This is a genomic window from Streptomyces spinoverrucosus, from assembly GCF_006539505.1.
Lineage (GTDB): Bacteria > Actinomycetota > Actinomycetes > Streptomycetales > Streptomycetaceae > Streptomyces > Streptomyces spinoverrucosus.
Genome location: NZ_BJND01000019.1, coordinates 170,729 through 227,436, shown reverse-complemented (window position 1 = coordinate 227,436; position 56,708 = coordinate 170,729). Strand labels below are relative to the sequence as shown.

At 70.7% G+C, this 56,708-nt stretch carries 52 protein-coding genes and 4 pseudogenes (2 of these 56 running past the window's edge); 23 read left to right on the top strand and 33 right to left on the bottom strand.

What is annotated here, in order from left to right:
* From SSP24_RS14405 to SSP24_RS14395, 3 genes are all read left to right on the top strand, one after another.
* A protein-coding gene (locus SSP24_RS14405; protein ID WP_141309906.1) for an NADP-dependent oxidoreductase crosses the window boundary here: on the top strand, positions 1-313 show its 3' portion. 614 nt of this gene lie to the left of the window's left edge; only the last 313 of its 927 coding nucleotides appear in the window; its start codon lies off the left edge, out of view; the stop codon is at positions 311-313.
* Between the two features lie 90 nt (positions 314-403).
* Complete coding sequence (locus SSP24_RS14400; protein ID WP_141309905.1) at positions 404-1,108, top strand: type 1 glutamine amidotransferase domain-containing protein; 705 nt, start codon at positions 404-406, stop codon at positions 1,106-1,108.
* A gap of 83 nt (positions 1,109-1,191) precedes the next feature.
* Complete coding sequence (locus SSP24_RS14395; protein ID WP_141309904.1) at positions 1,192-2,511, top strand: aldehyde dehydrogenase family protein; 1,320 nt, start codon at positions 1,192-1,194, stop codon at positions 2,509-2,511.
* A 317-nt stretch (positions 2,512-2,828) separates the two neighbouring features.
* Here SSP24_RS14395 and SSP24_RS14390 read toward each other — a convergent pair whose 3' ends face one another.
* The 6 genes from SSP24_RS14390 to SSP24_RS14365 form a co-directional block, all read right to left on the bottom strand.
* Positions 2,829-3,581: a phosphotransferase family protein gene (locus SSP24_RS14390; RefSeq protein ID WP_218037082.1), complete on the bottom strand. Its 753-nt coding sequence runs from the start codon at positions 3,579-3,581 to the stop codon at positions 2,829-2,831.
* A complete protein-coding gene (locus SSP24_RS14385) occupies positions 3,574-4,356 on the bottom strand; it encodes an SDR family oxidoreductase (protein ID WP_141309903.1) in 783 nt (260 codons plus the stop codon). Before SSP24_RS14385 ends, SSP24_RS14390 begins: the two co-directional genes overlap by 8 nt.
* Before the next feature lies 1 nt (position 4,357).
* Positions 4,358-5,587 carry an acyl-CoA dehydrogenase family protein gene (locus SSP24_RS14380; protein ID WP_141309902.1) on the bottom strand — a complete coding sequence of 410 codons (1,230 nt, stop codon included), beginning with the start codon at positions 5,585-5,587 and terminating at the stop codon, positions 4,358-4,360.
* Between the two features lie 355 nt (positions 5,588-5,942).
* Complete coding sequence (locus SSP24_RS14375; RefSeq protein ID WP_141309901.1) at positions 5,943-6,635, bottom strand: TetR/AcrR family transcriptional regulator; 693 nt, start codon at positions 6,633-6,635, stop codon at positions 5,943-5,945.
* A gap of 172 nt (positions 6,636-6,807) precedes the next feature.
* A complete protein-coding gene (locus tag SSP24_RS14370; protein ID WP_141309900.1) occupies positions 6,808-7,446 on the bottom strand; it encodes an HAD family hydrolase in 639 nt (212 codons plus the stop codon).
* A gap of 1 nt (position 7,447) precedes the next feature.
* Positions 7,448-8,647 (bottom strand): acetyl-CoA C-acyltransferase, encoded by a 1,200-nt coding sequence (locus SSP24_RS14365; protein WP_141309899.1) that lies wholly within the window; start codon positions 8,645-8,647, stop codon positions 7,448-7,450.
* Positions 8,648-8,845: 198 nt separating this feature from the next.
* Between SSP24_RS14365 and SSP24_RS14360 the strand changes: the two genes are divergently transcribed.
* Positions 8,846-9,706: an alpha/beta fold hydrolase gene (locus SSP24_RS14360; RefSeq protein ID WP_141309898.1), complete on the top strand. Its 861-nt coding sequence runs from the start codon at positions 8,846-8,848 to the stop codon at positions 9,704-9,706.
* Between the two features lie 4 nt (positions 9,707-9,710).
* Positions 9,711-10,532 (top strand): SCO6745 family protein, encoded by an 822-nt coding sequence (locus tag SSP24_RS14355; protein ID WP_141309897.1) that lies wholly within the window; start codon positions 9,711-9,713, stop codon positions 10,530-10,532.
* Positions 10,533-10,724: 192 nt separating this feature from the next.
* On the opposite strand, the gene SSP24_RS14345 is transcribed toward SSP24_RS14355, so the two are convergent.
* Positions 10,725-11,498 (bottom strand): SDR family NAD(P)-dependent oxidoreductase, encoded by a 774-nt coding sequence (locus tag SSP24_RS14345; RefSeq protein WP_141309896.1) that lies wholly within the window; start codon positions 11,496-11,498, stop codon positions 10,725-10,727.
* Positions 11,495-12,502, bottom strand: coding sequence for an NADP-dependent oxidoreductase (locus SSP24_RS14340; protein ID WP_174864646.1), 1,008 nt, complete (start codon positions 12,500-12,502; stop codon positions 11,495-11,497). The genes SSP24_RS14345 and SSP24_RS14340 overlap by 4 nt, the downstream gene beginning before the upstream one ends.
* Before the next feature lie 413 nt (positions 12,503-12,915).
* Here SSP24_RS14340 and SSP24_RS14330 point away from each other — a divergent pair, with 413 nt between their 5' ends.
* Positions 12,916-14,157: a cytochrome P450 family protein gene (locus SSP24_RS14330; protein ID WP_141309895.1), complete on the top strand. Its 1,242-nt coding sequence runs from the start codon at positions 12,916-12,918 to the stop codon at positions 14,155-14,157.
* Positions 14,158-14,730: 573 nt separating this feature from the next.
* Here the strand turns inward: SSP24_RS14330 and SSP24_RS14320 are convergent.
* Positions 14,731-15,216 (bottom strand): annotated as a pseudogene (locus SSP24_RS14320) (ATP-binding protein); the annotation flags it as partial.
* Between the two features lie 325 nt (positions 15,217-15,541).
* On the opposite strand from SSP24_RS14320, the gene SSP24_RS44055 reads away from it, so the two are divergent.
* Positions 15,542-16,024 (top strand): AraC-like ligand-binding domain-containing protein, encoded by a 483-nt coding sequence (locus SSP24_RS44055; RefSeq protein WP_229865400.1) that lies wholly within the window; start codon positions 15,542-15,544, stop codon positions 16,022-16,024.
* Between the two features lie 14 nt (positions 16,025-16,038).
* Positions 16,039-16,431 (top strand): helix-turn-helix domain-containing protein, encoded by a 393-nt coding sequence (locus SSP24_RS44050; RefSeq protein ID WP_229865398.1) that lies wholly within the window; start codon positions 16,039-16,041, stop codon positions 16,429-16,431.
* Between the two features lie 401 nt (positions 16,432-16,832).
* Here SSP24_RS44050 and SSP24_RS14305 read toward each other — a convergent pair whose 3' ends face one another.
* Positions 16,833-17,168 carry a hypothetical protein gene (locus SSP24_RS14305; RefSeq protein ID WP_141309894.1) on the bottom strand — a complete coding sequence of 112 codons (336 nt, stop codon included), beginning with the start codon at positions 17,166-17,168 and terminating at the stop codon, positions 16,833-16,835.
* Positions 17,169-17,985: 817 nt separating this feature from the next.
* Between SSP24_RS14305 and SSP24_RS14300 the strand changes: the two genes are divergently transcribed.
* The 9 genes and pseudogenes from SSP24_RS14300 to SSP24_RS14260 all read left to right on the top strand — a co-directional run bounded on the left by SSP24_RS14300 (position 17,986) and on the right by SSP24_RS14260 (position 27,446).
* Complete coding sequence (locus SSP24_RS14300) at positions 17,986-18,624, top strand: (2Fe-2S)-binding protein (RefSeq protein ID WP_141309893.1); 639 nt, start codon at positions 17,986-17,988, stop codon at positions 18,622-18,624.
* Between the two features lie 12 nt (positions 18,625-18,636).
* Complete coding sequence (locus tag SSP24_RS14295; RefSeq protein WP_141309892.1) at positions 18,637-19,617, top strand: FAD binding domain-containing protein; 981 nt, start codon at positions 18,637-18,639, stop codon at positions 19,615-19,617.
* A complete protein-coding gene (locus tag SSP24_RS14290; protein ID WP_141309891.1) occupies positions 19,614-21,806 on the top strand; it encodes a xanthine dehydrogenase family protein molybdopterin-binding subunit in 2,193 nt (730 codons plus the stop codon). Before SSP24_RS14295 ends, SSP24_RS14290 begins: the two co-directional genes overlap by 4 nt.
* Before the next feature lie 151 nt (positions 21,807-21,957).
* Positions 21,958-23,124, top strand: a complete 1,167-nt coding sequence (locus SSP24_RS14285; RefSeq protein WP_141309890.1) for an XdhC family protein — start codon at positions 21,958-21,960, stop codon at positions 23,122-23,124.
* Positions 23,118-24,106 (top strand): annotated as a pseudogene (gene moaA, locus SSP24_RS14280) (GTP 3',8-cyclase MoaA). The gene SSP24_RS14285 and the pseudogene moaA overlap by 7 nt, the downstream one beginning before the upstream one ends.
* A gap of 136 nt (positions 24,107-24,242) precedes the next feature.
* The gene (locus SSP24_RS14275) at positions 24,243-24,488 is read left to right on the top strand and encodes a hypothetical protein (protein ID WP_141309889.1); all 246 of its coding nucleotides are present in this window, start codon (positions 24,243-24,245) and stop codon (positions 24,486-24,488) included.
* Between the two features lie 188 nt (positions 24,489-24,676).
* A complete protein-coding gene (locus SSP24_RS14270; protein WP_141309888.1) occupies positions 24,677-24,949 on the top strand; it encodes a hypothetical protein in 273 nt (90 codons plus the stop codon).
* Between the two features lie 507 nt (positions 24,950-25,456).
* Complete coding sequence (locus SSP24_RS42820) at positions 25,457-26,029, top strand: hypothetical protein (protein WP_167529582.1); 573 nt, start codon at positions 25,457-25,459, stop codon at positions 26,027-26,029.
* 166 nt (positions 26,030-26,195) lie between these two features.
* Positions 26,196-27,446 carry an MFS transporter gene (locus tag SSP24_RS14260; RefSeq protein WP_141309887.1) on the top strand — a complete coding sequence of 417 codons (1,251 nt, stop codon included), beginning with the start codon at positions 26,196-26,198 and terminating at the stop codon, positions 27,444-27,446.
* A gap of 79 nt (positions 27,447-27,525) precedes the next feature.
* Here the strand turns inward: SSP24_RS14260 and SSP24_RS14255 are convergent.
* The 8 genes and pseudogenes from SSP24_RS14255 to SSP24_RS14220 all read right to left on the bottom strand — a co-directional run.
* Positions 27,526-27,681: pseudogene (locus SSP24_RS14255) on the bottom strand (XdhC family protein); the annotation flags it as partial.
* A gap of 169 nt (positions 27,682-27,850) precedes the next feature.
* A complete protein-coding gene (locus SSP24_RS14250; protein WP_141309886.1) occupies positions 27,851-28,264 on the bottom strand; it encodes a (R)-mandelonitrile lyase in 414 nt (137 codons plus the stop codon).
* Between the two features lie 36 nt (positions 28,265-28,300).
* Positions 28,301-29,068 (bottom strand): SDR family NAD(P)-dependent oxidoreductase, encoded by a 768-nt coding sequence (locus SSP24_RS14245; protein WP_141309885.1) that lies wholly within the window; start codon positions 29,066-29,068, stop codon positions 28,301-28,303.
* Positions 29,069-29,165: 97 nt separating this feature from the next.
* Positions 29,166-29,932: pseudogene (locus SSP24_RS44045) on the bottom strand (SDR family oxidoreductase).
* A gap of 57 nt (positions 29,933-29,989) precedes the next feature.
* A complete protein-coding gene (locus SSP24_RS14235; RefSeq protein ID WP_141309884.1) occupies positions 29,990-31,246 on the bottom strand; it encodes an MFS transporter in 1,257 nt (418 codons plus the stop codon).
* Between the two features lie 167 nt (positions 31,247-31,413).
* The gene (locus SSP24_RS14230; RefSeq protein WP_229865391.1) at positions 31,414-31,941 is read right to left on the bottom strand and encodes a cyclophilin-like fold protein; all 528 of its coding nucleotides are present in this window, start codon (positions 31,939-31,941) and stop codon (positions 31,414-31,416) included.
* Between the two features lie 15 nt (positions 31,942-31,956).
* A complete protein-coding gene (locus tag SSP24_RS14225) occupies positions 31,957-32,622 on the bottom strand; it encodes an SDR family NAD(P)-dependent oxidoreductase (protein ID WP_141309883.1) in 666 nt (221 codons plus the stop codon).
* Positions 32,623-32,707: 85 nt separating this feature from the next.
* Positions 32,708-33,724, bottom strand: coding sequence for a zinc-dependent alcohol dehydrogenase family protein (locus SSP24_RS14220; protein ID WP_141309882.1), 1,017 nt, complete (start codon positions 33,722-33,724; stop codon positions 32,708-32,710).
* Positions 33,725-33,896: 172 nt separating this feature from the next.
* On the opposite strand from SSP24_RS14220, the gene SSP24_RS14215 reads away from it, so the two are divergent.
* Complete coding sequence (locus SSP24_RS14215; protein WP_141309881.1) at positions 33,897-34,778, top strand: helix-turn-helix domain-containing protein; 882 nt, start codon at positions 33,897-33,899, stop codon at positions 34,776-34,778.
* A 160-nt stretch (positions 34,779-34,938) separates the two neighbouring features.
* Here the strand turns inward: SSP24_RS14215 and SSP24_RS14210 are convergent, their stop codons facing one another.
* The 7 genes from SSP24_RS14210 to SSP24_RS14180 all read right to left on the bottom strand — a co-directional run bounded on the left by SSP24_RS14210 (position 34,939) and on the right by SSP24_RS14180 (position 41,989).
* Positions 34,939-35,676 (bottom strand): HAD family hydrolase, encoded by a 738-nt coding sequence (locus SSP24_RS14210; RefSeq protein ID WP_141309880.1) that lies wholly within the window; start codon positions 35,674-35,676, stop codon positions 34,939-34,941.
* On the bottom strand, positions 35,673-36,482 hold the full coding sequence (locus tag SSP24_RS14205; protein WP_229865382.1) for a DeoR/GlpR family DNA-binding transcription regulator: 810 nt from the start codon (positions 36,480-36,482) through the stop codon (positions 35,673-35,675). The genes SSP24_RS14210 and SSP24_RS14205 overlap by 4 nt, the downstream gene beginning before the upstream one ends.
* 167 nt (positions 36,483-36,649) lie before the next feature.
* Positions 36,650-37,684, bottom strand: a complete 1,035-nt coding sequence (locus SSP24_RS14200; RefSeq protein ID WP_141309878.1) for a zinc-dependent alcohol dehydrogenase — start codon at positions 37,682-37,684, stop codon at positions 36,650-36,652.
* 26 nt (positions 37,685-37,710) lie between these two features.
* A complete protein-coding gene (locus SSP24_RS14195; protein ID WP_141309877.1) occupies positions 37,711-38,718 on the bottom strand; it encodes a zinc-dependent alcohol dehydrogenase family protein in 1,008 nt (335 codons plus the stop codon).
* Positions 38,715-39,599 carry a carbohydrate ABC transporter permease gene (locus SSP24_RS14190; protein ID WP_141309876.1) on the bottom strand — a complete coding sequence of 295 codons (885 nt, stop codon included), beginning with the start codon at positions 39,597-39,599 and terminating at the stop codon, positions 38,715-38,717. The genes SSP24_RS14195 and SSP24_RS14190 overlap by 4 nt, the downstream gene beginning before the upstream one ends.
* A complete protein-coding gene (locus SSP24_RS14185; RefSeq protein ID WP_141309875.1) occupies positions 39,596-40,558 on the bottom strand; it encodes a carbohydrate ABC transporter permease in 963 nt (320 codons plus the stop codon). Before SSP24_RS14185 ends, SSP24_RS14190 begins: the two co-directional genes overlap by 4 nt.
* Positions 40,559-40,636: 78 nt before the next feature.
* Positions 40,637-41,989 (bottom strand): ABC transporter substrate-binding protein, encoded by a 1,353-nt coding sequence (locus SSP24_RS14180; RefSeq protein WP_141309874.1) that lies wholly within the window; start codon positions 41,987-41,989, stop codon positions 40,637-40,639.
* Between the two features lie 260 nt (positions 41,990-42,249).
* Between SSP24_RS14180 and SSP24_RS14175 the strand changes: the two genes are divergently transcribed.
* Entirely contained in the window at positions 42,250-42,744 is a 495-nt protein-coding gene (locus SSP24_RS14175; RefSeq protein ID WP_167529581.1) for a PfkB family carbohydrate kinase, read from the top strand.
* Positions 42,745-43,009: 265 nt separating this feature from the next.
* A complete protein-coding gene (locus tag SSP24_RS14170) occupies positions 43,010-43,252 on the top strand; it encodes a PfkB family carbohydrate kinase (RefSeq protein WP_229865380.1) in 243 nt (80 codons plus the stop codon).
* 58 nt (positions 43,253-43,310) lie between these two features.
* Here SSP24_RS14170 and SSP24_RS14165 read toward each other — a convergent pair whose 3' ends face one another.
* Positions 43,311-44,828 carry an FGGY-family carbohydrate kinase gene (locus SSP24_RS14165; RefSeq protein ID WP_141309871.1) on the bottom strand — a complete coding sequence of 506 codons (1,518 nt, stop codon included), beginning with the start codon at positions 44,826-44,828 and terminating at the stop codon, positions 43,311-43,313.
* Between the two features lie 628 nt (positions 44,829-45,456).
* Between SSP24_RS14165 and SSP24_RS14160 the strand changes: the two genes are divergently transcribed.
* On the top strand, positions 45,457-46,839 hold the full coding sequence (locus tag SSP24_RS14160) for an MFS transporter (protein ID WP_141309870.1): 1,383 nt from the start codon (positions 45,457-45,459) through the stop codon (positions 46,837-46,839).
* 39 nt (positions 46,840-46,878) lie between these two features.
* On the opposite strand, the gene SSP24_RS14155 is transcribed toward SSP24_RS14160, so the two are convergent.
* The 4 genes from SSP24_RS14155 to lnt form a co-directional block, all read right to left on the bottom strand.
* The gene (locus tag SSP24_RS14155) at positions 46,879-48,825 is read right to left on the bottom strand and encodes a helix-turn-helix domain-containing protein (RefSeq protein ID WP_141309869.1); all 1,947 of its coding nucleotides are present in this window, start codon (positions 48,823-48,825) and stop codon (positions 46,879-46,881) included.
* Positions 48,826-48,901: 76 nt separating this feature from the next.
* The gene (locus tag SSP24_RS14150; protein WP_141309868.1) at positions 48,902-49,702 is read right to left on the bottom strand and encodes a 3-hydroxybutyrate dehydrogenase; all 801 of its coding nucleotides are present in this window, start codon (positions 49,700-49,702) and stop codon (positions 48,902-48,904) included.
* A 55-nt stretch (positions 49,703-49,757) separates the two neighbouring features.
* Complete coding sequence (locus tag SSP24_RS14145; RefSeq protein WP_141309867.1) at positions 49,758-50,237, bottom strand: NUDIX hydrolase; 480 nt, start codon at positions 50,235-50,237, stop codon at positions 49,758-49,760.
* A 67-nt stretch (positions 50,238-50,304) separates the two neighbouring features.
* A complete protein-coding gene (lnt, locus tag SSP24_RS14140) occupies positions 50,305-51,918 on the bottom strand; it encodes an apolipoprotein N-acyltransferase (protein ID WP_141309866.1) in 1,614 nt (537 codons plus the stop codon).
* A 203-nt stretch (positions 51,919-52,121) separates the two neighbouring features.
* Between lnt and SSP24_RS14135 the strand changes: the two genes are divergently transcribed.
* Positions 52,122-53,195: an O-antigen ligase family protein gene (locus SSP24_RS14135; RefSeq protein WP_229865373.1), complete on the top strand. Its 1,074-nt coding sequence runs from the start codon at positions 52,122-52,124 to the stop codon at positions 53,193-53,195.
* A 28-nt stretch (positions 53,196-53,223) separates the two neighbouring features.
* On the opposite strand, the gene SSP24_RS14130 is transcribed toward SSP24_RS14135, so the two are convergent.
* Both SSP24_RS14130 and SSP24_RS14125 read right to left on the bottom strand, forming a co-directional pair.
* The gene (locus SSP24_RS14130; protein WP_141309864.1) at positions 53,224-53,772 is read right to left on the bottom strand and encodes a hypothetical protein; all 549 of its coding nucleotides are present in this window, start codon (positions 53,770-53,772) and stop codon (positions 53,224-53,226) included.
* A 106-nt stretch (positions 53,773-53,878) separates the two neighbouring features.
* Entirely contained in the window at positions 53,879-54,664 is a 786-nt protein-coding gene (locus SSP24_RS14125) for a glutamate racemase (protein ID WP_141309863.1), read from the bottom strand.
* A gap of 39 nt (positions 54,665-54,703) precedes the next feature.
* Between SSP24_RS14125 and SSP24_RS14120 the strand changes: the two genes are divergently transcribed.
* A complete protein-coding gene (locus SSP24_RS14120) occupies positions 54,704-55,897 on the top strand; it encodes a glycosyltransferase (protein ID WP_141309862.1) in 1,194 nt (397 codons plus the stop codon).
* A 13-nt stretch (positions 55,898-55,910) separates the two neighbouring features.
* Here SSP24_RS14120 and SSP24_RS14115 read toward each other — a convergent pair whose 3' ends face one another.
* Positions 55,911-56,708, bottom strand: partial view of a TerD family protein gene (locus tag SSP24_RS14115; protein WP_141309939.1) — the 3' portion only. Its footprint extends 423 nt past the window's final position; only the last 798 of its 1,221 coding nucleotides appear in the window; the start codon falls outside the window, past its right edge — the gene reads right to left on this strand; the stop codon is at positions 55,911-55,913.

Here is a 56,708-nt window from a genome sequence, read left to right as displayed (position 1 = left end):
CGCCCTCGCGCCGCAGGGCGTGGATGCCGTCCTCGACCTCGTCGGCGGGGACGCCCTGAAGGTCTCGCCAGGGCTGCTTGCCGAGGGCGGCCGCCTGGCCTCGGCCGTGGACGGCGCCGTGCTCGGCCTCGGTGGCGGGTACGTCTTCGTGCGACCCGACGCCCGGGACCTCGAGGCTCTCACCGAACTGGCCGAGCGCGGGGAGCTGCGGGTGGACGTGGCCGCAGCGTTCCCCCTTGAGCAGGCCGCCGACGCCCAGCGCCTCAATCGCGAGGGCCACACCCGCGGCAAGATCATCATCACCGTCGCCTGAGCCACCGCTCGCCGCCGCACACCACCGGCACCCAGCCGGACAACACCCCCCACCACCGCGCGACCCGCGCGCACTTCGAAGGAGACAGTTGTGACCGCAGTTCTGTTGGTCGTCACCGGCGCCGACCACTGGACGCTCGCCGACGGCACCCTGCACCCCACCGGCTACTGGGCCGAGGAACTCGCCACACCGCACCGGCTGTTCCGCGAGGCCGGGTTCGATGTCACCATCGCCACACCCGGCGGCGTGGCTCCGACCGTCGACGCCGTCAGCCTCGCCGCCGAGTCCACCGGCGGCAAGGATCAGGCCGACGCCATCGCCGCGTACCTGGCTTCCATCCGCGCCGACTTGGAGAACCCGGTAAAGGTCGAGGAGGTCGACCTCGACGTGTACGCCGCCGTCCTCTACCCCGGTGGCCACGGCCCTATGGAGGACCTCGCCGTCAACGCCGACTCCGGTCGCCTGCTCACCGCGGCGCTGGACTCCGGCAAGCCGCTCGGGGTGCTGTGCCACGCCCCCGCAGCCCTGCTCGCCGCCCGGCGCGAGGACGGCAGCTGGCCGTTCGCCGGTTACCGCATGACCGGCTTCACCAACACCGAGGAGACCGCAGCCGGCTTCGCCGACAAGGCCAAGTGGCTGCTCCAGGACCGCCTGGTGGAACTGGGAGCCGACTTCCAGGCCGCGGCCCCGTTCAGCGAGCACGTCGTGGCGGACCGCAATCTGCACACCGGTCAGAACCCCGCCTCCTCGGCGCAGCTCGCCCGGAACCTCATCGACACCCTGAACCGCGGCTGATCCCTTGTCCGAAGCCGACGCCCGGGGTGCCCCGCGGCGCGGCGACAACGCGCCCGTCCACGTACCGCACCTGTGAGGGAACCATGAACAACCCTGCGCCCCAGCAGCCAGCCGAGCTCCTCGCCCGGCTGCGCGCCACCTTCCGCGCGGGCAAGACCAAGCCCGTGTCCTGGCGTACCAGGCAGCTGCACCGGATGCGTACCCTGCTCACCGAGCGGGGGGAGACATTCGCCGCGGCGCTCCACGCCGACCTGGGAAAGAGCTCCACCGAGGCTTACCGCACGGAGATCGACTTCGTCATACGCGAGATCGACCACACCCTGGAGCATCTCGACGGGTGGCTGCGCCCCGAACCGGCCCCCGTCCCCGCGTTCATCGGCGAGGCGAGTGCCTGGACGCAGTACGACCCGCTGGGCGTCGTACTGGTCATCGCCCCCTGGAACTACCCGGCGCAGCTGCTGCTGGCCCCGGTGGCCGGTGCCCTGGCCGCGGGCAACGCGGTGGTCGCCAAGCCCAGCGAACTGGCCCCGGCCACCTCCGCCGCCCTCGCCCGCCTCGTGCCGCAGTACCTCGACACCGACGCGGTCGCCGTGGTCGAAGGCGGTGTCGCGGAGACCACTGCCCTGCTGGAGCAGCGTTTCGACCACATCCTCTACACCGGCAACGGCACGGTCGGCCGCATCGTGATGGCCGCGGCCGCCCGGCACCTCACGCCCGTCACCCTCGAACTGGGCGGCAAGTCCCCGGCGTTCGTGGACCGGGGCACCGACCTGGACACCGTCGCCGCCCGCCTCGCCGCCGGGAAGTTCCTCAACGCCGGGCAGACCTGCGTCGCGCCCGACTATGTCCTCACCGACCCCGAGACCGCACGCGCTCTGGAAGCCGCCTTGGCCAAGGCCATCGAGGGGCTGTACGGGGCCGACCCCGCTGCCTCCCCGGAGTACGGCCGTATCGTCAGCGAACGCCACTTCGACCGGCTGACCGCGCTCCTCGACTCCGGCCGTCAGGCCACCGGCGGCGCGTACGACCGCGAGACGAAGTACATCGCGCCGACCGTCCTGGCCGAGGTGTCGCCGGACGCGCCCGTCATGCAGGAGGAGATCTTCGGCCCGATCCTCCCGATCGTCGAGGTGGCCGGGCTCGACGAGGCCATCGACTTCATCAACGACCGCGACAAGCCGCTGGCCCTGTATGCGTTCACCGAGTCCGACACCACCCGGGAGCGGCTCGCCGCCGAAACCTCCTCCGGCGGCCTCGGGTTCGGCCTGCCGCTGGCCCATCTCACCATCCCCGACCTGCCGTTCGGGGGCGTCGGGGAAAGCGGCATGGGCAGCTACCACGGCCGCTACTCCATCGAGACCTTCAGCCACCGCAAAGCCGTCCTCGCCAAGCCCCTCAGCTGATCCCCCCAGCCGTGCGTGAACACGGCGGAAAGAAACATTCCCACCATGAGCACTCTCCCCACCACCAGCCGCGCACGGCACCTGGTGGCCGTACGGGTGTGCCTCGTCGATACGATGACCGCGGGCAGGCGATCGGTTCAGACGCCTGCCGTGTCCGCGACTTCGTGGGCCTTCGCCACCAGTGCGTCGATGCGCTCTGCGGTCGGAGTCCCCGGACGCGGCCTTGTTCCGCGGTTCGTCCATCGCGCGGCGCATGACGCCCTCCGCGATGATCGCGACCTTCCACAGTCCCATCGCGTGCCAGTAGCCCAGCGCCGTCAGGTCGCGTCCCGACGCCGCCGCGTAGGCCGCCACGAGTTCCTCGCGGGGCGGGAAGCCGTCGAGAGCGGTCGCGACGAAGTCGCCCGAGGTGTTCTCACTCTTGGCCGGCCAGTAGGCCAGCAGGCTGCCCATGTCCGAGCGTCACCTCGATGGTGCTCCGGCACGGCCGCGACGAGGCGCCGGGTGAGGTCCTCCAGGGCGGGCAGCTCGCGGGTCCTGGACCTCTCCCACTGGGCCGACCACCGCTTGAGCTGACGCTGCGCATACGGCTTGTGGCCGGCCAGACCGGTCAACCCGGTCACCTCGAGATCGATCGCATGGACCTTCGCCAGCGTCCGCGGCAACGACATCCCGATCGCCCGGCGGCGCTCGGGCGTCAACGACCGCGCGATCGACATCCTGTCGACGACCTCGCCGTCCACGAACTCCATGAGCAGCAGCGGGACGTCAGTCACGGCGGGATCATCGGTCAGCCCGAGCACCCGCGGGGTCGGGACGGCAGTGCTCTCCAGGGCGGTCAGAATCCGCGCCTCGCGGGCCACGTCGTGCGCCGACGCCAGCAGGCGACCCAGCGGTGGGCGCCGCAGGACCCATCTGCGGCCGTCCTGATCCTGTACGAGATACGTCAGATTCGACTGGCCCAGCCCGATCCGCCGGAAGGTCAAGGGCCCGGCGAAGTCGACGCCGAGGGTGGCGAACCAGCGGCCCACCGCCCCGGCGTCGATTCCGACGATGTCCGCGCTAGACACCGATACCGGCTCCTTGCCTGAACGGGAGCGCGTCACCGAGCAGTTGCCCGCCGTCGATCACCATCGTCTCGCCGGTGATCCAACTCGCGGCGTCCGAGACGAGGAAGGCGACCGCGGAGGCGATGTCGGCAGGCTCCCCTATGCGGCCCAGGGCCACCGAGGCGGACACGGCCTGCTCGTGCTCCTTCCACAGAGCCTCGGCCAGCTTCGTGCGCACCACACCCGGTGCCACCGCGTTGACGCGGACCTTCGGCGAGAGTTCCAGAGCCAGTTGCCTGGTGAGATGGATCAGTGCGGCCTTCGAGGCGTTGTACAGCCCGATGTTCGCCTCGGAGGCCATGCCGCCCACCGACGCGGTGTTGACGACCGCCCCGCCGTGCTCCCCCATCCAGGCCCGCGTGGCCAGACCCGTCCACAGGACGGGCGCCCACAGGTTCACGTCGAAGGTCTTCGCGAACCGGCCGTGGTCCTGGTCGATGACCGGCCCAAAGGCCGGGTTGGTCCCCGCGTTGTTGACGAGGATGTCCAGGCTGCCGAAGCGCTCTAGCGTCAGATCCACACAGCGCCGGGCCGCCTCTTCGTCGACCGCGTGCGCACCGACGCCGACCGCTGTGCCCTCGACCTGGGCCGCGGCGGCGTCCGCCGCCTCCTGGGACCGGGAGGTGAGGACGACGTTTCCGCCGGCAGCGGCGATGGCCTGGGCGATCGCCAGCCCGATACCGCGCAAGGCCCCGGTGACGACGGCGGTGCGACCGGTGAGATCGAGTCCTGCCATCTCAGCTCACCGCCGCCGTCGCCGCGTCGCGGTACTGCCGCAGTTCCTGTTTGGCGATGGCCCGCTTATGGACCTCGTCGGGACCGTCCGCGAGCCGCAACGTCCGCAGACCCGCGTACATCATCGCCAAGGGGAAGTCGTCGGTCACTCCCGCTCCCCCGTGCACCTGTATCGCGCGGTCGACGATCTTCAACGCGATGTTCGGAGCGGCCACCTTGATGGCCGCGATCTCGGTGCGCGCTTCCTTGTTCCCGACCGTGTCCATGAGATACGCGGCCTTGAGCGTGAGCAGGCGGATCATCTCGATGTCGATACGCGCTTCCGCGATCCAGTCCTGGATGTTGGACCGTTCGGCGACCGGACTGCCGAAGGTCACCCGTGACTGTGCGCGCCGGCACATCAGTTCCAGCGCCCGCTCGGCCGCGCCGATGGCCCGCATGCAGTGGTGGATACGACCGGGCCCGAGCCGGGCCTGGCTGATCGCAAAACCCTCACCCTCGCCCTTGAGCAGGTCCTTGGCCGGCACCCGGACATCCTCGAAGATGATCTCCGCGTGGCCCTCGCGGTCCGCGTACCCGAACACCGGGAGGTTCCGGAGCACGGTGACCCCGGGGGCGTCGATCGGGACGACCATCATCGACTGCTGGCGATGCGGGGCCGCCGTGGGGTCGGTCTTGCCCATCACGATGAGCACCTTGCAGTTCTTGTGCATCGCGTTCGAGGCGAACCACTTGCGGCCGTTGAGGACGTACTCGTCGCCGTCGCGCTCCATCCGCAGCTCGATGTTGGTGGCGTCGGAGCTGGCGACACGCGGTTCGGTCATCGCGAAGGCCGAGGCCATCGTTCCGTCGAGCAGTGGCTTGAGGTACTTCTCCTTGTGCTCGTCGCTGCCGAACAGCGTGAGCACCTCCATATTGCCGGTGTCGGGCGCGTTGCAGTTGCACGCCTCGGAGGCGATGTGGCTGCGCCCCATGATCTCCGCCAGCGGCGCGTACTCGAGGTTCGTCAGACCGGGGCCCCACTCCGGATGCGGGTGGAACAGGTTCCACAGTCCACGCCTGCGCGCCTCCGCCTTGAGTTCCTCGAGGATCGGCGGGTGGAAGTGCGGGTCACCCGACGCGCGCATCTGCTCGTGGTACACCGCCTCGGCGGGGTAGATGTGCGAATCCATGAACTCGAGCAGATCCGCCCGGTATTTCTTGGCGCGGTCCGACATCTCAAACAGGGACATCCGAACTCCTGACGGATAGGGAGGGAAAGTTGGGCGGGCGCGGGCCGCGGAATCGGCGTAGGTGCCGTCCGCGTCGTTACTCAGTTGGCTCTTGATGGTGGCCATGGATGCCGGGGAGCAGCGCCTCGCCAGATCAGCGGCATACGCGACGGCGGCATCCACCACGCTGCCGGTGGGGACCAGGCAGGTCCGCTGCCCGGCTGTACCCCACCAGCCGGGGCAACAGCCAACTGCTGGATCTGCTCGGGGTCCGACACTAATTGAATCCGACGTCAAGTTCAATAGATGCCCTCACGGAACCACATGGAGAAAGCCGCCCAACCACAGGGGTATGGGCGGCTACGAGGCCGACGGATCAGCGGTGGCCGGGGAACCGCAGGGCGTTCGCCCAGAGGCGGGTGACCGTGGACACGAGTTCCTCGAAGTCCACCGGCGCATCCTCTTCTTGCGCTTCACTGCGCACGAAGGCGTTGTAGGCCATGACGCTGACCATGCCGGACAGCGCCCGGGACGCCATCATCGGATCGACCTCACGGTCTGCGACACCCCGCGCCTGCAGCTCGGCGATGCCGCGGGCATTGCGGCGGATGAACGCGTCGGCGCGCCGCCTTCGGAACTCACGGAACTCCGGCTCCACTTGGGCGACTTGCTCGAGCAGTGCCATCAGCTTCGCGTTCCGCTTGTATGCCGCGAGATAGGCGCGATTGCTCGCCTCCAGTACCGCATAGGGATCATCGGTACCCTGCACCCGGCCCATGCCGGGGTGCATCATGTCCTCCTGCGCCTCCAGGAGGACGGCGGCAAGCACCTCTTCCTTGTTGGCGAAGTAGGTGTAGAAGGATCCCGCCGCGCACTGAGCCTCTTTGGTGATGTCCGTCAGGCGGGCGTCGAGGTAGCCGTCCCGCTCGAACACCTTCCGCGCGGCCTTCACCAAAGCGGCCCGTGTCCGCGCTCCACGCTTCGTCGTGGGTGGCTCACGAAGGTGCGAGAGGGGCGCCATGGGCGGTGCCTTCTCGCCGTCGATCTCCTCGGGCGCAGTAGTGTCCATCCAGGAAACTGTACTTGAATCCGACACCACAATCATAAACCCGCGAGGCGGGACGCTCAGTGGCGGTGGGCGGCAACGTCGGCGGGCGCCGTGTCACATGTCGGGAGTGGCGGCCGCGTGGCGGCACAAGTGGCCGGATGACCGGCCTCACTGCGCTCGGTCGGTCGATCGGTCAGGCGGTGATCCCGAAGCGTTCGGCGAGTTGGCGGCGGGTGTCGGCGGCGCTGGTGTGCAGTACGCCCCCGATTCCGATCCGTGCCGCGCCGTCAAGGTTCTGCTGCAGATCATCGATCATGACTGCCTCCTCGGGATCGATGCCGAGGCGTTCACATGCGATCGCGTAGATCCGCCGGGAGGGTTTGCGGATCCCGACCTCGGCGGAGATGACGATCGCATCGGCAACAGCGGCGAGTTCGACACCGTCGTAGGTTCCGGTACCGAACGAATTGGACACGAGCGCAACGGGATGGCCGGCGGCTCGGAGATCACCGAGCAGCGCGAGCATGTCCCGGTCGATCGACATTCCCGCTTGTATCCGGGCCGTGAGCCCCTCGGCGGATACGTCCGCGCCATGGACGCGGAGACGTTCGGCGAATCCTCGCTCGAAGGCTTCGGTGTCGATACGGCCGCACTCGTGGTCCGTGAGGAGGATGCGTGATGGTTGGTCGCGGGCCAGGAGGTCCAGCGGCAGGCGCGGGTCGCCGCCGAGCGAGGCGCCGAAGTCGGTGAAAGCCCGCAACACACTTGAGGTGATGACACCACCGAAGTCCACCAGGACCGCGCTTCGCGCCTTGTCCGTCACACTCGACATCTCAGGCAACCTCGAACAGCCCGGCCGCGCCCATACCGCCGCCGATGCACATCGAGATCACCACATACCGAACGCCCCGGCGCTTGCCCTCGATAAGGGCATGCCCCACCAGCCGGGCACCGGTCATTCCGTACGGATGGCCGACCGAGATGGCGCCGCCATTGACGTTGAACCGCTCCGGGTCGATGTGCAGTTCGTCCCGGCAGTACAGCGCCTGGGAAGCGAACGCCTCGTTGAGTTCCCACAGGCCGATGTCGTCGATGGTGAGGTCGTGCTGCTTCAGCAGCTTCGGAATGGCGAACACCGGCCCGATGCCCATCTCGTCCGGCCCGCAACCGGCAACGGTCATACCCCGGTAGACCCCCAGCGGTTCCAGTCCGCGGCGCTCGGCCTCCTTCGACTCCATCAACACCGACGCCGAGGCCCCGTCCGACAACTGCGAGGAGTTGCCCGCCGTGACGGTGGAATGCGCGCTCACCTGACCGTCGGGCAGCACCGGCGCCAACCCGGCCAGGCCCTCAAGCGTCGTCGACGCGCGGTTGCCCTCATCCCGGGCCAGGGTCACCTCCTCGTCCCGCACCTCTCCGGATTGCTTGTCGAAAACCTTCTTGACGCTGGGAAGCGCGACGATCTCCTGGTCGAACCGGCCGGCCTCCTGCGCCGCCGCGGTGCGCTGCTGTGACACCAGCGCGAACTCGTCCTGGCGTTCGCGGCTCACGCCGTAGCGTTCGGCGACGACCTCAGCCGTGTGCAGCATCGGCATGTAGATGCTCGGCTTGTGCTCGACCAGCCAGGGATCCGCCATGCGGTGGGTGTTCATGTGGTTGTTCTGCACCAAGGAGATCGACTCGACACCGCCGCCGACAGCGACCTGCATGCCGTCCGTGACTATCTGCTTGGCGGCCGTCGCAATCGCCATCAGGCCCGACGAGCACTGCCGGTCGATCGACATCCCCGACACGGTGTCCGGAAGTCCGGCACGCAGAACGGCCTGACGCGCGACATTGACACCGGAGGATCCCTGCTGCACGGCGCAGCCGAAGATCACATCCTCGACCTCACCTCCCTCCAGCCCGGCGCGCTGCACGGCCTGCGACAGGGCGTGGGCGGCGAGTTCCTGCGCCTGGGTGTCGTTGAAGGCGCCGCGGTAAGCCTTTCCGATCGGTGTCCGTGCCGTCGAAACGATGACTGCTTCCCTCATGTCGCCTCACTGCTTCCTTTCGGTTCGGTTCTTCCGTGAGCTGGGGGGGCCGGAAAGCGTTGAGGGCTCGTTGACCGTCTCCTCGGGTGACCGATGACAACGAGCCATGGCCACGGGGGTGATGGGAGTCGGCCTTCCGACCCGTTATAGTTGAATTCGGCGTCAAGTTCAATCATCAGAGTCGGTGCGTGGAGGTGGATGGTGACCCAGCTGAGCATCCGCACGGGTGTGGGCGTGTTCGACGCCATCGCGGCGGGTCCGCCCGAAGGTCGCCCGGTGCTGTTGCTGCACGGTTTCCCGCAGACAGGGCTGGTGTGGCAGCGGCAGATGGCGGCGCTGGCGGCGCACGGCTACTGGGTGGTGGCACCCGACCAGCGTGGGTACTCCCCCGGCGCCCGCCCCCAGCGACCCGAGGACTATCGCATCGGCCTTCTCGTCGACGACGTGGTCGCGATCAGCGAGCAACTGGGCTGGGCGGCGTTCGATCTGGTCGGCCATGACTGGGGAGGCGCGGTGGCCTGGTGGACCGCGCACGCCCATCCCGGCCGGGTACGCACCCTGACGGTTGTCTCGACCCCGCACCCCGGCGCACTTGCCACCACCCTGCGCACCGACCAGGATCAGCGCCAACGCTCCCACTACATGATCGACTGGCGCGAAACACCCGCGACCGAGGAGCGCATGCTCGCCGACGATGCCCAAGAGGTTCGGGGCTTCTTCGCCGGAAAGGTCCCGCAGGACAGTGCCGAGGCCTACGTACGACACCTGTCCCAGCCGGGCGCTCTCACCGCGGCGCTCAACTGGTACCGGGCCGGCCGCCCCGACGGCACGATCGGCGTCATCGACGTGCCCACGCTGTACGTCTGGAGCACGGGGGACAGCGCGTTCGGCCCGGCAGCCGCACAGCAGACCGGGCGGTGGGTCAACGGGCCGTACCGGTTCGAGACCCTCCAGGGCGTCAGCCACTGGATCCCCGAGGAGGCTCCCGAAACGCTGAGCCGCCTGCTGCTCGAACACCTGCGAGCGAATACCCCGTTCGTCGACTCTCCGAAGAGGTGACCCCATGAAGGCAGCACGCACGGCCTGGCGCCGTCTCGAGCCCCTACACGCCATGATCTACTTCGTCCCCGAGGGAAGGCGACGGTACGCGGACCTCGGCCTGAGCGGACGCGCCGGGTACTTCACGTCCCGGAGCGCCGCGTTCGGCCGAGCATCCGCCGAGCTGGTCATCTCGACCTTCTACAACTTCAACCCCGATGTCGTACGGCAGGCGGTCGACGGAGCCTGGGACGCGACGACGCCGCAGCAGGTGTTGGACGCGCGGTACGCCGCGGCGTGCGAAGCCCTGCGACGGGCGGAAATCCACGAGTTGCCCAACTTGCCCGAAGTCCTGGCGCTGACCCGCCGGGCCGCCGAGGCGGCTTGCGAACATGCGCAAGGCCGCCCGCTGTTCGCCGCTCATGCCGCGCTGCCTTGGCCGGAGGAGCCGGTACTGCAGCTGTGGCATGCCCAGACCCTGCTCCGGGAGTTCCGCGGGGACGGCCATGTCGCGTGCCTGCTGAGCGAGGGCGTCGGGGGCTTGGAGGCCCTGATTCTGCACGCCGCGACCGGTGACGTTCCCGTCGACTTCCTCAAGGCGAGCCGTGGATGGCCCGAGGAGGAGTGGGCCGGCACCCAGGAGCGCCTGAGCGAGCGAGGTCTCCTCGACGGCGACTCCCTCAGCCCAGAAGGCGTACTCCTGCGCCGCCACATCGAGGACCGCACCGACCGTCTGGCCCTTCCTGCCTACGCCCCCCTGGGTGACGCCGGCTGTGAGCGCCTCGCCGAACTCGCGAGCCCCTTCGGCCGCGCGGTCGTCGACGCCGGCCTTCTCAACCTGGGCTGACCGCGGACCGGGCTCGCCGGTCAAGTTTGCCGCCGTCAGTCCGTACGACGTTGTCCGCCCGGCCGCCGGCAGCGGCGGGGCAGCGACCTGCTGATCGAGCTGGAAGAGCGCATCACCCATGAGGAACTCGTGGCGGCACCAAGTGCGATGCCCACTGCAGCCCGTGGCGGACACGGGCTGCAGTGAGCCTTCTCAAATGCCGACGGGCTTGCCCGGACCAGGCACGTGACGGAAACGGAACGGCTCCGGGTCGCGTCCGGCCTGGATGAACCAGCACTCCCCGGTGCCGTCGCCGGTGACGATCCGCAGCACCGTGTCCGCCACGACCTCGGCCGGGATGATCGGCAGTTCCTGCTCGGCGAGCATGCCGCGCAGGTGGTCGATGATCCGCGACTCTGCGAACCCCGGGCAGACGGCGTTGAAGCGCACGTTCTGACGCGCGAGAGCCGGTCCCAGGGAGCGTGCGAGTCCCACGACCGCATGCTTGTTGGCCGCATACAGCGGATCCAGCGGTACCGCCGCCAGGCCCGCCAGGGACGCGGTCGCCACGATCGCTCCTCCGCCGCGGGCCCGCAGCGCCGGCAGCACCGCATGGGTGCCGAACACCACGCCGTCGAGGTTGGCCCCCATCGCACGCCGGTAGCGCGCCAGGTCGAAGTCCTCGCCGACGCCACATCCGGTCGCCACCCCCGCGTTGAGAAACGCGATGTCGACGCCGCCGCACTGCTGCTCGGCGAACTCCACCAGCGCACGGTTGGCCTCGAGGTCGGACACATCGCAGGCACGGAAATGGCCGTCGATCATCTCGGCCACCTCGCGGCCGCCCCGCGCGTCGAGGTCCGCGACCACGACGCGCGCCCCCGCCTTGGCCAGCGCCAGCGCCGTGGCCCGGCCCAGTCCGCTCGCCCCGCCGGTGACGATCGCCACCTTGCCCTGGAGCGCGGCCCCGCTCTCGGCGGCCGTCATGCCAGCTCCAGGACGAGCTTGCCGACGTTCTCGCCGCGGAAGAGCATCTGCAACGTCTCGGGGAAGTCGTCCACGGTCCCCCTGACCACGTGTTCCTTGACCTTGATGCGGCCGGCGCCGATCCAGGCGGAGATCTCCTGGGCGGCCTCCGTGTAGCGCCCCGCGTAGTCGAAGACGACGAAGCCCTCCATGCGGGCGCGGCGCACCAGCAGCGAGAGGTAGTTCGAGGGGCCCTTGACCGGGGTGGCGTTGTTGTACTGACTGATCGCACCGCACACCACGACGCGCGCGTGCATCGCCAGCCGGGTCAGGGCTGCGTCGAGGATGTCACCTCCCACGTTGTCGAAGTAGACGTCGATGCCGTCGGGGGCGTGGCCGCGCAGTGCCTTCCTGACGTCCTCGGCGCGGTAGTCGATCGCCGCGTCGAATCCCAGTTCGTCGGTGAGCAACGCGCACTTCTCCGGCCCTCCCGCGATGCCCACGACCCGGCAGCCCTTGGCCTTCGCGATCTGACCCGCGATGGTGCCGACCGCGCCGGCCGCCCCCGACACCACGACGGTCTCGCCGTCCTTCAGCGCCCCGACGTCCAGCAGGCCGAAGTAGGCGGTCATGCCGGGCATGCCCAGCGCGCCCAGATACGTCGAGGGCGGGGCGAGGGACGTGTCGATCTTCATGGCGCCCCTGCCGTCGGAGACCACGTACTCCTGGACGCCGAATGTTCCGACCACGTGATCGCCCGGCTGGAAGTCGGGGTGGTTCGATGCGGTGACCTCGATGACCGATCCGGCGCGCATCACCTCACCGATGCCCACCGGCGGCAGGTAGGAGGGACGGTCGTCCAGCCATCCCCGCATCGCCGGGTCCAGGGAGATCACGCGAGTCCGGCCCGCGAACCGGCCCGGCCCCGGCTCGTCGACGGAACCCGCACAGTGCTCCCAGTCATTGGGTCTGACCTCGCCCACAGGGCGGGCTGCCAGACGGATCTGGCGGTTGGTCGCAGACATAGCGCCTCCTGTCGTCGCGGCTCCCCGGGAGCATACCGACCAGTAGGTACGTCGACTGGCGTGATATTGCCCACAAGCCACGGGCGGGATCCGGGGCCGGAACGAGGCATGTACGCGCCGACCGCGTCTGGCAGGCGCCAGAGGGTGGGGGACTTCTCGCGGAGGAGGGCGGAGTGCAGGCGGGGCGTGTTCGTCCACTGGTGGTCGCGCGACGGAGGGATCTGCCAGCACAGACCGGGGCACGTGACGCGATGGATCGGAGGGATCACCACGTGGCAGCCCAGGCCCAGGACAGGCACCCGCGGGAGGTCCCAATCGGCGGCGGAACCAGGCGGAATCAGCCGTACCTCGGGCAGGCTACAGCCAAGTAGCTTCGCGGGTCGTATTGATGTGGGAGCATCTGGGAGGCTGCCATGGGACACCCCCGCCCCTTAGTGATCGACCCGACCGGCCGCGACATTCACGGCGAGGCCTCCCGGATCCGCGAGCGCGGATCGGTGACCCTCGTCGAACTGCCCGACGGTGTGCGGGCCTGGGCCGTCAGCAGTCCCGACCTCCTCAAGCGCCTCCTCACCGACCCACGCGTCTCCAAGGACCCGCGCCGGCACTGGACCCAGTGGATCACCGGCGAGATCGCCCCGGAGTGGCCGCTCTTCACCTGGGTCGCGGTGCAGAACATGTTCACCGCCTACGGAGGCGAGCACAAACGGCTGCGCGCCCTGGTCTCCAAGGCGTTCACCGCACGCCGCTCCACGGCGCTCCGGCCCCGTATCGAGGAGATCGCCGCGGCCCTGCTGGACCGGGTCGAGGTGGCCGGACGGCACGGCCAAGTCGTCGATCTGCGCGAGGAGTTCTGCTATCCGCTGCCGATCCAGGTGATCAGCGAACTTCTCGGCCTGCCCGAGGAACAGGGTGCGGAGCTACGGGCCGTCGTGGACGGCGTCTTCCACACTTCCGCCACCCCGGAGGAAGTCACCGACAACTACGCACGGTTCTACGCGGCGCTGGGCGAACTCGTCGCCCTCAAGCGGCGGTCACCGGGCGACGACCTGACCTCGGCGCTCATCGCGGCACGCGACGACAGTGACACCCGGCTGAGCGAGCAGGAACTGCTCGACACCCTGGTGCTCATGGTCAGCGCCGGCCACGAGACCACGGTCAACCTGATCGACAACGCCATCCACCTCCTGCTGACCCATCCGGACCAGCTCGCCCACGTCCGCTCCGGCCGCGTCTCCTGGGAGGACGTCGTCGAAGAGGCGCTGCGCATGGAGGCGCCCGTCGCCAGCCTGCCGCTGCGGTACGCCGTCGAGGACCTCGTCATGAGCGAGTTCGGCGGTCCGGACGGGGTGGTGATCGGCGAAGGCGAGGCCATCCTCGCCGCGTACGCGGCCGCCGGACGTCACCCCGGCAAGTACGGCGAGGACGCCGACCGCTTCGACGTCACCCGCGCCGACAAGGAGCACCTCGCCTTCGGCCACGGCGTGCACTTCTGCCTCGGCGCCCCACTGGGTCGGCTCGAAGCCCGCATCGCACTCCGGGCGCTCTTCGACCGCTGCCCCGGACTGCGACTCGCCGTTTCTCAGGACGAGTTGGAGCCGGTCGACTCCTTCATCTCCAACGGCCACCGCTCCCTTCCGGTACGCCTGTCCTGATCACTCGCCGCGCCACCACGCCAGCAGCCGGGCGGCCCGCCCGCGCCGCTCGCGGCGGGCCTCGGGCGCCGCGGACGGCAGGGGCGTCGGCGCGGTGCGCTCGACGGGCGGCTCGTCGCCGGTGCCGGACGGGGTGACGACGGTCGGCGGAAACACCACCGGCAACGCGGCCGGCGCTCGGTGGAAGGGGCCCGGCCGCCAGGCCAACTCATCGACCGGCACGGCGAGTTCGACATCAGGAAGCCGGTCGAGCAGCTTCTCCACCGCGACCGCCGCGACCAGCCGGGCCGGACTCTGCGCCGGGCAGTTGTGCGGGCCGCGCTCCACGCCAAGTGGGCGCGGTTGCCCGCACGCTGATCCACCGTCAAGGACGGATCGGTGTTCGCCGCGGCGAAACTGACCACGAGCGGATGCCCCGCCCGCACCAGCACCCCTTCGTGGACGACGTCGTGGATCGCGTAGTGCGCGGCGTAGTTGGCCATGGGCGGGTCGGTCCACAACACCTCGTCGAGCGCGTCCTCCACCGGCATGGTGGGTGTCGGCGAGGACGAGCGCGCCGAGGGCGCCCCGGGTCACCACGGCGATGGCCTGGGCTCGGCGGCCGAACTGGGCGTTGGCGTGGTCGATTCCGAGCAGGTCGCGCAGGACGTCGGGGTTGTCGTGCCGGTCCTGCATCTCGGCGATGGACACCTGCTGTTCGTTGGCCTGGGCTTGGATGGAGCGCATCGACGCCTTCAGGGCGGCCTTCGCCGACTGGTCGGCGCGAGACCGGGCGTGCTCGACCGCGTCGGCGAACCGTTCCAGGACACCGTCGAGACATTTCGCGAACTCCGTGTCGGCCAGCCGGTCGTCGAGCAGACCGACGGCCGGGACCTGCTCGTGGGCCGCGTGCTCCAGGCCCGGTAGGCGGGTGGAGATGAGGTGCCGCGGTTCCTCGTCCCGGGCCCGCAGGCCGTCCCTCAGTTCCGCGTTCCTTCTGCGCTGCCGTGCGGTGATGCCGCGTTCGCGCACCAGCAGGACGGCGACGGCGAACAGGCCCACGGCCAGGCACCAGAACACCGCCTCCGCTGTCTATTCCGTCATCAAGTCCTCACAGCAGGTGGCGGGTCGACGGGCGCACGACGGTAGCGGCGCGTTGGCGTGCACTTGTCCGTGCGCGCAGGGAAGTTGCCGTGGGACGCAGGCGCGTTCGTGGGACCGGCCGATCGCAACGGGCTTGTCTCCGGCGTAGGCATATGAGGCTGGGACGAGTTCCGGAAACCGATTGCTGATCTCTAGTCTGCGCCGAGTAACAGCCCTCGGACGCAGGGCTTTCGGGGCTGCTCTCCAGGCCGTCGGGACACGTCGCAGCGGAGGGGATACATTGCCCACGGGAAGCTGCGTCGTGGAAACGACGAGGACCGCCGAGGTCGAGGCACGCGAGCAGACGGATCTGTGGAGTGAGCGCGTCGGGGCGTACCAGACCAGGCTGGACTACAGGTACGCCCGTGCCGGGGTCTTCCGCGGCGAGATGATCCGGCAGCGCAGCGACAGCTACCAGGTCGTCACCTGGTACAGCGACCGGATCGAGTACGCCCGCACACCGGGCCTGATCCGCCAGAAGCCGGACCCCGACTACCGGCTCCTCTTCCCGCTCTCCGGCGAACTGCTACTGCGACAGGACGACCAGGAGGTGCGGCTGACGCCGGGCACGGGCAGCCTGATCACACTCGGTGCACCCTTCGAACTCCTGCACGGCGCGTCCCTGCGCGGTGTCATCATGTCGATCCCGGCCCAGGAGATCGACGGCCCGCTGGACAGGAAGGCGCCGCTGGCCACCTCGACGACGCGGTCGCAGACGGCGTCGAACTGCGGGGCGGCAATCTGAGCGAGGTCGAGGCGATGGTCCGCCGCTACGTGCGTGCTCACGCGGCCGACCCCGACCTGTCCGGCGCCTCCATGGCCCGCGCCCTCGGCTGGTCCCTCCGCCAGGTCCAGCTCGCGCTCCAGCACGTGGGCACCACGCCCCGTGACCTGATCCGCGAGGAGCGCCTGCGTCTGGTCCGCGAGCGTCTCCTGCGCGCCGACTGCGAGCACATGACGATCACGGACTTGGCGTACGCCTCGGGCTTCTCCTCGGCGAGTGCCATGAGCACGGCCTTCCGCCGGCGCTTCGGGGTGAGCCCCCGGTCGTGGCCTCGCCCAGGGCTTCGTACAAGGTTCGGCAGCGCCCCCATGGTGACCGCACGCATAGCCAAAGCCCGAACTATGTTGCCTCACCACATGTGCCGGTGACCTGCACGTTCCTACGGTGTCCCCACACGTACCCGTCCCCACCGCACACGAGGAAGTGGCGCACATGGCCTCCGCAGCAACCGCTCCCCCATCCCCGGCAAACTGAAGCGCATCGTCGCCGCGTCCCTCATCGGCACCACCATCGAGTGGTACGACAACTCATTCGATAGGGGCTAGGACCTGCGGTTTTCCACGATTCCGACTGCCGAAGTCAGCACGGAACCAGCACAGGGATGGTGGCGTGATGACTCGGGGCTGGTCGACCTGCTCCTCAGCGCGCACCGCTGAACCCGTTGACTCCAGGGCGCCGTTACACAGCGTCGCGAACCCAGCCGCCGTCTCCAGGCTGTCCAACGTCGTGGATCCTTGCCTCCCGAAGGCAAACGGATCACTCCGTCGAGTCAGTCACACAGGCGCACCTCCGCCGCCGAGTCTCCGGGTCGCGGTTGGCTTCGCAACTCCGAGCCACCAGCGGAGACCGAGTTCTTCGAGGCGAGTGCCTGGTCCGGCAGCGTCTCGCCCGTCGGCGCCACCTGGTCTTTGCGGGCGCCGCGCTGGATGTCGAGGCCGACCCGCGTCAACTCCAGGCCCTCTTCCTCGCCAGAGCCGTGCCAGTCGTCGGCCATCCGCTCGGCGAGGAAGCGGTAGAAGTCGCAGTGAAGCAGCCGGACGTGCTGTTCCACACCGCCCGCCGCGCGCTTCTGAGCGCCGTACTGGCGGATGGTCTCCCGTAACAAGGCTGTCCCTTGCGCTCGTTGATGAGGACCACAACTGTGCCACCAGGCGATTGACAAGATCGAAGGCATCTTGGCGCGCGACGCTCTCCCCCGCACCCACACCCTCGGCCGTGTCCAGGCCGAAGTCACCGGCGACCACCGACAGCCGGTTCCACAGCAGCCGCGGCGCGGTACCGCCAGTGAGCGGGGCGAAGCGGTTCTCCAGGCGCTCCGCGACCTGGTCGACGGTCAGGGTGGGGCAGTCGTGCCTCTGAGTCTTGTCACGGTGAGCGGTCTGCGAGCGAGCGCATAGCATCCGATGATCTGCGATCTGCCCGGCGGGTTCAGCGTCCTCGCCGGAGCGAATGGTTCCGGTAAGTCCACCTTCAAGGGTGGTGGCGAGTTCCACGGGCATCGGTGTCTGGGGGGGTGTTCCCTGCCCCCCAGGCCGCCGGCGCCGCTCAGCCACCCCGATCTCGGCCTCCCGGTGAGTCCACGACCCGTTGAGCGACGAAGCGCGCGGTCGCGGCGCCGGGTTTCGTCAGCGGTGGACACGCAGAGCGTGAAGACCTCAAGCGGCGTCTTGGCAGCCGGTCGAGGCACCGACGCCCTTCGAGATCAGTTCGCGCCTTCTCATCCGACCAAGGGAAGGCCAAGGAAATGCAAGGGGGGACAAAACTCTCCCTGCCATGGGTGACGCCTGTGGTGCAAGACTTTCCGCGTGATCAGCCGCCCTGTCGAGGCGAGCGGTCACCCTGTTCCCGCGGTGGCGTCGATCCCGTGCCTGGTCTCCCGCTGGTGTACACGACTGATCCGTCCGTGATGCAAAGGCGAATGTATGTCCTCTGAACTCCCTGATTCTGCTGTTTCCCCGCCCACCGGAACCGGTGAGACCACCTCGGGGCCCAGTCGGCGCACCGTCATCGCCACCGGTGTCGCGGTGGGCGGTGTCGTGGTGGCCGGAGGAACGTTCCTGGCCGGCGCCGAGGAAGCGACCGCCACCGGTTCGGCCCCCTCCAGCCGTGTGTCCCTGACGGTGAACGGCACCCGGCGGACGGTGACGGTCGACAACCGGACCTCGCTGCTGGATCTGCTGCGCGAGCACCTTGACCTGACCGGCTCGAAGAAGGGCTGTAACGCCGGTGCTTGCGGGGCGTGCACGGTGCTGGTCGACGGGCAGCGGGTCAACTCCTGCCTGACGCTGGCGGTGCGGCTGGAGGGCGCCGAGGTCACCACGATCGAGGGCCTGGCCGACGGTGCCGAACTCCACCCGTTGCAGCAGGCGTTCATCGACGAGGACGCCTTCCAGTGCGGCTACTGCACGCCCGGCCAGATCATGTCCGGCGTCGGCTGCATCCAGGAGGGCCACACCAGCTCGCCGGAGGAGATCCGGGAGTACATGAGCGGCAATGTCTGCCGCTGTGGCTGCTACGTCAAGATCGTGCGCGCGGTCGAGCAGACCGCCGCCCGGAAGTAAGGAGCGGCCGCCATGCATCCCTTCTCCTACACCCGCGTCAGCAGCGTCCGGGAAGCCCTGGACGCCGGGAGACGCGGCGGTCGTTACATCGCCGGCGGCACCACGCTGGTGGACCTGATGCGCGAGAGCGTCGAGCACCCCGACACGCTGGTCGACATCAGCGCCCTGCCCCTGAGTGAGATCACCGCCACCGCCGGCGGTGGCATCCGCATCGGCGCCCTGGTCCCGATGGCCGTGGCCACCGCCGACCCCAAGCTGAACTCCCTCTTCCCGGTGGCCGCCCAGGCGCTGCGGGGCGCCTCGGCCCAGCTGCGGAACATGGCCACCATCGGCGGCAACATCATGCAGCGCACCCGCTGCACGTACTTCCGGGACGTGACCGCCGACTGCAACAAGCGCGAGCCCGGCTCCGGCTGCGCCGCCCTGGGCGGCTACAACCGCGGCCACGCGATCCTCGGCGGCTCCGACCACTGCGTGGCCACCCACGCCTCCGACTTCGCCGTCGCCCTCGCCGCCCTGGAGGCGACCGTCCACCTGCAGGCCCCGGACGGCAAGGAGCGCAGCCTCCCCTTCGCCGACTTCCTGCTCCGTCCCCGCAGCACTCCGCACCGCGAACAGAACATCCGGCAGGGCGAGTTGATCACGGCGGTCGAGATCCCGGCGTATCCGCGTCCGCTGAAGTCGGCCTATCTGAAGCTCCGCGACCGGCAGTCCTACTCGTTCGGGCTCGCCTCGGCGGCCGTCGCCCTGCACACCCGGGGCGGCCTGATCCGCGAGGCGAAGGTCGCCGCCGGCGGTGTGGCCACCGTGCCGTGGAAGCTGTCGGCCGTCGAGCGGGCCCTGATCGGCGAGCGCCCCTCGGACGGTTTGTGGGTCGAGGCCGCCCGCCACGCGGCCGACGGTGCCCGCCCCCTTCAGCACAACCGGTTCAAGGTCGAGCTCCTGAAGCGGACCGTCGAACGCCAGCTGCGCACCGTAGGAGAGATGGAATGAGCCCCCAGCCGCAGGCAGCCGTAGGCGCACCGCTGTCCCGGGTGGACGGCGTGCTGAAGGTCACGGGCAGGGCGGAGTACGCCGCCGAGCACGACCTCAAGGGTGTCGCGCACGCCGTCATCGTCGACGCGAGCATCGGCCGCGGCCGTATCAGGTCCATCGACACGCGCGCCGCCGAGAAACACGCCGGTGTGCTGCGGGTGATCCACCACGGCAACGCGCCGAAGCTCCCGTACCGCGACAACGCCGGGTCCAACAACCCGGCCGGACGCAGGCTCCGGGTCTTCCAGGACGACAAGGTCCTCTTCCACGGCCAGCCCGTCGCCGTCGTCGTGGCCACCACGCTGGAGGCCGCCCAGCATGGGGCGAGCCTGGTCAAGGTCCGCTACGACGCCGAACAGCCCTCGACCGACATCACCAAGGCCAAGCCGGGCGAGCCGACGCCCTATGCGCGCGGAGACGCGGAAGCAGGGCTGCGCTCCTCGGCCGTACGGCTGGACCTGAAGTATGAACTGGCCCGCAACCACCACAACCCGATGGAACCGCACGCCACCGTCGCCCGCTGGGACGGCAACAAGCTCACGGTCTGGGACAAGACCCAGTGGGTGATGGGCACACACGACGAGATCGCCGCGGTCTTCGACCTCCCGGCGGACGCGGTGCGGGTCATCAACCCGTTCGTCGGCGGTGGCTTCGGCAGCGGGCTGCGCTGCTGGCCGCACACCATCGTCGCCGCGCTGGCGGCGCGGGTGACCCGGCGCCCGGTGAAACTGGTGCTGTCGCGCAAGCAGATGTACTTCGGCACCGGATTCCGGCCGGCCTACGAGTACCGGCTGCGCCTCGGCAGCGACCGGCGCGGTCGGCTGAACGCCGCGATCCACGACATCGACCACGAGACCTCGTCGTACGAGACGTTCTTCGAGGCCGTCCTGGGCACGGGCCAGATGATGTACAGCATGCCCAACGTCCGCCAGGCGTACCGGCAGGTCCCGCTGGACGTGAACACCCCGATCTGGATGCGCGGGCCCGGCTTCGCCCCCGCGTCGTTCGTGATCGAGTCGGCCATGGACGAGCTCGCCACCGAGCTCGGCATCGATCCGATCGAGCTGCGCCGGCGCAACGAACCGGCCGAGGACGAGTCGACCAACGAGCCCTTCTCCACCCGCCGGCTGAGCGAGTGCTACACGGTCGGCGCCCGCGAGTTCGGCTGGGACCGCCGCAACCCCAAGCCGCGCTCCACACGGGAGGGGAACCTGCTGATCGGCCTGGGCATGGCCGCCGGCGCCTACGACTGCGGGCGGTATCCGGGACAGGCCAGGGCGCGGCTGGATGCCGACGGCACGGCGGTCGTGGAGGCGGCCACCACCGACATGGGACCGGGCACGTACACCTCCCAGACCCAGGTCGCGGCCGACGCCCTCGGGCTGACCATGCGCACGGTGACCTTCCGGCTGGGGGACTCGGAGTATCCGTTCACCTCGCCGCACGGCGGTTCGTCGACCATGGCCAGTGTCGGCTCGGCCGTCGTCGACGCCTGCAACAAGGTGCGCCAGCAGGCGATCAAGCTGGCCGTGGAGGACCGCGAGTCGCCGCTGTACGGGGTGAACGCGGACGACGTGGTCGTGCGCAACGGCCGACTGCACGACCGGAACAACACAGTGCGCGGGGAGACGTACAAGAGCCTGCTGGCCCGCCACGACCGCTCCCACCTGGAGGCGAACGGCTCCTACGAGGGACCCGGCTCCGAGCGGTCCGCCTACTTCGCCTACAGCGCGACCTTCGCCGAGGTCTCGGTGGACGCGGACCTGGGACTGGTACGGGTGCGCAAGATGCTCGGCGTCTACGACGCGGGGCGGATCATCAGCCCCAAGCTCGCCGACAGCCAGGCGATCGGCGGCATCGTAGGCGGCATCGGCCAGGCGCTGCTGGAGCACACGGTCACCGACCACCGCGACGGGCGGATCGTGAACTCCAGCCTCGCCGACTACCTCGTCCCGGTCAACGCCGACGTCCCCGAGATCAAGGCGATCTACCTCGACGGCGAGGACAACGCCGGCAACCTGCTGGGCGTCAAGGGACTCGGCGAGGTCGTCCAGGTGGGCGTGGCAGCCGCGATCGGCAACGCGGTCTACAACGCCACCGGCCGACGCATCCGCCAACTTCCCATCACCGCCGAGGCGTTGCTCTGACACCACCGCCTCCCCAGACGGGTCCGGCAGCCGAACCCCCCGTACGGCTGCCGGACCCTCCCCGGGCCGCCACCGCGCATGTGCCCCCGTCGACGCGGCGGCGGCCCGGCCCACCTTCTGCGACAGCGACCGTCTGCTCTGGAGACCCTCCATGCTCAACATCGCGGACACACTGCACCGCTGGTGCCGCGAGGAACGCCCCTTCGCCCTGGCCACCGTCGTCGACGTCACCGGCAGCGCACCCTTGCCCATCGGTACGTCGGTCGCGGTCGACGAGGACGGCAACGCCATCGGCAGCATCTCCGGCGGGTGCGTCGAAGGCGCGGTGTACGAACTGTGCCGGCAGGTGCTCCAGGGGCAAGGTGCTCCACAGCGTGCCCGGTTCGGCTACTCCGACGACGACGCCTTTGCCGTGGGCCTGACCTGCGGTGGGGAACTCGACGTGCTCGTGCAGCGTGTCGATCCGGCCGCCCGGCCGCATCTCGGCGCGGCGCTCGCCGAGGCGGTTGAGGGCCGGCCCGCCGCCGTCGCCCAGGTCGTGGACGGGCCTGAAGGATTGCTCGGCGTCACTTTGTGTGTCCTCGGCGACAGTTGGATCGCCGACAGCACGCTCGGCGACAGGCCGACCGGCCGGGCCATGGCTGACCGGGCCACCGCCCAACTGCGCACCGGACGCACCGCACGCCTCGCCCTCGGCGGAGACGCCGACACCTGCCCCGAGACGCTCTCCGTCCTCGTCCACGCGGCCGCCACCCGCCCCCGCATGCTCATCTTCGGCGCCATCGACTTCGCCGCCGCCCTCGCCCAGGCCGGCCGCTTCCTCGGCTACCACGTCACCGTGTGCGACGCCCGCCCCGTCTTCGCCACCAAGGCCCGCTTCCCGCACGCCGACGAGGTGGTCGTCGACTGGCCCCACCGCTACTTGGCACAGACGGCCGTGGACGCCCGTACCGCCGTCTGTGTGCTCACGCACGACGCCAAGTTCGACATCCCCCTGCTGCAACTGGCACTCGACCTGCCCGTCGGCTACGTCGGCGCGATGGGCTCCCGGCGCACCCACGAAGAGCGCCTTCTCCGTTTGCGCGAAGTCGGCGTCACGCAGGAGCAGTTGGCCCGGCTGCGCTCCCCGATCGGCCTCGACCTCGGCGCCCGCACCCCCGAGGAGACGGCCATCTCCATCACCGCCGAGATCATCGCCCACGCCGGCCGAGGGAGTGGCTTGCCTCTGGTCCGGGTCAGCGGCCCGATCCACCGCGTTTCCGGGGCGGTACCGGACACAGCGTGGCACGGGGCAGGAATGGTCTCAGGAACGTGCTGATCGACACCTACGGCCGGCAGGCCACCGACCTGAGGGTCTCACTGACCGACCGGTGCAACCTGCGCTGCACGTACTGCATGCCCGAGGAGGGCCTGCAGTGGCTGGGCAAGGGCGACCTGCTCACGGACGACGAGATCGTCCGCCTGATCGACATCGCCGTCACCTCCCTCGGCATCGAGGAGGTCCGCTTCACCGGCGGCGAGCCCCTGCTGCGCCCCGGCCTGGTCGGCATCGTGGAGCGGGTCGCCGCCCTGCCCCCGCGTCCGCAGATGTCCCTGACGACGAACGGCATCGGCCTCAAGCGCACCGCGTCCGCCCTGAAGGCGGCGGGCCTGGACCGGGTGAACGTCTCCCTGGACACTCTGCGCCCGGACGTCTTCGGGACCCTCACCCGCCGTGACCGCCACAAGGACGTCATCGAGGGCCTGCACGCCGCCCGTCAGGCGGGCCTGACCCCGGTGAAGGTCAACTCGGTCCTGATGCCGGGCCTGAACGACGACGAGGCGCCCGACCTGCTGGCCTGGGCGGTCGAGCACGACTACGAACTGCGGTTCATCGAGCAGATGCCGCTGGACGCCCAGCACGGCTGGAAGCGCGACGGCATGATCACGGCCGGGGACATCCTGACCTCCCTGCGCACCCGCTTCGACCTCAGCCCCGAGGGCGACGAGGCCCGTGGCTCGGCCCCGGCGGAGCGCTGGCTGGTCGACGGTGGCCCGCACGTCGTGGGCGTCATCGCCTCCGTCACCCGCCCGTTCTGCGCGGCCTGCGACCGACCCGGCTCACCGCCGACGGCCAGATACGAACCTGTCTCTTCGCCCGCGAGGAGACCGACCTGCGCGCGGCCCTGCGCGCGGGCGCCCCGGACGAGGAGATCGCGCGGCTCTGGCGCGAGGCGATGTGGGGCAAGAAGGCGGGCGCGGGCCTGGACGCCCCGACCTTCGTCCAGCCGGATCGCCCGATGTCAGCGATCGGAGGCTGAGCAATTCTCTCCTGGGACAAAAGCCCTCCTGGGAGAAAAGATCCCACTGCTCGCCGCTGCATTTCTTGGGTTCCGCCGGAGTGACCTGGCTCTTCTGCTCTGGGTCCTCGACGGAGTCGGCCACTCCTCGGCGGCCGTGAACACGGCTGCCCTGCTCGGCGTCGTACGGATCACGGGGAACGCGGCCCTGGGATCCCCGTACACCTTGACCGCCATGCAGCATCAGATACGCGGGTCGACAACCGAGCCCTCCGGCGACGCCGTGACCGCCACGGCGACCCGCGTCGCGCAGCAGAGCACGGTGAAGGTCACCGGACAGGTCGGCGACACCGGGCGGGGCTCCGAGGGCAGCGGTTCGTCTACGGCGACGGCCTGGCGATGACCAACGCCCATGTCGTCGCCGGCGCGGACCGTCCGTGGGTCCGCTCGGCGGAGTGGAGCAGTCGCTGCCCGCGACCGTCGTCCTGTACGCCCCGGGCACGGGCGCCACGGTGCTGCGCGTCCCCGGGCTGGATGCCCCGGCCATCTCCCTCGCCGAGGACGACGCGACGCGAGGCAGCTCCGCCCCCCGTGGTCGCCGGATACCCGCACGACGGCGGCCTCGGCCTACGGGCCGCGACGAGGGAGACCCGATGGACGCCGCCGGCCTCGATGGGCGGACCGCTGCTGACCACGGACGGGCAGGTGGACGGGATGGTCTTCGCCCACTCGGCCACCCACCCGGAGACGGGGCACGCCCTGGCCGCCGATCGACTGCGCGCCCTCGCCGCCCAAGGCGCCTGGGCCGACGCACCGGGCCGGACACGGTCCGTGTCCGTGCAGCCGTCGCATCGCGCCCGGTAAAGGGGGAAGTTTCCTCCCCGGATGTTCTTCTTCCCGGATGAATTCCTCCTCTTTTCGTGCCCGCGCCCGCGTGTGAGGGTCGGGATCGAGCTATTTCTCGCTGATGGATCACGCCTTGGCAATTCCTCTGCGTGGTCATTGAAACCGTTGACGGAACGCAAGGAAACGATGAGCAAGGTCATCTCCATCACCGGCGCCGACCGGGACTCCGAGAGGCGCCCATGACGACACCGACGCTGGACCGGCCCGCTCCCGCGGTTGCCCCGGAGCGCCGCCCGGCCGTCCCGGAGCGACAGGTGCCCGCCATGCGGCCGGGGAACCGGAGAGCCCGCAGGGCGTTGTGGTGGGCGGCGTGCCTGATCTTTGGCGGCCTCGTGGGCCTTGTCCTCGCCATCGTCGGCACGCTGCGCGGGCGGGCGCCGTCCCGGCTGCGGCGCGGGGTGGTCACGGCCGGGGCGGCGGTGCAGCTGGCGTCTGGCGGTGCCTTCGCGGTGGCAGGATCCGAGGGTGACGGAGGTCTGTGGGGAGACCACCCGCGTGGTGGTCAACGCGCCGGTCTCCGGAGCGGCCCTGCTCTACGGCGTCGGCAAGGGCGGCGAGGTGCGTCAGGGCGACAACGGGACGACCGCTGTGGTCCTGGACGACGGAGTCGTCCGCGCCGGCACCATGTTCGGCACGGTCTTCCTGACCGACCAGCGCATGCAGGTGGACTCGCCGCGCACGCAGCGCCTGGCGGAACACGAGGCCCGGCACGCCGACCAGTGGGCGGCCTTCTCGCTCGTCGGCGGGCCTGCCGCCTTCCCCGCGCTGTACGCCCTCGACGAGGCATTCTTCCCCGGTGCGTTCAACCACTTCGAACGTCAGGCCGGGCTCGATGACGGCGGCTATGACACGCCGTCGGACTGCCCGTCCATCGCCGGCCGGCTCACCCTTGTCTCCCTCGGGCTTGTCGCAGGCTCGACCCTGGTCGCCCGGCGCAGGCTCCGCGGCCCGGCTTCGGCTTCGGCTCCGGCTCCGGCTCCGGCTCCGGCTCCGGCAGACGTAAGGACTTCCCCCGCTCGGCGTCCTGACGACTGGTGAGTGTCCGGCCCATCGATGTCGGGGGCAGTCTGAAGCCGACGCAGCCTCTACCGCATCTAGCAGGGAGAAATTCCTCCCCCTCACAGAACGCCCGTGCGGTGCGATGCTCTACGGCGTCCCCACCCCGCCGCGGTCGCACGTGGCCCTGAAAAGAGAATCCCACCGAATGTCACCCACGACCGACGACCGACCCCGCAAACTGCCTTTCGTCGTCCTTGCGTTGTCCGCCGGAACGTTTCTCATGGGCACCACCGAATTCGTCATCGCGGGCCTGCTGCCCGAGATCGCCGATGATCTGAATGTCTCCTTGTCTCAGGCAGGTCTGCTGATCACAGCGTTCGCGGCAGGCATGATCGCCGGGGCGCCGGTGATGGCTGTCGCGACGCTGCACCTGCCCCGGCGCTCCACGCTGATCCTCGCGCTCGTCGTCTTCGCCCTCGGCCACCTGGTCGCCGCGCTCAGCTCGTCCTTCGCGCTCGTACTCGCGGCCCGCGTGGTGACCGCACTGGCCACCGGGACCTTCTGGTCCGTCGGCGCGGTCGTGGCCACGACCGCGGCAGGACCGGCGGCGACGTCACGGGCCCTGGGCATGCTCCTGGGAGGTGCGACCGTGGCCACCGTGGCCGGCGTACCGCTGGGCGCCTGGCTGGGTCAGTTGTCGGGCTGGCGCGGGCCGTTCTGGGTGCTGGCCGCGCTGTCAGCCGGCGCGGCGGCCGTCATCGGCCGGTTCATCCCTGCCGACGAGCGGCGCGAAGCGCCTTCCGTCCGGGCCGAGTTCACCGCGCTGCGGGATGTCCGGGTCTGGCTGACGCTGAGTGCCATGACGCTGCTGATGGGCGGTGTCCTGGCGACGTACACCTACATCTCGCCCCTGCTCACCGAGCGGGCCGGCATCTCCGCTGGAGCCGTGCCCATGGTCCTGACCGGCTACGGCCTGGGCGCCCTGGTGGGCACCACGGTCGGCGGGCGCCTGGGCGACCGTCGCCCCCTTGCCACGCTCATCACGGCCGCCGCCACGACCGCACTGGTCCTGCTGTTGTTGACCTTGTTCTCCCCGAGCCCCGTGGCAGCCGTCGTCCTGGTGACACTCATGGGGACGACAGGCTTCGCGGCGAGTCCGGCGCTCGGCGCACTGGCCCTGCGCTTCGCCGGTTCCGCGCCCACCCTCGTCTCCGGCGTCAGCGGCGCGGCACCCAACGTGGGCATCGCCATCGGCTCCTGGACGGCGGGCGTCGCCCTGACCTCACCGCTGGGGCAAGCCGGGCCCCCGCTGGTCGGCACAGTGGCGGCCGCCCTCACCCTCATACCGCTGACCGCACTCGCACTGATGCGCGCCACCCGCTCCGAGACGCCCCCGCCTCAACTCCGAGCAGCCGCAGACCAGTCGATCGGGTGCGGCACCAAGGCCATTGGCTGACGCGGCGCTTGGCTCGTCCCACGCGCGAGCAGCCGGTCACGCTCGCGGACCGACAGAGCACGAGCCGTCCACGACCTGTGCCACGGCGACTGCCGACGGCGTTGCCGTCCTCGTTCACCGCGACCGACGTACCGATCGGCAGAGGGGCGCTGCCGTGCACGTCGACGACGGTTGCCAGGGCGAAGGGGCGTGCCTTGCGGCACCAGCGGTGCGAGGTGTCCGCGATGTTCAGCATGGCGGTCCTCCACGGCTGGACCAGTGTATGGCGGCGGCCTCGACCAACTCCACCAGGAGCGACTGACCGACGTCTTCGGGGCCCTGGCGCGCGAGGCGAGGCAGGCGGCCCTCCCCGGGACGCCGTGATGCCCTGAGTGAGCCCCGGTTGCGTGATGGATGGGCCGGGGCTACTGGTCGCGGGTGCGGCGGCCGTTGTACTGCTGGTCGGAGACCGGCTCGGCCCACGTGGTCTCGGGGGTGCCGTCGCCTGTGCCCTCCCACAGGGCGATGTGTTCCATGAACCGGTCGGGGGCGGCGCCGTGCCAGTGTTCCTCGTTCGGCGGGCAGGCCACGGTCTCCCCGGGGTGGGCCTCGAAGACGGTGCCGTCCCGGGTGCCGATCAGGGCGATGCCGGAAACGACGTGCAGGGTCTGGCCCAGGGTGTGGGAGTGCCAGTTGGTGCGGGCACCAGGCGAGAAGCGGACCAGGTTGGCGCGCATCCTCGACGGCTCCTGGCCGGCCACGATGACGTCCCACCACACGTCGCCGGTGAACCAGTCCGCCGGGGCCTTGCTGCTGGGCTGCTGCTTGATGAATTCCATGATGTCTCTCAGCTCTCCTTCCTGCGTGGGCTGTCTTCAGCGGGCGACGTAGCCACCGTCCACGGGGAGGGCGACACCGACGACGAAACTCGCTCCGGGGCTGCACAGCCACAGGACCGCCTGGGCGATCTCCTCGGCGGTGCCGAGCCGGTTGATGGGCTGGTTGGCCTCGGCCTCGGCGCGGTCGAGTTCTCCCTTGGCGATCATGTCGCTGACCATGGGGGTGTCGATGGTGCCCGGGCAGACGGCGTTGATGCGGATGCCTCGGGGGGCGTATTCGAGTGCCGCGCTGCTCGTCAGGCCGATGACTCCGTGCTTGGAGGCGTGGTACGAGGCGCGACCGGGCAGGCCGACCAGGCCGCCCAGGGAGGAGCAGTTGACGATCGCGCCGCTGCCCTGGGCACGCATGTGTCGCAGCTCGTGCTTCATGCAGGCCCACACGCCGCGCAGGTTGACGGCGTTGACACGGTCGAACCGCTCGGCGGGCTCGTCGGCGGCGTCGCTGGGCGGGATCTGGATGCCGGCGTTGTTGTAGGCCATGTCGAGGCGGCCGAAGGTCTCGACCGTACGGTCGACGGCGGCGGCGACCTGGTCCTCGTCGCCGACGTCGCAGGTGAGGGCGAGGGCTTGGTGGCCGGCGTCGGTGAGTTCCTTCGCGGCAGCGTTCAGGGCCGCTTCGTCGATATCGGTGAGGGCGACGGCGGCTCCGGACCAGGCGAACGCGCGGGCGGTCGCCAGGCCCATACCGGCGCCGGCGCCGGTGACGAGGGCGACCTGGCCGTTGAAGTCGTATGTGGGATTCACGTGGTGTTATCCCTTCAGCTGGGGAGATGTGGCGGCACGACTGATGTCAGGGGTGCCTGGATGAACCGCGGCGGCACGACGCCTTGCCGCGACGCCGTCAGACGGTTTGTCCGCCGTCGACGACCATGGCGTGGCCGGTGGCGAAGGAGGCGGCGTCCGAGCAGAGCCAGAGGACGGCGGCTGCGATCTCTTCCGGTGTGCCCAGGCGTCCGATCGGCTCGTCCGCGACCAGGGCGTCCCGCCCTCCGGGTGTGCTTTCGGCGAAGCGCTCGATCATCTCGGTGTCGATGATGCCGGGGCAGACCGCGTTGACGCGGACGTTGGACGCCGCGTAGTCGAGGGCGGTGGAGCGGGTCAGGCCGATGACGCCGTGCTTGGCGGCGGCGTAGGCCGCCTGTCCCTTGAAGCCTTGCCGCCGGCGCCTGACGAGGCGTTGACGATCGCGCCGCCCCCCCCGGCTGGAGCATCAGGGGATCTGGTGCTTCATGCACAGGAACATTCCGGTCAGGCTGACGCCGACCACACGGTCCCACTCGTCCTTCGTGATGTCCGCGGCCGATTTGACCGGCTGCTCGACGCCGGCGTTGTTGAAGGCGACGTCCAGTCGTCCGAACGCCTGGACGGTGTCGTCCAGCGCGGACCGCACATCGTCTTCGCTGGTGACGTCGCAAGCGAGGGCCAGGGCCTGTCCGCCCACTTCCTCGATGAGCCGTGCGGTCTTTGGAGGCCGTCCGCGGACAGGTCGGCGAGGGCGACGCGGGCACCTGCCCGGGCGAAGGCGCCGGCAGTCACGCGGCCGATGCCGGAGCCGGCTCCGGTCACGAAGGCCGCCTTCCCGGTGAAGCCCGTGCTGCTCACAGTCATGTGCGGAGTCCTCTCGCTTGCCGGTACGTCGTCGGCAGTACGCGGATCAGGCTTGAGTCAGTGCTGCGACGGCACCTGCGCGGGTTCGTCGCGTCGCCGTTGCGCGGGAGCGCTGCTCCGGGCCACGATCCGGCCCTTGTGGTACGGGCCGTGGACGGCGAGGGCGATCAGGGGCAGCAGCGTGAGGACGGCGATGACGGTGCCGACCAGGGGCGGGCCGGTCAGGCCGAGGGAGGAGTCCAGGGCCGTACCCGCGATCGCCGAACCGGCGGCGATGCCGGTGTTGAAGGCGGAGGTCGTCAGCGCCGAGGTGAGGGTGGGCGCGTCACCCGCGAAGCGCATGGCGAGGGCGGTGACGACCGGGTTGACCGTGAAGCCGGTCAGGCCCATGAGGAAGACAAGGAGGGTCGCTGTCACCGGATTGCCGGACAGCGGGATCATCAGGAACAGGACCAGAGCCGTAGCCGCGGCGGCCGTGATGGTGGTGACCATCGGACGCCGGTCGCCCAGGCGGCCACCCGTGGTGGTGCCGCCCAGGGCGCCGACGCCGAAGGCGATGAGGACGAGCGGTACGGCGCCTGCGGGGACGCCCGCGCGGTCGGTCAGCAGCGGCGTGACATAGGTGTACGTCGCCAGGACACCGCCCATGATCAGCATCGCGGCGCCGAGCGCCAGCCACAGCCGGCCCTGGCGCAGAGCCCCGACCTCGGCCCGGACGGACACCTCGACTCGCTGCTCCCGGACCGGGATGAAGCGGCCGATGAACACGGCGGCGAGCCCGGAGAGGACGGCCAGGGCCCAGAAGGGGCCGCGCCAGCCGGTGAACTGGCCGGCGAACGAGCCGATCGGCACGCCGACGACGTTGGCCAGGGTCAGCCCTCCGATCATGACGCCCGTGGCGCGGGTGGCGTTGTGCGGGCCTGCGGCGGTGGTGGCGACGACGAAGCCGACGGACCAGAACGCTCCGGTGGCCAGGGCCGTGACGACGCGGGCCGCGAGGACGATCGTGAAGGACGTGCTGAGGGCGGCGACGAGATGTCCGAGGCAGAACACGGACAGGGCCAGGATCAGCGTCCGGCGCTGAGGCAGGCGCAGGGTCGCCATGGCCATGGTGGGCGCGCCGACGATCATGCCGATGGCGAAGGCGGTGATCAGCAGGCCGGCGTGGGAGACGCTGACGCCCAGGTCACCGGCCAGCTCCGGCAGCAGGCCGGCGACGACGAACTCGGTGGTCCCCATCAGGAAGGTGCCGGCGGCGAGCACCCAGACGACGAAGGGGAGCTTGCCGGGGGTCGTCCCGGACGCGGAAGGCATACGTGTGGTCTTTCCTTGCGTGGAAAACGGGGGATCATGGTGGCGGCTGAAGCCGTCGCGGCGGACAGTGGACGGCGCGGCACGTCTTCGACGGTTCCATGCAGCGAACCGGACGAAAAGGGGAGGATCTCCTCCCCCCTTCATGTACGGGCGAGCGGTGGGGCGAGTCAGGGCGCGGCTTCGATGGTGATCTCGTCGGCGGTGGCGAGCTGCTCGGCGCCGCCGTCGGCCATGTGCCCGAGGATGACCAGGCCGGTCGCGTACGGGGCGTCGCGGTAGTAGGTGGCGAGCTGGTTCCAGGGGGCGTAGTACGCCAGGTCACCGACCTCGGGATCGGCGCCTTCCGGGGCGCCGGAGGTGGACAGCTTCCGGGGCAGATCGGCGATCTTCTCGGCCTGGTTGAGGTCGCGCAGGGAGAGGGTCAGGGGGAGCTGGGCGGCGAAGTCGCGGGCCGTGGGGCTGTCGTTCAGGGTGGCGGCGATGTGGTGGCCGTCGAGGGTGAGCCGGATGTTCATCGCGGTTGTCCTGCCGGTCGGTGTGGTGGCTGCCGGGGCCGTCGAAGCCTGCGGCGACGCGGGCTCGGAGGCGGAGGAGGCGGAGGAGGGCGGGGAATCGTCGGCGCAGGCGGTCATGACCAGCAGCAGGGCGGCGGCCGGGACCACGCGGGCGAGAGCGCGGAGGGGGGCGGGGTTCACGGGGTCGTCCTGTGGCTAGTCGGGCAGAGGCTCGGAGTAGTGGCGGAAGCCGTCCCGCTTGGTGTGGATGTCGTACAGGCGCTGGGCCAGGACGTCGGGGCTGCTGTGCTCGACGTCGGGCCTGATGGCTCCCGGGATGATCAGCTGGGCGGCGTGGATGTTCGCCGGGGCGAGCGTGTCGTGGAGCATGCGGGCGTAGGCGCTCTCGGCGGCGAAGGCGATCGAGGTGCCGGCGACCTTCGGGTTGGGACGTACGGCGCTGGAGCCGTTGACGAACAGCAGGGTGCCGCGGCCGAGTTCACGCATGCCGGGCAGGACGACGTTCACCGCGGTGACGGGGCCCTTGACGGAGAAGGCGAGCGGGGCGTCGAGGTCGTCGGCGCTCGTGTCGAGGACCGGCTTCATGAAGTGGGCCTGGGGCACGGGGCTGTACTGGAGGATCTCGATGGGCCCCAGGTCGGCCGCGGTTGCGTACAGGGCCGCGGTCAGGGACTCGATGTCGAGGACGTCGGCCGTGTAGCCGCGCGCCTGGATGCCGTCACGGGCGAGGTCGGCCGTCAGGCCGTCCAGCTTCTCGGCGTCGCGGGCGATGAGGGCGACGGTGTGGCCGGCGGCTCCGAAGCGGCGGGCGGTGGCAAGCCCGAGACCGGGGCCGGCGCCGACGAGGGCGAAGGTCGTCATGGTCAGTCCTTGTGTGAGCGGGAGTGGTTGCCGGTCCTGTGGCCGCACCTCCTCGGTGCGGCCCCGGGTGTGGACGCGTCTGCGCTCAGGGCTTGAGCAGGGCCTTGACGGCGCGGCGCTCGTCCATCGCCCGGTAACCCTCGGCGACCTGGTCCAGGGGCAGGCTGAGGTCGAAGACCTTGCCCGGGTTGATGCGGCCGGTCAGCACGCGGTCGATCAGGTCGGGCAGGTAGCGGCGTACGGGGGCGGGGCCGCCGCGCAGGCCGACGTGGGAGAAGAACAGTTCCTCGCCGTCGATGGCCACCTCGTGCGGGACGCCGACGAAGCCGACGTTGCCGCCGGGGCGGGCGGAGTGCAGGGCCTGCCGCATCGAATCCGCGGTGCCGACGCACTCCAGCACGCTGTCGGCGCCGATGCCGCCGGTGAGGTCCTTGACGCGGGCGATGCCTTCGTCGCCGCGCTCGGCCACGATGTCGGTGGCGCCGAACTCCAGGGCGAGCTTCTGGCGGGACGCGTGCCGGGACATGGCGATGATCCGCTCCGCACCCAGTTCCTTAGCGGCGATGACACCGCACAGGCCGACCGCACCGTCACCGACCACTACGGCCGTCGAGCCGGGCTTCACCTCGGCGGCGAGGGCGGCGTACCAGCCGGTGCCCATCACATCGGACACGGCGAGCAGGCTGGGCACCATCTCGGCGTCCGGGTGCTCGTCCGTGGCGACCAGGGTGCCGTGGGCGTTGGGGATGCGCACGTAGTCGGCCTGGCAGGTACTCATGAACTCGCGGTTCAGACAGGAGGACTGCCAGCCGTTCAGGCAGTTCACGCAGGTGTTGTCCGAGGTGGCGAAGGAACCGACCACGAACTGGCCCGGCCTGACGTTGGCGACCTCGCTGCCCACCTCCTCGACGATGCCGACGTACTCGTGCCCCATCGGGTGCGGGTCGCCGACCGGCTCGAGACCGCGATACGGCCACAGGTCCGAGCCACACACACAGGTGGCGACCGTACGGATCACCGCGTCGGTCGGCTCCATGACCTTCGGGTCGTCGAGGTTCTCGAAGCGCACGTCGCCGGGGGCGTGGATGACTGCTCCGCGCATGGGGTGCTTCCTTCAGTGCGGGGGTCTGTGGACCGCAGCCGTGGTGAGGAATGCGACTGCTCACGGTCGAGCCTCACACGCGAGGGCAGGCGCGAAAAGCGGAGGGAACTATCCCGGGAGGGACACATCCGGGGAGGAAATTCTCCCCCCTTGCGCAGGTGCGATCGATGTCATGCTGGGAAGCATGACCGCCAACGTTCCCCTCAATGAGCTGGGAGAATTCCTCAAGAAGCGCCGCGCCGAGCTGAGCCCACGCACGGTCGGACTGCCCGAGACCGACAGGCCCCGCCGGGTGGAGGGGCTGCGCCGCGAGGAGGTCGCCCAGCTCGCCAGCATCAGCACCGACTACTACACCCGCCTGGAACAAGGCCGTATGCAGGCATCGGCGCCCGTGCTGGACGTTCTCGCCCGGGTCCTCCATCTGGACGACGACGAGCGGGGCTACCTCTTCCAGCTCGCGGGAAAGACCACCACCCGCACCCGGCGCCGCGGCCGACAGAAGGTCCAGCCACAGTTGCAGCGGGTCCTGGACGACCTCACCGCCACTCCGGCCATCGTGCAGGGCCGGCGCGGGGACATTCTTGCCTGGAACGCGCTGGCCGCCGCCCTGGTCACCGACTTCTCCCGTATTCCGGAGAAGCACCGCAACTACCCACGGCTCATCTTCACCGATCCGGCGATGCGCAGCCTGTACGCGGACTGGGAAGGCTCGGCACAGATCGCCGTCGCGCAGGTGCGGATGGAGGCGGCGAAGTATCCCGAGGACCCCCGTCTGATCGAGCTGGTCGGTGAACTGTCCACGCGTGACAAGCAGTTCGCCAAGTGGTGGGGCGACCACAAGGTCGCCGCCCGCACCGTGGGCACGAAGACCCTCAACCATCCAGTCGTCGGCGAACTCGTCCTGGACTGGGACACTCTCACCGCCAACACCGACCCCGACCAGCACCTCACCGTCTGGACCGCCGCGCCCGGCTCCCCCACCCACGAACGGCTGCGCATCCTGGCCTCCTGGGCCGCCGACCAGCACCTGCCGGCCTCCTCCCCCGTCAGCTGACCGCGCCGGGCCGCCGCCATGAAGGCGGCTGGAAGAGTTATTCCGAACGCTGACGGTGCTGTCCTGTGAGCGCTGACATCCCGCGACCACGCGGCTACCCGAAGCCCGGCCCCGCGCGACAGGCAGGTTCCTGGCACGCCTTAAGGAGACGGCTCCACCCTCAGATCACGAGCCGCTGCACGTCCATCAGGCCGCGCTCTCCCGTGCGGTGTTCCGCCGGCAGGATGTACGTGCGCAGACCGCAGGCGGCCGCGCCGCCGTCGCGGACCGGGTTGTCGCCGACCATGAGGGTGGCGCGGGGGTCCGCGCCGAGATCGGCGCAGGCTTTGAGAAACAGCTGCGGGTCGGGCTTTTCGCGGCCCTGCTCGTAGGAGATGACGCAGGTGTCGATCAAGGCGTCCAGCCCGTGGTGGGCGAGGTGGGTGCGCAGGTCCCAGGCGAAGTCACTGACGATGCCGACGCGCAGTCCGCGCTGGTGCAGGGCACGCAGGACCGGTGCGGTGTCGGGATAGGGAACCCAGGCGTCCGGAGCGGTGAGCTCCCGGTAGGCCGCCTCCTCCGCGCCGCGCAGGAAGTCCACCTGCTCCCACCATCCCCACATGGCGCGGCGGTGCTGTGCGGAAGAGAGATCACGGCCTTCCTGGAGGGATGCGACGGAGGGCAGCCGGAAGGCGGCGCGCAACTGGTCGGAGATTTCGGCCACTGCGCCGGGCTCGTCCAGCACGGCGAGGCGGCCGGCGGCGGAGCCGACCCGCCGCAGCCACGTCTCCAGGTCGATCATCTGGAAGAGCGTGTTGCTGAAGTCGAACAGGACGGCCTTGACCGGGGGCACCGGCGCGGCCGTCTCGGCGTCGCTGGGGCGGTAGGCGCTCGGGGTTTCGAACAGGGTGCGGGTCACAGGGAAGGCTCTTCGGGTTCGACCGTCTCGACGGGGACTCCGAGGTCGCGTATGGCCGCGAGTTCCGCGTCGGGGGTGGCGGTGTCGGTGATGACTGTGTGGTAGTCGGCAACGGTGCCGTACGCGTACGTGGCGGTCTTGCCGAACTTCGAGTGGTCCACCAGGAGCAGCGCCTGTTCGGCGGAGGCGAGCATGGCCAGCTTCACCTCGACGTAGTCGTTCAGGGGGTGGAAGAGGCGTCCTTCCAGGACGGCGGTGGCGGACATCAGGACGAGGTCGGCCCGGATTTGGGACAGGGCGCGGGTGACGGTGGAGCCGGTGCAGGAGTTGAAGTCGCCCCGGTAGTGGCCGCCCAGCAGGGTGACGTTCACCGCGGGGGCGGCGGATCCGAGGCGCTGTGCGAGGCCGACCGAGTTGGTGACGACGTGTAGCTGATCCACCTCGGCCAGCGCCGGGACCAGGGGGAACAGTGTGGTCGAGTCCTCCATGAGCACGGTGCTGCCCGGCCTGATCCGGCCGGCGACGGCCGCGCAGATGGCGTTCTTGGCCGCGAGGGCGCTGTTCTCGCGGAAGCGGGTGGCCGTCTCCATGGTGAGGGCGGGGAACGCGACGGCCCGCCCGCGCTCCTTGCGCAGCAGATGTCGCCCGGTGAGGTCGTCCAGGTCCCGGTGCATCGTCATCAGACTGACGTCGAAGTGCCGGGCGAGGTCGTCGATGCGGGTCTCGCCGTGTTCGGCGACGTACCGCAGCACGGCCTGGCGCCGCTCCTCGACGGCCGCCTGGGACAGTCGCGTACGGGCGGTCACGGCGCCCCTCCTTCCCGGTTGCTCCGGTCTCGCAGTTTCCCACACGGGCCGGTGCGGGTCGGGGCCTGTCCGGCTCGCGGGCCTCGGGCCGCCCGTGCGGCGGCGGCTGCTGCGTACGACGTGCGTGTCCGCGTCCATGTCGGCGTCCCTGCCTGCGCGGCCGTGGGCTACGGTCGGTCCACCGTGACCAGCACCTTGACCTGCTCTGGGTCGACGGAAGCGGCGAACGCCTTGGCGGCGTCCTCCAACGGGTAGGTGGCGGTGACGATCTCGGCGGTGTCGATGGCGCCGGACGAGATCAGGGACATCGCGGTGCGGTAGTCGTCGCCGGTGTACATCAGGGTGCCCTCGATGCGGATCTCCCGGTCCTGGATCAGGTCGAGGCGGACGGGGGTGGTCCCTGCGGCGCCGACGCCGACGACGATGATCGTGCCGCCCTTGGTGACCAGGTCGGTGGCCTGGGCGATGGACTGTTCGCGTGCCACGCAGTCGAAGACCACGTCGGCCGGTCCACCGAGCGCCGCGTGGGCCTGGTCGGCGAGGTCGGTGGCGTCGGCGGGCAGGGCCGTGTCGGCTCCGAGACGCAGGGCGCGGTCCCTCTTGTCCGGCAGCAGGTCGGTGACGGCGATCCTCGCGGCGCCGGCGTGCCGGGCGGCGGCGAGGACGAGCAGACCGATGGGCCCGGCGCCGAGCACGACGACCGTGCGTCCGGTGAGGTCACCTGCCTTCGCCACGGCGTGCACCGGGGTGGCCAGGGGCTCGACGAGGGCGGCCTCGATGTCGGTCATGCCGTCGGGAACGCGGTGGACGCGGTCGGCCGGGATGGTGAACAGGTCGGCCATGGCGCCGGGCGTCTGGCAGCCGAACACCTTCAACTCCCGGCAGATGTTGTAGCGGCCGGAGCGGCACTGGGGGCACCGGCCGCAGTACAGGTTGGGCTCGATGATCACCCGGTCTCCGGGCGCGAAGTCCTCGGCTCCCTTCCCTGCCGCGGCGACGACACCGACCGCCTCGTGGCCGGGGCGGTAGGGCAGGTCGATGAAGGGGTGGTGGCCGGCCGCCGCATGGGTGTCGGAGCCGCACACGCCGACGACGGTGGTGCGTACCAGGAGTTCGTCGTCTCCGGGTACGGGGGCGGGCACCTCCTCGAGGGTGATGTCGTCGAGGGAGCGGACGAGAACGCGGCGGATCTGCTCGGTCATGTGGGGATTCCGTTCGGTTCGGGCGTTCACGCGGTGGCGAGGCCGGGCTGGATCTGGATCTTGCGCCCGATGCCTGCCTGGAAGCGGGCGACTGCGTCCGGGAACGCCGCCAGGGGAAAGCGGTCACTGATGAAGACGCGCGGGTCGATGACACCGGTGGCGAAGAGGTCCGCGGCGCGTTCGAAGCTGTGCAGGACGGCCATGGAGCCGGTGATCGTGATCTCCTGGTTGTAGATCCTGTACGGCGCGATGGTGGCCCGGGCGGCGTAGTCGGCGACCCCGAACTGCAGGTACGTGCCCCCTTTGCCCACCCGGCCGAGGGCGTCCTGAATGGCTTTCGCGTTGCCGGTGGCGTCGACGACCAGATCCCATCCGTAGGGCGGCCGGTCGAGCTCGTCGGCGGACGCGGCACCGGCGGAGCAGCCCAACTGCCGTGCCGTGGCCAGGCGTTCGGCGTTGATGTCGACGACGTCGACGCTCGCCGCGCCGGTGGCCTTGGCGAGCTGGAGCATCATCAGGCCCATGGTTCCGGCGCCGTAGACGAGCACGCGGGAGGCGAGGCGGCTACGCAGGACGTCGTAGCCGCGCACCGCGCAGGACAGCGGCTCGATCAGCGCCGCGTCCTGGGCGTCCACGTGGTCGGGCAGTCGTACGCAGTTGGCGACGGGCGCCACGGCGTACTCGGCGGCGGCGCCCGGGTGGGTGACGCCGATGGCAGCCCAGCGTTCGCAGAGGTTGTTGTGGCCGAGGCGGCAGTAGTGGCACTCGAAGCAGTACAGCGACGGGTCCACGGCGACCTGGTCGCCGAGCGCGAGTTCGGTGACCTCGCTACCGAGGGCCACGACCTCCCCGGCGAACTCGTGGCCGGGGGTGATGGGCAGCTGCGGGGCGAACTCCCCCTGGAGGATGTGCAGATCTGTGCCGCACAGCCCGGTGGCCGCGACCTCGACGACGACCTCGCGGGGGCCGGGAGCGGGGTCCTCGACAGTGGCGAGTTCGACGCTGCCGGGCTGGGTGATGACGGCCGCCCTCACTTCACCGCTCCCAGAGAGAGGCCGCGGACGAGCTTGTCCTGGGCGGCGAAACCGGCGATGAGGACGGGCAGCGAGACCAGGGTGGCCGCCGCGCACAACCGGGCCAGGAACAGGCCCTCGTTGGTGATGAAGCCGACCAGGAAGACCGGCGCGGTGGATGCCTGCGTCGCGGTGAGGTTCACGGCGAACATGAACTCGTTCCAGCTGAAGATGAAGCAGATCAGCGAGGTGGCGGCGAGTCCGGGCATGGCGACCGGCGCGACCACCCGCCACAGCACGGTGAGCAGGCCCGCGCCGTCGACCTCGGCCGCCTCCAGGATCTCCTTGGGGACCTCGGCGAGGAAGGAACGCATCATCCACACCGCGATCGGCAGGTTCATGGCGGTGTAGAGGACGACCAGCGTCCACACGTTGTCCAGCATCCCGGCGTCCTTGACGATCAGGTACACCGGCAGGAGGGCGGCGATGGCGGGGAGGAACTTGGTGGACAGGAAGAAGAACATCACGTCGGTCCACTTCTCGACCGGCTTGATGGACAGCGCGTAGGCCGCCGGCACCGCCAGGGCGAGCACCAGCAGCGTCGAAAGAACACTGGCCATGACCGAGTTGAGAAGGAACGGGGTGATGTCCCGGCTGAACAGCAGCTCGTACTGGTCGAAGGTGAGCGGCGCGAACGGGGTCGGCGGGTTGGTCGCCGCGTCCGCCTCCTGGTGGAAGGAGGTGAGCACCATCCAGGCCACGGGCGCGAAGAACGCCAGCGTCGCGAGCCAGGCGACGAACGTCCACAGCGGCGACAGCTTGGGCGCACCGCCATGGTCGTCCTTACGGCGAAGCAGCTTCTTGAACCTCGCCCCGGGCGCGGCGACTGCTGCATGGGTCATCGGGAAACCTCCTCGCGGAACAGCGACGCGATGGTGCGCAGCGCGAAGGTCGCGATGACGAACGCGCCGAGGACGACGACGACACCGGCGGCGGCTGCCTCGCCGTACTCGTACTTGCGGAACATGGTCAGGTAGATCTCGTAGGGCAGGTTGGTGGTCTGGGAGCCGGGGCCGCCCTGGGTGATGGTGAAGACCGCGTCGAAGGTCTGCACGACGTAGATCGTGCCGAGCAGGACGCCCAGCTCGATGTACTGGCGCAGGTGCGGCAGCGTGATGTGGCGGAAGGTCTGCAGCGCGGAGGCGCCGTCCATGCGGGCCGCCTCCAGGACGTCACCGGGCTGCGCCTGCAGGCCGGCCAGGAGGATCAGCATCATGAACGGGGTCCACTGCCAGACCAGCGACACCACGACGGCGGGCATCGGGTAGGAGGAGATCCAGTCGACCGTGGGGCCGTTGTCCGCTCCGAAGAACCTGTATACGGCGTTGAGGGTGCCGTTGAGCAGTCCGTAGTCGGGGTTGTAGATGGCGTGCTTCCACAGCAGCGCCGCCGCGACCGGCATGACCAGGAACGGTGCGATGAGCAGCGTGCGCGCCAGCCCGCGGCCGGCGAAACGGCGGTCGAGGAGCATCGCCAGACCGAGTCCGAGGATCACACTGATGATCACCACAGACGCGGTGAGCACGACCGTGTTGAGCACGGCCGTGCGCAGCCGCTCGTCGGTGAAGACGAACGAGAAGTTGGACAGACCGACGAAGTGCCGGTCGCCCGGCCTGAGGATGTTCCACTGGAAGGTGGAGATGATCAACGTGGCCACGAAGGGCAACTGCGTGACGACGATGGTGAAAATCAGCGCGGGCAGCAGCGGGATACGGCGCTTCCACTTGGCGGCCGCGCCCGAGGACTTCCGGGTACGGAAGGGTGGGGGTGCTGTCTTGGGGGGTGCGGTGAGCGTGGTCATGAATGGTTCCTCTGCCGGTGAAGGCCGGGGTCGGGGAAGCGGCGCCGGCCGACTCACGGGCCGGCCGGGCGCTGAAGGTCACTTCTGGTAGTTCTTGGCGACTTCCTCGGCCAGCTTCTGGCCGTCGTCGAGCGCCTTGTCCACGCTGGTCTTGCCGGCGATGGCGGCGGAGATCTCCTGGGTCACCTTGGTGCCCAGGTCCTGGAACTCGGGGATGGCCACGTACTGGATGCCCACGGTCGGCCGGGGCTGGACGCCCGGGTTGGCCGGGTCGGCGCCCTCGATGGACTTCAGGGTCATGTCACCGAAGGAGGCGGCGGCCTTCTTGTACTCCGGGATCTCGTACGTGCTGGCCCGCTTGCCGGCCGGGACACGCGCCCAGCCGAGCTTCTCGCCGACGAGGTTCTCGTACTTCTTGCTGGAGGCCCACAGCATGAACTGCGATGCGGCGTCCGCGTTCTTCGTGGTCTTCGGCATGGCCCACGACCAGGCCCACAGCCAGCCGCTGCTGTCCGTCTTGACGGTCGGTGCGTAGGCGTAGCCGACGTTGCCGGCGATCTTGCTGGAGGCGGGGTCCTCCAGCGACCCGGCCGCGCTGGTCGCGTCGTACCACATCGCGACCTTCTTCTGGCTCAGCGCGTTCAGGCACTCGGTGAACCCGGCCTGCGGGGCGCCGGCCTCACCGTGCTCGCGGACCAGGTCGACGTAGAACTTCGTGGCCTCCTTGAAGCCGCCGCTGTTGACCTGCGCCTTCCAGTCCTTGGTGAACCAGGTGCCGCCGAAGGTATTGACCATGGACGTCAGCGGAGCACCCAGCTCGCCCCAGCCGGCCAGACCGCGCAGGCAGATGCCCTTCATGCCGGGCTCGGCGCCGTCGACCTCGGCCGCGATGTCGGCGATCTGCTGCCAGGTCGGCCGTTCGGGCACCGTGATGCCCTTCGCCTTCATGACGTCCTTGTTGTACATGAGCATCGAGGACTCGCCGTAGAACGGCAGGGCGTAGAGCTTGCCGTCCGAGCCGGTGAGCGACTGGACCATCGGCTTGAGCAGATCGGCCTTGTCGAAGCTCTTGTCCTTGTCGGCGTACGAGCCCAAGTCGTGCAGCCAGCCGTTCTTCTCCCAGATGGGCACCTCGTAGGCGCCGATGGTGGCGACGTCGTACTGGCCGGCCTGGGTGGCGATGTCCTGGGTGACTTTGTCGCGCAGCTCGTTCTCGGGAAGGATCGTGAAGTTGACCTTGATCCCGGTGTCCTTGGTGAAGTTGTCCTTGGTGAGCTTCGCAATGTCCTCCATCTGCGGGTTGCCGACCATCAGGACGTTGATGCTCTTCCCTCCGCCCGAGGACCCGCCCGCTCCGGCTCCGGAACAGGCGGTGGCGAGCAGGGCGGTGGCGGCGGCGCCGGCTATGAGGGCGTATCTGGTCGATGCCATGTGACGGGGGGCCTCTCGTGCTGGTTCGCCCGGACCTCGACTGAGGCGCGGCGGGTCGAGCAGGGGTGTGGATGCGTCCTTGGGGAGTCGGGCGCGTTTCGATGGCCGAATTATTAGCAGGAGACTGCGCCGTTGTTAACACATCTTGCGAGAAAATCTCTGCCGACTTATCGTCAAGCGGCCTCTGGGGGGCTACGGGTGTCCACCGAACAGCCCAGCCCAGCCCTCGACCTTGCCGCCGCCGTCCACGAGGAACCCACATGAGCGCCGGACCGGAACCCGCTGATCAGGAACCCGCAGACCAGCCTGCCGTCGTCGTCGCCGGAGACGCGCTGGTGGACCTCACCCCCGCCCGCACGGCGGATGGTGCCGCGGCCTTCCAGCCGCGCCCGGGCGGCTCCTGCCTCAACGTCGCCGCCGGTCTCGGCCGACTCCGAGTCCCCACGGCACTGCTCGCGCGCATCTCCGACGACCACTTCGGCGATCTCCTGCGCGCGCACCTCGCGGCATCCGGCACCCGGCTCACCCATGCGCTGCCCGCGTCCGACCCCACCACTCTCGCCGCCGTGCAGCTGCGCGAGGACGGGTCGGCCGCCTACTTCTTCTACGCGAACGGCACCGCCGACCGCGGCCTGCGCCCCGAACTCCTCGCTGCTCTTTCCCGGACGGCGGCGCGCTGCCCGCGGGGACGGCTCTGCACCTCGGGTCGCTGGATCTGCTGCTCGAAACCCTGGCCTCCACGCTCGACGGACTGACGCGCCGGGAGGCGGGCCGGCGGCTGGTATCCCTCGACCCGAACGTGCGGCCGGGCCTGGTCACCGACCGCGCCGCCTGTCTCCGGCGGTTCGCCGAGTAGGTCGCGTTCGCCGACGCGGTGAAGGCGAGCGACGAGGACCTGGCCCGGCTCCACCCGCATGAGCCGTACGAGGCGGTGGCCGAACGCCGGCTCGCGTCCGGGCGGGACTCGTCCTGATCACGTTCGGCTCCCGGGGCGCCTGGGCCGCCGGTCGCGACGCCGATGTGCATGTGCCCGCTCCGGTGGTCGAGGTCGTCGACACGGTGGGAGCGGGCGACGCCTTCACCGCCGGGGTACTCGCCCACCTGCACCACGTCGGCCGGCTCAGCCGCGAAGGCGTCGCCGCTCTCGGGGTCGGCGACCTCGCCCGGCTGCTGTCCTACGCCGTGGAGATCGCCGCCGACACCTGCACCCGCGCGGGCGCCCAGCCGCCGTACCACCACGACGACGAGCCGATCCCCGTGTAGCGGCACCGGCCGTGCCTGAGTGCCTGACGATCACTCATGTCGCCGGCTCGTCCGGCACTCACTCCGGAGTCTTGGGCGCGTCCAGGCGAGCCCAGACCGGTCGGAGAGCCTCCAGCGCCTCCCGGTACACCGCATACGCCTCGTCGAGTACGGCGACCCGGTCGGGGCGGGGTTCGTGGCGCCTGAGTACGTCGGGGGTGGCGCGCGGGTCCGTCACGTCGTCGAGCAGTCCGACGGCGGTGGCGGCGAGCAGGGCCGCTCCCCGGGCAGCACTCTCCTGCACGTCGGTCACCACGACCGGCCGCCGTAGGGCGTCGGCGAACATCTGGCTCCATACGGCGCTGTGTGCGGCGCCGCCGGTCAGCCGGGCCGCCGCCCCGGCGATCGGCAGCTTCGAGCAGAGCGCGTCGACGTGCCAGCGGTGGTTGAGGACCACGCCTTCCATCAGGGCCCGCAGCAGGTGGCCGCGGCCGTGCCAGCCGCGCAGGCCGAGGAACGTCCCGGACGCGGGCTGCGGGTGCGGGGAGCCGTAGACGAACGGGTGGAACAGCACCTCCGACGGACCGTCCAGGCATGCCTCGACCTCTCGGCCGATCGCCTCGTGGACGCCGTACCGCTGGTCGGTCGGTGCGCCGGTGACCCGCAGGAACCACTCCAGGTTCGCCACCGACGCGGGCGAGGTGGACATGGTCATCCACTGGCCCGGGCGGACGAAGTGCCGGACCTGCCAGCGCGGATCGACGACCGGGCGCTCGCTGATCACCTGGTTGATGCTGAAGGACCCAGCGATCAGGGACAGTTCGCCCGGCGTCGTGCCGCCGACCCCGAGCGCGGCGGCGTCGACGTCGTGGGCGCCCGTGACAACGGGCGTGCCGGCGGTGAGCCCGGTGAGCGCCGCGGCTTCACGGGTGACGGTTCCGCTCACCGCGTCGCAGGGCAGCACGGGCGGCAGCAGGTCGGCGAGCGCGCCGAGGCCGTACAGGTCCAGCAGCTCCGGCGAGTATCCGCCGCGCCGCATGTCGGTGAACGAGGCACTGGCGTCCGTGGGATCGGTGGCCGCCACACCCGTCAGCCTCAGGCGCAGCCAGTCCTTGCAGGACAACAGCCAACGCGCCCGCTGAAGCACCCCTGGTTCATGGTGGGCGAGCCAGGCCAGCAGGGCGGCCGGGGAACCCGCGAAGGGCACCGTGCCCGACAAATCCAAGGCACGGGACCAGACCGGAGTGCCCCGCCACTCCTCCAGCATTGGTTCGGCGCGTGTGTCCATCGCCACGATCGCAGCGCGCACCGGCCGGCCGAGCTCGTCGACGGCATACAGTCCGTCGCCGTGCCCGGCCACCCCCACCGCGGCGACAGCCCGCCCCGCGTCCGGACCGGCCTCGGCGAGACAGGCGGCGATGGCCTGGTGCGCCGTCCGCCACACCTCGTCCATGTCCCGCTCGACCCAGTGAGGCCGAGGGGTCTTCAGCGGCAGTGTGCCGCTGCCCCGCGCCACCGCTCGGCCGGTGGCGTCGAACAGCACGGCCTTGGTCACGGTGTGTCCCGCGTCGACACCGAGCACCAGTTCACGCGCCACAACTCACACCCACCCCAAGCCGCGGGCTTTGACCGCCGCAGCGCACCGGCCGACGGCCGCGAAGTCGGCGACGAGCCGCGCGGAACGCGGCGCTGCGGTCGCGCCGGAGCCCCTCGGTTCCCGATCAGTCAACGCCGCGCCCCCGTCCGAAGCGCGGGCCGCACACCTCTGCCAGGACCTCGACGTACCGGCAGGGATGCGTCGATCAACAAAGACCAGAACGCACACTGCGGTCTCCTCGCATGCCGAAGCCACGATCCAGTGGGCCGATCGTCCCACGGAGCCGGTCGGCGCGCCCTGACCGGTGCCGGCGCGTACCGGAGTGCCGATTTGCGCTGGTCAGAGCCACGTAGACGGTGTACCACCAGCAGACGCAGCGTAGCCAGCACCAAGTCAGCACGGGAGTCAGCATCCCACCTCCCAAATCGTGCTCGAATAGTGCAACTCGGGCGGCACGCTCGCGGGCTCGATTGAGGCTCTCGCGGCGGCTCCGGCGGCGCCCTCATGGTGGCCGCACGCACCTCCGCGCGCAGAACTATGGTGCCCCACCACATGTGCCACTGACCTGCGGATTCCTACGGTATGGCGGCACGCATACGTCCCCGCCAACCGCTTGGAAGTGGTACCGATGTCCTCCCCCGCGACCGCTCCCCCACCCCCCGCCAGCCTCAAGCGCATCGTCGCCGCCAGCCTCATCGGCACCACCATCGAGTGGTACGACTTCTTCCTCTACGGCTCGGCGGCCGCGCTGGTGTTCAACCAGTTGTTCTTCCCGGATTCCGACCCGCTCGTCGGCACGCTGCTGTCGTTCCTGACGTACGCCGTGGGCTTCGCGGCCCGGCCGCTCGGTGCGCTGGTCTTCGGGCACTACGGCGACCGGCTCGGGCGGAAGAAGCTGCTGGTGCTGAGCCTGTTGCTGATGGGTGGCGCGACCTTCGCGATCGGGCTGCTGCCCACGCACGCGACGATCGGCAGCGCGGCGCCCGTGCTGCTGACCGTGCTGCGGCTCGTACAGGGCTTCGCGCTCGGTGGTGAGTGGGGCGGTGCCGTCCTACTGGTGTCGGAGCACGGCGACGCGCGACGCCGTGGCTTCTGGGCGTCGTGGCCGCAGACCGGGGCGCCCGCGGGGCAACTCCTCGCGACCGGCGTGCTGTCCTTCCTCACCGCCGTCCTGTCCGAGGCCGCCTTCACCGGCTGGGGCTGGCGCATTCCGTTCCTGCTCTCCGGTGTGCTGGTGATCGTCGGACTGTGGATCCGGCTCTCCGTCGACGAATCCCCCGTCTTCCAGCAGGCGCTCGCCCAGGCCGAGGCCCGCAAGGCCGACCGCACGGCACAGGCCGAGAAGATGCCGCTGGTCGCGGTGCTGCGGCACCACTGGCGGGACGTCCTCGTGGCGATGGGCGCCCGGATGGCCGAGAACATCAGCTACTACGTCATCACCGCCTTCATCCTCGTCTACGCCACCACCTCCGCCGGCGTCTCCAAGCAGACCGCCCTCAACGCGGTGCTCATCGCGTCGGCCGTGCACTTCGCGGTCATCCCGCTGTGGGGCGCGCTGTCCGACCGGATCGGCCGCCGTCCCGTCTATCTGATCGGCGCGGTCGGCGTCGGCCTGTGGATGTTCCCGTTCTTCGCGCTCATCGACACCGGCGGCTTCGGCAACCTGCTCCTCGCCGTGACCGTGGGCCTGGTGCTGCACGGGGCGATGTACGCGCCGCAGGCCGCCTTCTTCTCCGAGATGTTCGCGACCCGGATGCGCTACTCCGGCGCCTCCATCGGCGCCCAGTTCGCCTCCGTCGCCGCGGGCGCGCCGGCCCCGCTGATCGCCACCGCCCTGCTGTCCGACTACGGCAGCTCCACGCCGATCGCCCTGTACGTGATCGCCGCGGCGCTCCTCACTATCGTCGCCGTGGCGGCGGCCAAGGAGACCCGCAACCGGGATCTGGCCGACATCGAGCCCTCCGACGCCGAGCCGTCGGCGTCCCGGGCCGCGGACGCGCACACCGTCTGATGCCCGGCCCCGACCCCCGTACGCCCGTGCGTGCGGGGGTCACTTGCGTATCGGAGTCGCCAGGCGGTGCAGCCGCAGGGCCAGTTGGATCTCCAGCGCGCGGGACGGGGTCTGCCAGTCGTCGCCCAGGAGCCGACCGACGCGCTCCAGGCGCTGGGCGACGGTGTTGACGTGGACGTGGAGTGCGTCCTTGGTGCGGGCCGGGCTCATCCCGCAGGCGAAGTACGCGTCGAGCGTGCGCAGCAGCTCGGTGCCACGGCGTTCGTCGTACGCCACCACCTGGCCGATCGTCCGGTCGACGAAACCGCCGATGTCCCGGTCGCCCGCCAGCAGCAGGCCCAGGAAGCCGAAGTCCTCGGCGGCGGCCCCGTCGCCCGTACGGCCCAGCAGGCGCAGGGCGTCGAGGCAGCGCCGTCCTTCCTCGTAGGCGCCGGCGACGGCGTCAGGGCGGGCGGTGAGGTCCTCGACCGGTGCGGACGCGCCGACCGTGACGGCTTCGTGGACGGCGGTGCCCAGCTGCCGTGCGGTGCGGCGGGCCAGGTCCGTCGCCGTGTGCCCGGCGTCGAGGGGCAGCAGCAGGACCGTGCCGCCGTCACGGGCGGCGGCCAGGCCGTGCCGGGTGGCGGCGAGGTGGGACGCGGCGGACCACAGGCGGCGGCGGGCGTCCGCCTCCTGGTCGGCGTCGGCCGCGGGGCCGTCGAGGCGGGCGGCGAGGACGACATGGGTGGCGTCGAGGTCGGCGTGCAGCCGGGAGGCGCGTTCGCGCAGCAGGCGCGGGTCGCGGTCGCGGGCGTCGAGCAGGTCGTCCAGGAGTTCGCCCCGGACACGCTGTTCCGCCTCGGCGGCGGAGCGCCGGGCGAGCAGCAGCAGTGAGGTGACCATCGCGGCGCGCTCCAGGGTGCGCTGGTCGACGGGGTCGAGGCCGGGATGGCCGCGCAGCACGAGCGCGCCGAACAGTTCTCCGCCCGCGGCGACGGCGGCGATCCAGTCGTCCTCGTGCCGGACCGCGTGCCCTTCGGTGCGGAAGGCCTCCAGGGCCTGGGCCGGTGCGGCGGTGACGTCGGTGAACTCGACCGTGCCGTCGAGAACCTCGGAGACGGCGGCGGCCACGTCGTGCACCCCGCCGCCGCGCAGCACCAGTTCGGCGAGCCGGTCGTGCACGTCGGAGGCGCGTTCGATGACGGCGCTGCGGTCCCGGATGATCTCGTTGGCGCGCTCCAGGCCGGCGAGGGCCGAGCGGGTCTCGGTGAGCAGGTTGGCGGTGTCGATGGCCGCGGCGGCCAGGGCGGCGAAGGAGCCGAGCAGCGCGATCTGCTCCCGCTCGAAGACCCGCGCGCGCCGGTCCGCCGCGAAGAGCACGCCGATCACATGGTGCCCGAGCATCAGCGGCACGCCGAGGATGGCGACCAGGCCCTCGTCCCGCACGCCCGCGTCGATGGTGGCGGTGTGCTGGAAGCGGTCGTCGCGGAAGTAGTCGTCGGTGACGTACGGCCGGGCGGTCTGCGCGACCAGGCCGCCGAGGCCCTCGCCCATGCCGAGCCGCAGCTGCTGGAAGCGGGCCGCGACCGAGCCCTCCGTCACCCGCATATAGGTGTCGCCGCGGTCCGGGTCGTTCAGGCTGAGGTAGGCGACGTCGGTGCCGAGCAGCGACCGGGCGCGCTGCACGATCGCCTGGAGCACGGCGTCCAGGTCGCGCAGTCCGGCCAGGTCGTGGGCGGTCTCGAAGAGTGCCGACAGCTCGGCCTCCCGGCGGCGGCGCCCCTCCAGCTCCGACCGGACGCGCAGCGCGAGCAGCTTGGCGTGTTCGAGGGCCGCGACCCACTCGGCCGGCCGGTCCTGGGCGCGGGCGAGCAGCACGGGCTGCTCGTAGGCGTCGGCGGACGCGCCACGGGCCAACAGCTCCAGGAACGGCGCCTCGGCTCCGTACGAGGTCGCTTCGGGGTCGCCGGTGGGGCGCTCGGCGGACGGCACGTGATCGCGGGACATGGTCACAGGATTCCTCATCGCCGGGCCGCCCCGTCAGCCCTGTGGAAAACTCCGGGGACCCCGAGCCCCGATCGAACTAGTGCGCGGACCAGCCGCCGTCGAGTACGAGCGACGTGCCGGTCATGAAGGACGCCTGCGGGCTGCAGAGATAGGCCACGGCCTCGGCGACCTCCTCGGGTTCGATGAGCCGCTTGACGGCGCTGTCCTGCAGCATGACCTCCGACAGGACGCGCTCCTCGGGGATGCCGTGCGCCCGGGCCTGGTCGGCGAGCTGCTTCTCGACCAGGGGCGTGCGCACATAGGCGGGGTTCACGCAGTTCGAGGTGACGCCGTGGGACGCGCCTTCCAGGGCGGCGGTCTTGGACAGCCCCTCCAGGCCGTGCTTGGCGGCCACGTACGCCGCCTTGTAGGCCGAGGCGCGCAGGCCGTGCACGGAGGAGATGTTCACGATGCGGCCCCAGCCCTGCCCGTACATGTGCGGCAGCGCGCCGCGGATGAGGCGGAACGGCGCCTCCAGCATCACGGTGAGCACGGTGTGGAAGACGTCGGGCGGGAACTCCTCGATGGGCCGGACGAGTTGCAGACCGGCATTGTTCACCAGCACGTCCGTGCCGGCGGCCGCGGCCTCGGCGGCGTCCAGATCGGTGAGGTCGAGGACATGCGGTTCGACGCTGCCCGGCAGGCCCGCCGACTGCTCGGTGAGCGCCTGAAGGCCGGCGTCGTCCCGGTCGACCGCTCTAACCTTGGCGCCGGCGGCCGCGAGCCGCAGGACACAGGCGCGGCCGATACCGCCGGCGGCGCCGGTGACGAGGGCCGTGCGGCCGCCGAGGTCGAGCGTGGAGGCGTGGGGGCCGGGGAGGGCACGGGACGCGGTCATGCGGTTGACCCTAGGCAGCCGAGGCTTTCCGCCCCATGTGGTCAGCCCCCATACTTCATTCGAAAGTCGTGGGGTCGAACCATGTGGGTGCGTCCGACAGGGACTGCTTGATCCGCAGTAGCCCGAACTCGCCCAGCTCCGGCAGCGCGTCGACGTCGAACCAGGCGACGTCCAGCGACTCGTCGTCGTTCACCCGTGCCTCGCCGCCGACGGCCCGGCATCGGAACGTGATGTCCATGTACTGGCAGATGTCGCCGTTGCCGTACGTGACGGGCTTCAGCGCCTGGACCATCACCACCCGCTCGGGCACGCAGCGCACCGCGGTCTCCTCGTGGACCTCCCGCACCGCGCAGGCGGCGGGCTGCTCCCCGGGATCCGGGATGCCGCCGATCAGCGACCACCGGCCGGTGTCGGAGCGGCGGTTCAGCAGCACCCTGCCGTCGTCGTCGAAGACGACCGCGGTGACTCCGGGGAGCCAGAGCAGCTGATGACCGGCGGACGCCCGCAGGGTGCGAATGAAGTCAGGAGTAGCCATGGGGCGACCCTAACGGGCGGATTCCGCGGTCCCGGACCAGTTCCGGGGGCGTACGGCGGGCGTACCGCTACAGGTCACCCGCGCGCCGCCCGCGCGCGGCCGCGGCGATCACCCAGCCGATGCCGCCCGCCGCGACCAGCACCAGGGCGATCTCCGGCAGGATGCCGAGCCGGGTGGCGGGCGTCAGGGAGGAGCGCAGCGGCACCTCCTGGACCAGCGAGTCGGCGACGAACATGCCGGTCCGCTGGGTGATCGTCCCGTCCGGCAGGATGATGGCGCTGACGCCGCTGGTCACCGGTACCGCGACGGTACGGCTGTGCTCGACGGCGCGGACGCGGGACATGGCGAGCTGCTGGTAGGTCATCTCGCTGCGGTCGAAGGTCGCGTTGTTGCTCGGCACCGAGATCATCTGCGCGCCGTCGGTGACCTCGGAACGCACGGTCCAGTCGAACGCCGCCTCGTAGCAGGTGACCAGGCCGACCCTGGCGCCGTCCATGTCGAACACGCCCGGCTCGCTGCCCCGGCTGAAGTCCTGGCGGACCATCGACGTCCAGCTCCTGTTGATCATGTCGAGCAGCGGACGCAGCGGCAGGTACTCGCCGAACGGCTGGATCTGCCGCTTGTCGTAGGTGTCGACGGGCCCCTTCTGCGGGTCCCACAGGATCTGCTCGTTGAGGAGCTTGCCGTCGCGCTCGACAACACCGCCGACCGAGATGGGCACACCGATCGCCTTGGCCGCACTGTCGATGACCGCGTAGGCGTCGGGGTTGGCGAAGGGGTCGATGTCGGAGGAGTTCTCCGGCCAGAGCACGAAGTCCGGCTTGGCCACCTTGCCCGCCGCGACTTCGGCGGCCAGACGCTCCGTCTCGCGCGCGTGGTAGTCGAGTACGGCCCGCCGCTGGGAGTTGAAGTCGAGGCCCGCGCGCGGGACGTTGCCCTGGATGACGGCGACGGTGGTGGTGCCGTCCTCGGCCCGGTCGCTCACCAGGGGGCGCGCGGCCAGGGCACCCAGCACCGGCACGGCCACGCTGAGCAGCGCCACGGCCGCCGCTCCCCGCCGTACCGCGCGCGTACGGCGGGCTTTCAGGCCCAGGCGTACGACGTCGTACAGGCCGAAGCCGCACAGGACGACCGCGAAGCCGAGGACCGGGGTGCCGCCCACCGCGGCCAGCGGCAGAAAGACACCGTCCGCCTGCCCGAAGGCGATCTTGCCCCAGGGGAAGCCGTTGAACGGCACACGCGCGCGTGCCGCCTCACCGGCGATCCACACCGCGGCCGCCCACACGGGCCAGCCCGGCAGCCTCGACACCGCGGCGACACCCACACCCACCAGGGCGACGAAGATCGCCTCGATCGCCACCAGGGCGAGCCAGGGTCCCGCACCGACCTCCACGCCGGTCCACACCAGCAGCGGCAGCAGGAAGCCGAGGCCGAAGAGGTAGCCGAGGCCGAGGGCCGCCTTCCAGGTCCGGCCGCGCAGCACCCAGCCGAAGACGGCGAAGGCGGGCAGGGCCAGCCACCACAGGGTGCGTGGCGGGAAGCTGACGTAGAGGAGCACTCCGGAGAGGGCTGCGGCGGCGGCCGGAACGAGGCGGCGCAGCCACCGCGCGGCGCGCGACTCGGTCGCGGGTCGCGGTCGTACGACGTCCGACTCGTCCACGGAGGTTGCGGTGACGGTCACTCCGGGAGTGTACGGCGGCCCACTCGGAGGCCGACAGCATGGTCCGGACGCCCCCTCGCGCCCATGCCACATCGTTTCTGCACAAGTCGTCGCCACTAATCCACAAATCACCCACAAGCCGTTACCGTGTGCCCGAGCCCAGGTCGCACGGCGGGACGGCCGGGCCCTCACAGGTCGGGAAACGGCCGGTTGCGGGGGGACGGGTGGGGTCCACGGGAGTGACGCCGGCGGCCGGCGCGGAGGCCGACGGCGGAAGACGGAGCGCCTCCGACGCGGCGGGGGTGATCGTGCTCGGCGCCTGTGCCCTGTGGTCGCTGATCACGGCGGCCGCGCACGGCGGGCGCCCGGAAGGTGTGCTGCTGGCGGTGCTGGCCGTGGCCGCCGGTTACGCCGCGGGCCGCATCTGCGGGGCGCTCGCACCGGTCGCCGCGCCCTTGACCGGGGCGCTGGCCGGAATCGTACTGACGATCGGCGTCCCGCACCTCGCCCCCGGGCCGCAGCCCGGCGTGCCACTGGGCCACGCCGGCGCCACCGCCGCCCTGCTCGCGCTGTCCACCGGCGCCGCGTGCTGCGCCGCCTGGTCCACGGCCGTACCGGCGCTGCGGCCGGCCCTGTGGGTACTGGCGGCCGGGATCGTGGCGACGGCGGCCGTGCTCGGCACCACCACCGGGGTCGTCGCCAGTGCCGCGGTGCTGCTGTGCTCACTGGCGGCCGGCCGCGTGGGCCACCGAGGGGTCGGCCTCGCCGCGCTGGCCGCGGTGACGGCGGTGGTGACCGGCCTGACCTGGGCGGTCGCGAGCAGCGCACTGCCCGAGGGGCTCGCCGCCTCCCTGGAGGGTCCGCTGACCGGGCACCGGGTGGAGCTGTGGCAGGACGCGCTGGCGCTGGCCCGCCAGGACCCCGCCCTGGGGGTGGGCCCGGGGCGCTTCGGTGAACTCAGCGCGACCTCGGTCGCATCCCCGCTGTCCGACGGCAAGCCCCACTCCGCGCTGCTGCAGCAGGCGGCCGAACAGGGAGCCATCGGGGTGGCGCTGCTGGCGGCGGCCTTCTGCTGGGTGCTGTACGCCCTGTGGCGCACCGCGCGGCCCACACCGGTCGCGCTCAGCGCAGGCGCGGCACTGACGGCGCTCGCGGCCATCGCCGCGGTCGGCAACGCGCTCAGCTTCACGGCGGTGTCGGTGGGCGCCGGGCTGCTCGCGGGGCTGGCCACGGCACGTCCGCTGGCGGGTGAGCCGACGCATCAGGAGAGCGTCGTACCGGGAGACCGGCAGGTGTAGTGACCTGGGCGAGCCGCTCCCCGCGACCTCAGTGCACCGCCCCGGGCGTGGTCGGCCGCAGCCGCTCCTTGATGATCCGTACGGCCGTCTCCGCGTTGTCCACGGTGATCGTGAACGTGTGACCGTCCCACAGCCGCAGCTCCACACCCTCGCCACGCCGTACGACGACCGCGGTGCCCTTCTCGGGCCGCCAGCGGTAGCCCCAGCCGCCCCAGTGGCGCGGCGTGACGTGCGGGACGAACTCCGCGCCGACGACCTGCGACAGCGGGATACGGCGGCGCGGCACACCGATGTGCCCGCAGCGCACCTCAAGGCACTCCTTGTCCACCCGCAGGGCGACGTGCACGAAGGCGAGGGTGCCGAACAGGACCAGCAGTCCTGCGGCGATGCAGCCGACGACGGACATCACGAGCGGTGCGAGGCCGTCCTCGGTCCACGCTGAGGCCACGGCCAGCTCGATGCCGAGCGCGAGGCAGGCGGCGCCGACGAGCGCCAGCAGCCACTGGACCCGGTTGGTGGCCCGGCCGGTCCAGACGTCGGGAGGCGGGGTGTGCTCGCCGTGGGGGTGGTCCCTCATGCCATTGAGACTACTCAGGTTTCGCTGAGGGGGTAGCGGTGTTGCACACAGTGACCAGCGGGCAGGGCTCGGTGCGGACCGAGGGATTCCGATCAGTGACCGGCGGTCACCGGACGGGGGTGGCGGCCGTGAGCAGGCGGCCTTCCTCGTATGTCAGGGCGGCCGCGGGCAGCGCTCCCTCGCGGCCGCTGAGCAGCACTGTCACGCTGCCGAGGGGCGTGGCCCCGGGCCCGGGACGCGCGCCGATCCGGCGCAGCGTCTGGGCGGCCACCGCCCCGGCGGAGCCGTGCAGGACGAGCGGGGGCAGGCCGGGGCGCTGCACGGCGGCGCGGATGCGTTCGGCGACGAGTTCGTAGTGGGTGCAGCCCAGGACGACGGTCGTGACGTCGTCGGGGGTCAGCTCGGCGGCCGCCGCTACGGCGGCGTCGATGGCCGTCTCGTCAGCGCGTTCGACCGCTTCCGCGAGTCCCCAGCACGGCACCTCGGTGACCTTCACGCCCTCGGCGAAGTTCTCGATGAGTCCGCGCTGGTAGGGGCTGCCGGTCGTGGCGGGTGTGGCCCAGATCGCGACGGGGCCGCCGCCGGCCGCGGCCGGCTTGATCGCCGGGACCGTGCCGATGACCGGCAGCGCGGGTTCCAGGCGGGCGCGCAGGGCGGTCAGGGCGTGCACGGTCGCGGTGTTGCAGCCGACGATGAGCGCGTCGGGCCGGTGCGCGGCGGCCGCCTCGGCGACGGCCAGGGCGCGCTCGGTGAGGTCCTCGGGCGTGCGCGGCCCCCAGGGCATGCCGTCGGGGTCGAGGGAGAGTACGAGATCGGCGTCGGGGCGGAGGCGCCGTACCGCTGCGGTGGCTGCCAGCAGACCGATTCCGGAGTCCATGAGCGCGATCTTCACCCGGCCACGATAGACGATGGGCCTCTTGCGGCCGGTCCGGTGGGGCAGACTGCGCGGGTGAGCGCCTTCCTGTGGATCGCCGCCGGATCCCTCGCCGCCTGGCTGTGGCTGCTGCTCTGTCAGGGCTTCTTCTGGCGTACGGATGTTCGGTTGCCGCCCCGGACGGAACCCGACGTCTGGCCGACCGTGGGTGTCGTCGTCCCCGCGCGCGATGAGGCCGCCGTGCTGCCGGTCAGCCTGCCGTCCCTGCTCACGCAGGACTATCCGGGGCGGGCTGAGGTCTTCCTGGTGGACGACGGCAGCACGGACGGCACCGGAGAGCTGGCGCGCGAGCTGTCGCGTCGGTACGGCGGGCTGCCGCTGACCGTGGACTCGCCCGGCGAGCCGCCCGCGGGCTGGACCGGCAAGCTCTGGGCGGTGCGGCACGGCATCGGCCTCGCACGCGCGCGTGCCCCCGAGTACCTGCTGCTGACGGACGCCGACATCGCGCACGGGCCGGACAGTCTGCGCGAGCTGGTGGCGGCAGCACGCACGGGCGGCTACGACCTTGTCTCGCAGATGGCGCGGCTGCGCGTCGAGAGCCTGTGGGAGCGGCTCGTCGTTCCGGCCTTCGTCTACTTCTTCGCACAGCTGTACCCGTTCCGCCGGATCGGCCGGAAGGGAGCGCGGACCGCCGCCGCGGCGGGCGGCTGTGTACTGCTGCGCACCGAGGCCGCCGAGCGGGCGGGGATCCCCGACGCCATCCGGCACGCGGTCATCGACGACGTGGCCGTCGCCCGGGCCGTCCGAGGCAGCGGCGGGCTCCTCTGGCTGGGGCTCGCCGAGCGGGTGGACAGCGTGCGCCCCTACCCCCGGCTGCACGACCTGTGGCGCATGGTCTCGCGCAACGCATACGCCCAGCTGCGGCACAACCCGCTCCTGCTGGCCGGGACGGTCGCCGGGCTTGCGGTCGTATATCTGGTGCCGCCCGTGACGCTCGTCGTGGGCCTGGCCCTGGGGAGTACGCCGACGGCGGCGCTGGGCGCCCTGGCATGGCTGGTGATGACGGGAACGTACCTGCCCATGCTCCGCTACTACGAGCAGCCGCTGTGGCTGGCTCCCCTGCTGCCGTTCACCGCGTCTCTGTACCTCCTGATGACGGTCGATTCCGCCGTGCAGCACTACAGGGGACGCGGTGCGGCCTGGAAGGGCCGCACCTACACGCGTCCGGACACCGTCCCCGACGAGGGGTGAGTCCTGCGAGGGTTCACTTGCGGCCGGGCGTCCAGTTCATGCCCCACCCGTAAGCGCGGTCGACGGCCCGCTGCATGCCCACCCCGCGATCGGGCACCAGGTAGCGGGCCTCGCGCTGGACGACCAGGTCAGTGCCGGTGTTGGTGATGAGCGCGAGCGCGCACACCGGGGAGCGGACCGTGCACTCGTCCAGGGAGAACTCGATCGGCGCGCCGAACTGCGGCTGCAGGGTGACCGTGGCGTGCAGATCGGCGAAGGAGCTGGCGCCCTCGTAGATGGTGACGAACACCAGGATCCGCCGGAACGCCTGCTTGTGGTCGAGGTTGATGGTGAGGTTCTCGCCGCTCTCCACGGCACCGGTGCGGTCGTCGCCGTCGAGGTGGATGTACGGCGGCTGGTGCAGGGATCCGAACGCGTTGCCGAGGGCCTGTACGACGCCCTTGCTGCCGTCGTTGAGTTCGTACAGGGCGCACAGGTCGAGGTCGAGGTCCGAGTGCATGGCGACCGCACGGCCGCGCTTGCCGCCCCACCCCGAGAACTGTTTGCGCACCCGCCAGTTGAGGTTCACGCGCATGGCGCCCGACGTCCCGCCCTGCTTGGTCAGCGACACCGACGGGGAGGCCTTGGTCAGCGTGACCTTGGTGAGCTGGACAGGCGCCGTCGGGACAGGCGGCGGAGTCGTGGTCACCGGCGGCGCGCTGGGTGCCGTGTGCTGCGGCTCGTCCACCGTGATGCCGAAGTCCGTGGCCAGGCCTTCCAGGCCGCTGCTGTATCCCTGGCCGACGGCGCGGAACTTCCAGGTGCCCTGGCG

What these genes read in the sequence shown, in the direction of transcription:
- SSP24_RS14365 (WP_141309899.1), bottom strand. Translation starts at nt 8,647, where the DNA reads ATGAGGGAAGCAGTCATCGTTTCGACGGCACGGACACCGATCGGAAAG.
- SSP24_RS14330 (WP_141309895.1), top strand. Translation starts at nt 12,916, where the DNA reads ATGGGACACCCCCGCCCCTTAGTGATCGACCCGACCGGCCGCGACATT.
- SSP24_RS14375 (WP_141309901.1), bottom strand. Translation starts at nt 6,635, where the DNA reads ATGGACACTACTGCGCCCGAGGAGATCGACGGCGAGAAGGCACCGCCC.
- SSP24_RS14345 (WP_141309896.1), bottom strand. Translation starts at nt 11,498, where the DNA reads ATGACGGCCGCCGAGAGCGGGGCCGCGCTCCAGGGCAAGGTGGCGATC.
- SSP24_RS14300 (WP_141309893.1), top strand. Translation starts at nt 17,986, where the DNA reads ATGTCCTCTGAACTCCCTGATTCTGCTGTTTCCCCGCCCACCGGAACC.
- SSP24_RS14200 (WP_141309878.1), bottom strand. Translation starts at nt 37,684, where the DNA reads ATGACCGAGCAGATCCGCCGCGTTCTCGTCCGCTCCCTCGACGACATC.
- SSP24_RS14155 (WP_141309869.1), bottom strand. Translation starts at nt 48,825, where the DNA reads ATGTCCCGCGATCACGTGCCGTCCGCCGAGCGCCCCACCGGCGACCCC.
- SSP24_RS14130 (WP_141309864.1), bottom strand. Translation starts at nt 53,772, where the DNA reads ATGAGGGACCACCCCCACGGCGAGCACACCCCGCCTCCCGACGTCTGG.
- SSP24_RS14250 (WP_141309886.1), bottom strand. Translation starts at nt 28,264, where the DNA reads ATGGAATTCATCAAGCAGCAGCCCAGCAGCAAGGCCCCGGCGGACTGG.
- SSP24_RS14360 (WP_141309898.1), top strand. Translation starts at nt 8,846, where the DNA reads ATGGTGACCCAGCTGAGCATCCGCACGGGTGTGGGCGTGTTCGACGCC.
- SSP24_RS14385 (WP_141309903.1), bottom strand. Translation starts at nt 4,356, where the DNA reads ATGGCAGGACTCGATCTCACCGGTCGCACCGCCGTCGTCACCGGGGCC.
- SSP24_RS14285 (WP_141309890.1), top strand. Translation starts at nt 21,958, where the DNA reads ATGCTCAACATCGCGGACACACTGCACCGCTGGTGCCGCGAGGAACGC.
- SSP24_RS14355 (WP_141309897.1), top strand. Translation starts at nt 9,711, where the DNA reads ATGAAGGCAGCACGCACGGCCTGGCGCCGTCTCGAGCCCCTACACGCC.
- SSP24_RS14260 (WP_141309887.1), top strand. Translation starts at nt 26,196, where the DNA reads ATGTCACCCACGACCGACGACCGACCCCGCAAACTGCCTTTCGTCGTC.
- SSP24_RS14160 (WP_141309870.1), top strand. Translation starts at nt 45,457, where the DNA reads ATGTCCTCCCCCGCGACCGCTCCCCCACCCCCCGCCAGCCTCAAGCGC.
- SSP24_RS14395 (WP_141309904.1), top strand. Translation starts at nt 1,192, where the DNA reads ATGAACAACCCTGCGCCCCAGCAGCCAGCCGAGCTCCTCGCCCGGCTG.
- SSP24_RS14380 (WP_141309902.1), bottom strand. Translation starts at nt 5,587, where the DNA reads ATGTCCCTGTTTGAGATGTCGGACCGCGCCAAGAAATACCGGGCGGAT.
- SSP24_RS14370 (WP_141309900.1), bottom strand. Translation starts at nt 7,446, where the DNA reads ATGTCGAGTGTGACGGACAAGGCGCGAAGCGCGGTCCTGGTGGACTTC.
- SSP24_RS14175 (WP_167529581.1), top strand. Translation starts at nt 42,250, where the DNA reads ATGAGCGCCGGACCGGAACCCGCTGATCAGGAACCCGCAGACCAGCCT.
- SSP24_RS14145 (WP_141309867.1), bottom strand. Translation starts at nt 50,237, where the DNA reads ATGGCTACTCCTGACTTCATTCGCACCCTGCGGGCGTCCGCCGGTCAT.
- SSP24_RS14225 (WP_141309883.1), bottom strand. Translation starts at nt 32,622, where the DNA reads ATGACGACCTTCGCCCTCGTCGGCGCCGGCCCCGGTCTCGGGCTTGCC.
- SSP24_RS14290 (WP_141309891.1), top strand. Translation starts at nt 19,614, where the DNA reads ATGAGCCCCCAGCCGCAGGCAGCCGTAGGCGCACCGCTGTCCCGGGTG.
- SSP24_RS14185 (WP_141309875.1), bottom strand. Translation starts at nt 40,558, where the DNA reads ATGACCACGCTCACCGCACCCCCCAAGACAGCACCCCCACCCTTCCGT.
- SSP24_RS14295 (WP_141309892.1), top strand. Translation starts at nt 18,637, where the DNA reads ATGCATCCCTTCTCCTACACCCGCGTCAGCAGCGTCCGGGAAGCCCTG.
- SSP24_RS44050 (WP_229865398.1), top strand. Translation starts at nt 16,039, where the DNA reads ATGGTCCGCCGCTACGTGCGTGCTCACGCGGCCGACCCCGACCTGTCC.
- SSP24_RS14190 (WP_141309876.1), bottom strand. Translation starts at nt 39,599, where the DNA reads ATGACCCATGCAGCAGTCGCCGCGCCCGGGGCGAGGTTCAAGAAGCTG.
- SSP24_RS14235 (WP_141309884.1), bottom strand. Translation starts at nt 31,246, where the DNA reads ATGCCTTCCGCGTCCGGGACGACCCCCGGCAAGCTCCCCTTCGTCGTC.
- SSP24_RS14220 (WP_141309882.1), bottom strand. Translation starts at nt 33,724, where the DNA reads ATGCGCGGAGCAGTCATCCACGCCCCCGGCGACGTGCGCTTCGAGAAC.
- SSP24_RS14150 (WP_141309868.1), bottom strand. Translation starts at nt 49,702, where the DNA reads ATGACCGCGTCCCGTGCCCTCCCCGGCCCCCACGCCTCCACGCTCGAC.
- SSP24_RS14180 (WP_141309874.1), bottom strand. Translation starts at nt 41,989, where the DNA reads ATGGCATCGACCAGATACGCCCTCATAGCCGGCGCCGCCGCCACCGCC.
- SSP24_RS14215 (WP_141309881.1), top strand. Translation starts at nt 33,897, where the DNA reads ATGCTGGGAAGCATGACCGCCAACGTTCCCCTCAATGAGCTGGGAGAA.
- SSP24_RS14340 (WP_174864646.1), bottom strand. Translation starts at nt 12,502, where the DNA reads ATGTCTGCGACCAACCGCCAGATCCGTCTGGCAGCCCGCCCTGTGGGC.